This is a genomic window from Rhodococcus sp. 14-2470-1a (assembly GCF_002259425.1).
Taxonomy (GTDB): domain Bacteria; phylum Actinomycetota; class Actinomycetes; order Mycobacteriales; family Mycobacteriaceae; genus Rhodococcoides; species Rhodococcoides fascians_E.
The window spans coordinates 1-53,356 of the sequence record NZ_NPFZ01000008.1; the positions used below are offsets into that span (position 1 = coordinate 1).

47 protein-coding genes are annotated in these 53,356 nt (G+C 65.6%); 24 read left to right on the forward strand and 23 right to left on the reverse strand.

Features of this window, described 5'->3' with window-relative positions; all coding sequences use genetic code 11:
• On the reverse strand, nucleotides 1-1,649 hold a 1,649-nt coding region (locus CH292_RS04165; protein ID WP_256977910.1), incomplete at its 3' end, for an HNH endonuclease signature motif containing protein.
• A gap of 68 nt (nucleotides 1,650-1,717) precedes the next feature.
• On the opposite strand from CH292_RS04165, the gene CH292_RS04170 reads away from it, so the two are divergent.
• Nucleotides 1,718-2,074 (forward strand): DUF1801 domain-containing protein, encoded by a 357-nt coding sequence (locus tag CH292_RS04170; RefSeq protein ID WP_230594276.1) that lies wholly within the window; start codon nucleotides 1,718-1,720, stop codon nucleotides 2,072-2,074.
• Nucleotides 2,075-2,078: 4 nt separating this feature from the next.
• Here CH292_RS04170 and CH292_RS04175 read toward each other — a convergent pair whose 3' ends face one another.
• Together CH292_RS04175 and CH292_RS04180 are read right to left on the reverse strand one after the other, a co-directional pair.
• Nucleotides 2,079-2,741: a response regulator gene (locus CH292_RS04175; RefSeq protein WP_026347531.1), complete on the reverse strand. Its 663-nt coding sequence runs from the start codon at nucleotides 2,739-2,741 to the stop codon at nucleotides 2,079-2,081.
• 2 nt (nucleotides 2,742-2,743) lie between these two features.
• Nucleotides 2,744-4,288 (reverse strand): ATP-binding protein, encoded by a 1,545-nt coding sequence (locus CH292_RS04180; RefSeq protein ID WP_094654042.1) that lies wholly within the window; start codon nucleotides 4,286-4,288, stop codon nucleotides 2,744-2,746.
• 119 nt (nucleotides 4,289-4,407) lie between these two features.
• Here CH292_RS04180 and CH292_RS04185 point away from each other — a divergent pair, with 119 nt between their 5' ends.
• From CH292_RS04185 to CH292_RS04205, 5 genes are all read left to right on the forward strand, one after another.
• On the forward strand, nucleotides 4,408-5,403 hold the full coding sequence (locus CH292_RS04185; RefSeq protein WP_230594274.1) for a tripartite tricarboxylate transporter substrate binding protein: 996 nt from the start codon (nucleotides 4,408-4,410) through the stop codon (nucleotides 5,401-5,403).
• A 55-nt stretch (nucleotides 5,404-5,458) separates the two neighbouring features.
• Entirely contained in the window at nucleotides 5,459-6,856 is a 1,398-nt protein-coding gene (locus tag CH292_RS04190; RefSeq protein ID WP_019663669.1) for a CitMHS family transporter, read from the forward strand.
• Between the two features lie 26 nt (nucleotides 6,857-6,882).
• The gene (locus tag CH292_RS04195; protein ID WP_019663670.1) at nucleotides 6,883-7,266 is read left to right on the forward strand and encodes a universal stress protein; all 384 of its coding nucleotides are present in this window, start codon (nucleotides 6,883-6,885) and stop codon (nucleotides 7,264-7,266) included.
• A 188-nt stretch (nucleotides 7,267-7,454) separates the two neighbouring features.
• Nucleotides 7,455-8,087 carry an ANTAR domain-containing protein gene (locus tag CH292_RS04200; RefSeq protein ID WP_094628365.1) on the forward strand — a complete coding sequence of 211 codons (633 nt, stop codon included), beginning with the start codon at nucleotides 7,455-7,457 and terminating at the stop codon, nucleotides 8,085-8,087.
• Between the two features lie 61 nt (nucleotides 8,088-8,148).
• Nucleotides 8,149-9,735, forward strand: a complete 1,587-nt coding sequence (locus CH292_RS04205) for an NAD(P)/FAD-dependent oxidoreductase (RefSeq protein ID WP_179277902.1) — start codon at nucleotides 8,149-8,151, stop codon at nucleotides 9,733-9,735.
• Between the two features lie 33 nt (nucleotides 9,736-9,768).
• Here the strand turns inward: CH292_RS04205 and CH292_RS04210 are convergent, their stop codons facing one another.
• Nucleotides 9,769-10,170, reverse strand: coding sequence for an anti-sigma factor antagonist (locus tag CH292_RS04210; RefSeq protein ID WP_256977911.1), 402 nt, complete (start codon nucleotides 10,168-10,170; stop codon nucleotides 9,769-9,771).
• A 244-nt stretch (nucleotides 10,171-10,414) separates the two neighbouring features.
• Between CH292_RS04210 and CH292_RS04215 the strand changes: the two genes are divergently transcribed.
• Nucleotides 10,415-11,596 carry a zinc-dependent alcohol dehydrogenase gene (locus tag CH292_RS04215; protein WP_027498821.1) on the forward strand — a complete coding sequence of 394 codons (1,182 nt, stop codon included), beginning with the start codon at nucleotides 10,415-10,417 and terminating at the stop codon, nucleotides 11,594-11,596.
• Here the strand turns inward: CH292_RS04215 and CH292_RS04220 are convergent.
• Complete coding sequence (locus CH292_RS04220; RefSeq protein WP_020111857.1) at nucleotides 11,593-12,111, reverse strand: MarR family winged helix-turn-helix transcriptional regulator; 519 nt, start codon at nucleotides 12,109-12,111, stop codon at nucleotides 11,593-11,595. The two genes, CH292_RS04215 and CH292_RS04220, sit on opposite strands and share 4 nt — an antisense overlap.
• A 169-nt stretch (nucleotides 12,112-12,280) precedes the next feature.
• On the opposite strand from CH292_RS04220, the gene CH292_RS04225 reads away from it, so the two are divergent.
• The gene (locus CH292_RS04225) at nucleotides 12,281-14,275 is read left to right on the forward strand and encodes an MMPL family transporter (RefSeq protein ID WP_019663676.1); all 1,995 of its coding nucleotides are present in this window, start codon (nucleotides 12,281-12,283) and stop codon (nucleotides 14,273-14,275) included.
• Between the two features lie 5 nt (nucleotides 14,276-14,280).
• The gene (locus CH292_RS04230; protein ID WP_179277903.1) at nucleotides 14,281-14,892 is read left to right on the forward strand and encodes a lipocalin family protein; all 612 of its coding nucleotides are present in this window, start codon (nucleotides 14,281-14,283) and stop codon (nucleotides 14,890-14,892) included.
• 77 nt (nucleotides 14,893-14,969) lie between these two features.
• Here the strand turns inward: CH292_RS04230 and CH292_RS04235 are convergent, their stop codons facing one another.
• Nucleotides 14,970-15,479, reverse strand: a complete 510-nt coding sequence (locus tag CH292_RS04235; protein WP_019663678.1) for a MarR family winged helix-turn-helix transcriptional regulator — start codon at nucleotides 15,477-15,479, stop codon at nucleotides 14,970-14,972.
• A gap of 74 nt (nucleotides 15,480-15,553) precedes the next feature.
• Here CH292_RS04235 and CH292_RS04240 point away from each other — a divergent pair, with 74 nt between their 5' ends.
• The gene (locus CH292_RS04240) at nucleotides 15,554-16,924 is read left to right on the forward strand and encodes an FUSC family protein (RefSeq protein ID WP_020111860.1); all 1,371 of its coding nucleotides are present in this window, start codon (nucleotides 15,554-15,556) and stop codon (nucleotides 16,922-16,924) included.
• Nucleotides 16,925-16,955: 31 nt separating this feature from the next.
• Here CH292_RS04240 and CH292_RS04245 read toward each other — a convergent pair whose 3' ends face one another.
• Entirely contained in the window at nucleotides 16,956-17,801 is an 846-nt protein-coding gene (locus CH292_RS04245) for an SDR family oxidoreductase (protein WP_026347536.1), read from the reverse strand.
• A 110-nt stretch (nucleotides 17,802-17,911) separates the two neighbouring features.
• Here CH292_RS04245 and CH292_RS04250 point away from each other — a divergent pair, with 110 nt between their 5' ends.
• From CH292_RS04250 to CH292_RS04260, 3 genes are all read left to right on the forward strand, one after another.
• Nucleotides 17,912-18,286 (forward strand): helix-turn-helix domain-containing protein, encoded by a 375-nt coding sequence (locus CH292_RS04250; protein WP_094654044.1) that lies wholly within the window; start codon nucleotides 17,912-17,914, stop codon nucleotides 18,284-18,286.
• A 45-nt stretch (nucleotides 18,287-18,331) separates the two neighbouring features.
• Nucleotides 18,332-20,350 carry a neutral/alkaline non-lysosomal ceramidase N-terminal domain-containing protein gene (locus CH292_RS04255; protein ID WP_306437477.1) on the forward strand — a complete coding sequence of 673 codons (2,019 nt, stop codon included), beginning with the start codon at nucleotides 18,332-18,334 and terminating at the stop codon, nucleotides 20,348-20,350.
• Between the two features lie 74 nt (nucleotides 20,351-20,424).
• Nucleotides 20,425-21,360 (forward strand): iron-siderophore ABC transporter substrate-binding protein, encoded by a 936-nt coding sequence (locus CH292_RS04260; RefSeq protein ID WP_094628360.1) that lies wholly within the window; start codon nucleotides 20,425-20,427, stop codon nucleotides 21,358-21,360.
• A gap of 18 nt (nucleotides 21,361-21,378) precedes the next feature.
• Here the strand turns inward: CH292_RS04260 and CH292_RS04265 are convergent, their stop codons facing one another.
• Genes CH292_RS04265 through CH292_RS04275 form a run of 3 tightly spaced genes read right to left on the reverse strand, consistent with a single transcriptional unit; the run spans nucleotide 21,379 to nucleotide 24,561 of the window.
• Nucleotides 21,379-21,939: a TetR/AcrR family transcriptional regulator gene (locus CH292_RS04265; protein ID WP_026347538.1), complete on the reverse strand. Its 561-nt coding sequence runs from the start codon at nucleotides 21,937-21,939 to the stop codon at nucleotides 21,379-21,381.
• Nucleotides 21,929-23,398 (reverse strand): MFS transporter, encoded by a 1,470-nt coding sequence (locus CH292_RS04270; protein WP_256977912.1) that lies wholly within the window; start codon nucleotides 23,396-23,398, stop codon nucleotides 21,929-21,931. The genes CH292_RS04265 and CH292_RS04270 overlap by 11 nt, the downstream gene beginning before the upstream one ends.
• Before the next feature lie 53 nt (nucleotides 23,399-23,451).
• Nucleotides 23,452-24,561 carry an AbrB family transcriptional regulator gene (locus CH292_RS04275; RefSeq protein WP_026347539.1) on the reverse strand — a complete coding sequence of 370 codons (1,110 nt, stop codon included), beginning with the start codon at nucleotides 24,559-24,561 and terminating at the stop codon, nucleotides 23,452-23,454.
• Between the two features lie 93 nt (nucleotides 24,562-24,654).
• Here CH292_RS04275 and CH292_RS04280 point away from each other — a divergent pair, with 93 nt between their 5' ends.
• Entirely contained in the window at nucleotides 24,655-25,143 is a 489-nt protein-coding gene (locus CH292_RS04280; RefSeq protein WP_020111867.1) for a MarR family winged helix-turn-helix transcriptional regulator, read from the forward strand.
• Nucleotides 25,144-25,500: 357 nt separating this feature from the next.
• Here the strand turns inward: CH292_RS04280 and CH292_RS04285 are convergent, their stop codons facing one another.
• The 3 genes from CH292_RS04285 to CH292_RS04295 form a co-directional block, all read right to left on the reverse strand.
• On the reverse strand, nucleotides 25,501-26,523 hold the full coding sequence (locus CH292_RS04285) for a hemolysin family protein (protein ID WP_026347541.1): 1,023 nt from the start codon (nucleotides 26,521-26,523) through the stop codon (nucleotides 25,501-25,503).
• Nucleotides 26,520-27,923 (reverse strand): hemolysin family protein, encoded by a 1,404-nt coding sequence (locus CH292_RS04290; protein ID WP_094654046.1) that lies wholly within the window; start codon nucleotides 27,921-27,923, stop codon nucleotides 26,520-26,522. The genes CH292_RS04285 and CH292_RS04290 overlap by 4 nt, the downstream gene beginning before the upstream one ends.
• 188 nt (nucleotides 27,924-28,111) lie before the next feature.
• Nucleotides 28,112-28,531, reverse strand: coding sequence for a universal stress protein (locus CH292_RS04295; RefSeq protein ID WP_019663691.1), 420 nt, complete (start codon nucleotides 28,529-28,531; stop codon nucleotides 28,112-28,114).
• A gap of 106 nt (nucleotides 28,532-28,637) precedes the next feature.
• On the opposite strand from CH292_RS04295, the gene CH292_RS04300 reads away from it, so the two are divergent.
• From CH292_RS04300 to CH292_RS04310, 3 genes are read left to right on the forward strand one after another with little or no spacing between them, the layout of a single operon-like run.
• Nucleotides 28,638-29,627, forward strand: coding sequence for a tripartite tricarboxylate transporter substrate binding protein (locus tag CH292_RS04300; protein WP_094654047.1), 990 nt, complete (start codon nucleotides 28,638-28,640; stop codon nucleotides 29,625-29,627).
• Nucleotides 29,624-30,154, forward strand: coding sequence for a tripartite tricarboxylate transporter TctB family protein (locus CH292_RS04305; RefSeq protein WP_019663693.1), 531 nt, complete (start codon nucleotides 29,624-29,626; stop codon nucleotides 30,152-30,154). The genes CH292_RS04300 and CH292_RS04305 overlap by 4 nt, the downstream gene beginning before the upstream one ends.
• 16 nt (nucleotides 30,155-30,170) lie before the next feature.
• Entirely contained in the window at nucleotides 30,171-31,676 is a 1,506-nt protein-coding gene (locus CH292_RS04310; RefSeq protein ID WP_019663694.1) for a tripartite tricarboxylate transporter permease, read from the forward strand.
• Between the two features lie 97 nt (nucleotides 31,677-31,773).
• Here the strand turns inward: CH292_RS04310 and CH292_RS04315 are convergent, their stop codons facing one another.
• Nucleotides 31,774-33,951, reverse strand: coding sequence for a glutamine synthetase III (locus tag CH292_RS04315; protein WP_094654048.1), 2,178 nt, complete (start codon nucleotides 33,949-33,951; stop codon nucleotides 31,774-31,776).
• A 301-nt stretch (nucleotides 33,952-34,252) separates the two neighbouring features.
• On the opposite strand from CH292_RS04315, the gene CH292_RS04320 reads away from it, so the two are divergent.
• From CH292_RS04320 to CH292_RS04340, 5 genes are read left to right on the forward strand one after another with little or no spacing between them, the layout of a single operon-like run.
• Nucleotides 34,253-35,521 carry an alkane 1-monooxygenase gene (locus CH292_RS04320; protein ID WP_033189250.1) on the forward strand — a complete coding sequence of 423 codons (1,269 nt, stop codon included), beginning with the start codon at nucleotides 34,253-34,255 and terminating at the stop codon, nucleotides 35,519-35,521.
• Nucleotides 35,521-35,688 carry a rubredoxin gene (locus CH292_RS04325; RefSeq protein ID WP_019663697.1) on the forward strand — a complete coding sequence of 56 codons (168 nt, stop codon included), beginning with the start codon at nucleotides 35,521-35,523 and terminating at the stop codon, nucleotides 35,686-35,688. Before CH292_RS04320 ends, CH292_RS04325 begins: the two co-directional genes overlap by 1 nt.
• Before the next feature lie 3 nt (nucleotides 35,689-35,691).
• Nucleotides 35,692-35,877 (forward strand): rubredoxin, encoded by a 186-nt coding sequence (locus tag CH292_RS04330; protein WP_019663698.1) that lies wholly within the window; start codon nucleotides 35,692-35,694, stop codon nucleotides 35,875-35,877.
• A gap of 20 nt (nucleotides 35,878-35,897) precedes the next feature.
• A complete protein-coding gene (locus tag CH292_RS04335) occupies nucleotides 35,898-36,581 on the forward strand; it encodes a TetR/AcrR family transcriptional regulator (protein WP_094654049.1) in 684 nt (227 codons plus the stop codon).
• Nucleotides 36,578-37,030 (forward strand): GNAT family N-acetyltransferase, encoded by a 453-nt coding sequence (locus tag CH292_RS04340; protein WP_019663700.1) that lies wholly within the window; start codon nucleotides 36,578-36,580, stop codon nucleotides 37,028-37,030. The genes CH292_RS04335 and CH292_RS04340 overlap by 4 nt, the downstream gene beginning before the upstream one ends.
• On the opposite strand, the gene CH292_RS04345 is transcribed toward CH292_RS04340, so the two are convergent.
• The 3 genes from CH292_RS04345 to CH292_RS04355 all read right to left on the reverse strand — a co-directional run bounded on the left by CH292_RS04345 (nucleotide 37,027) and on the right by CH292_RS04355 (nucleotide 41,512).
• Nucleotides 37,027-39,159: a thiamine pyrophosphate-dependent enzyme gene (locus CH292_RS04345; protein WP_094654050.1), complete on the reverse strand. Its 2,133-nt coding sequence runs from the start codon at nucleotides 39,157-39,159 to the stop codon at nucleotides 37,027-37,029. The two genes, CH292_RS04340 and CH292_RS04345, sit on opposite strands and share 4 nt — an antisense overlap.
• A gap of 41 nt (nucleotides 39,160-39,200) precedes the next feature.
• Entirely contained in the window at nucleotides 39,201-40,772 is a 1,572-nt protein-coding gene (locus CH292_RS04350; protein ID WP_094654051.1) for an MFS transporter, read from the reverse strand.
• A gap of 164 nt (nucleotides 40,773-40,936) precedes the next feature.
• Nucleotides 40,937-41,512 (reverse strand): TetR/AcrR family transcriptional regulator, encoded by a 576-nt coding sequence (locus CH292_RS04355; RefSeq protein WP_026347543.1) that lies wholly within the window; start codon nucleotides 41,510-41,512, stop codon nucleotides 40,937-40,939.
• Nucleotides 41,513-41,602: 90 nt separating this feature from the next.
• Between CH292_RS04355 and CH292_RS04360 the strand changes: the two genes are divergently transcribed.
• Nucleotides 41,603-42,862: an NADH:flavin oxidoreductase/NADH oxidase family protein gene (locus CH292_RS04360; RefSeq protein ID WP_094628355.1), complete on the forward strand. Its 1,260-nt coding sequence runs from the start codon at nucleotides 41,603-41,605 to the stop codon at nucleotides 42,860-42,862.
• Between the two features lie 69 nt (nucleotides 42,863-42,931).
• Entirely contained in the window at nucleotides 42,932-43,816 is an 885-nt protein-coding gene (locus CH292_RS04365) for a DUF5996 family protein (RefSeq protein WP_094654058.1), read from the forward strand.
• On the opposite strand, the gene CH292_RS04370 is transcribed toward CH292_RS04365, so the two are convergent.
• From CH292_RS04370 to CH292_RS04395, 6 genes are all read right to left on the reverse strand, one after another.
• Nucleotides 43,783-45,399 carry an MFS transporter gene (locus CH292_RS04370; RefSeq protein WP_256977914.1) on the reverse strand — a complete coding sequence of 539 codons (1,617 nt, stop codon included), beginning with the start codon at nucleotides 45,397-45,399 and terminating at the stop codon, nucleotides 43,783-43,785. The genes CH292_RS04365 and CH292_RS04370 overlap by 34 nt on opposite strands.
• 41 nt (nucleotides 45,400-45,440) lie before the next feature.
• On the reverse strand, nucleotides 45,441-46,274 hold the full coding sequence (locus CH292_RS04375) for an NmrA/HSCARG family protein (protein ID WP_094654056.1): 834 nt from the start codon (nucleotides 46,272-46,274) through the stop codon (nucleotides 45,441-45,443).
• Nucleotides 46,275-46,327: 53 nt separating this feature from the next.
• On the reverse strand, nucleotides 46,328-47,866 hold the full coding sequence (locus tag CH292_RS04380) for a VWA domain-containing protein (RefSeq protein WP_094654052.1): 1,539 nt from the start codon (nucleotides 47,864-47,866) through the stop codon (nucleotides 46,328-46,330).
• Nucleotides 47,863-48,930 (reverse strand): MoxR family ATPase, encoded by a 1,068-nt coding sequence (locus CH292_RS04385; protein WP_020111876.1) that lies wholly within the window; start codon nucleotides 48,928-48,930, stop codon nucleotides 47,863-47,865. Before CH292_RS04385 ends, CH292_RS04380 begins: the two co-directional genes overlap by 4 nt.
• An 18-nt stretch (nucleotides 48,931-48,948) precedes the next feature.
• Nucleotides 48,949-50,220, reverse strand: coding sequence for an NDMA-dependent methanol dehydrogenase (gene mdo / locus CH292_RS04390; protein ID WP_019663709.1), 1,272 nt, complete (start codon nucleotides 50,218-50,220; stop codon nucleotides 48,949-48,951).
• A 118-nt stretch (nucleotides 50,221-50,338) separates the two neighbouring features.
• Nucleotides 50,339-53,140 (reverse strand): AAA family ATPase, encoded by a 2,802-nt coding sequence (locus tag CH292_RS04395; protein WP_094628353.1) that lies wholly within the window; start codon nucleotides 53,138-53,140, stop codon nucleotides 50,339-50,341.
• Between the last annotated feature and the right edge of the window lie 216 nt (nucleotides 53,141-53,356).

The window sequence follows — 53,356 nt, forward strand, 5'->3', positions numbered from 1 at the left end:
TCGATTTTGTGTTTGTGGTGGGCGGTGCAGACGGGGTGGAGGTTGGTCTCGATGGTCCATCCGCCGCGGTGGGGGGTGTGGTGGTCGTAGGGGACGATGTGGTCGAGTTCGCAGTCGGTGGAGGGGACGTCGCATCCGGGGTGGGTGCAGGTGCGGTAGGTCATGCGTACGCGGGCAGCGAGGTCGGTGGTGGGTCGGTAGGTCAGGGCGCCGGGTGGTGGTTCGGTCTCGCCTCCGTGGCCGTCGGGGTGGGGTCCTGCAGCGAGGGTGGGGTCGGCGGTGATCGCTGCCAGTAGCGTCGCGGTGATCTGCGCGCGAAGGGTGTCACTGAGCAGACCGGTGCCACGGGGCAGACCAGCGCCACTGAGCAGACCGGTGCCCTTGGGCAGACCACTGCGGTTGGGCATGCCTCTGCCGCGGGTGGGTGTGCTGGTGGGTGTGGGTACGGTTCCTGCTCGGCGGATCCGTCCGCGGTGGATCAGGCGTGGTACCCGAATCCGTAGAGGAGAGAGCACTGTCGTCGGTACTGGTCGTCGATTCGTCTCGGCAGCACCGGTCTCGTCGGGAGTGACTGTGCCACCGGCAGTCTCGGTGTCCTGTGCTGCCTCCGTGTTCTCCGCGTCCTGTGTCTTTGTTCCGGCGTGGCTGGGTTGTCGGGTGTGTGGTGTTCGGGTGGTGAGGACGTCGTGGAGTTCGGTGAGCAGGCCTTGCCAGTGGGCGTCGGTGGCGATGAGGCGGGCCAGTTCCGGGTCGAGTGGGGTTCCGTCGGCCAGTACGGCGGGGTTCTGGCGTAATCCGAGCAGTGTTTCGGCGTCGAGGAGGATCTGCACCAGCGGACCCCGCCGAGGATCGGGCCGGTCCGCGGCACCGTCCAGCGGGCAATGCTCACCGCGGCCGCAGTGGCATTCGAGGGCGTGTTCGCCGTGGATCAACGCCATCAACCCATCGACCCGTAACGCCGTGGTCGACCTGGGGTCTTGCTGGCAGACCGTTGCGGCGATCTCGGTCACCAATGCGTCGACTTCGGCGCCTTCGAGGTCGGTGACGATCGCTTCGAGTACCGATGCCCCGCCGGAGTCGCGGCGCACCCGCATCGCTCGGCTACTGCGTACCGTGCGCTCTTGTGCGGCTGCGGCTTCGTCTCGGTCGTGGGCGAGCCACAGTCGCCACAGCCACAGTCGCAGTGACCGCGGGGTCAACCGTTCCGCTGCAGCGACGGCCTCGTGTTCGAGGGCCGCGATGGTGGCATCGGATGCTTTGCCCAGCACAGCGGTCAGTACCTGGATCCGCGGCCAGTCGATTCCGCCGAGGACGAACCGCAGTGCTGTGAGCGGCATCCGCGACAGCTCCTGCCCGACGGTCAGCAACGGTCTCGTGGCGCTCTGCGACAGGCCCAGCGTCACCGCCACCTCGGTGACCACCTGCGCCAGAACAGTCAACGGATCACCACCGGCGTTGTCGGCGGTGGTGGTGGTGGTGTCGGCGTCGGTGGTGTCGGCGTCGGTGAGGCGGATGTCGGCGATCTCGCACACCGCTTCCACCGTTCTGGCGCGGGCTATGTTCTCCCGTACCCGGCATACCGCGGCGTAGCCTGCCAAGCCGGTTACGCATGCCGTACTCGATCCCGCCGAAACCCCCGTATCGAACATACTTTCGAATATACCGAGAGGGTCCGACACGGACGAAAAAACTACCGAAGTGGGGAATGATGACGTGCATGCCGGCCAAGAAATCGACACAGGACCCCACCGCTGCAGTACTGGAGAAGATTGCCTCGTACCCCGCGCCGTACGACTCCGTGGGGCGCAGGCTGCACGAGGTGATTCTGGCTGCGGCACCGGAGCTGCAACCTCGATTGTTCTACGGAATGCCGGGATACGCGAAGGGAAAGGGCCCGATTCTGTGCCACTTCATCGCAGAGAAGTACATTGCATTCGGGTTGTCGGAGAAGGCGAACGTGTCCGCGCCGGACGATGCAGACGACCTGTTGATGCCGTCGGGATGGTTTCTGACGGAGCTCGACGACGCGACGGAGAAGAAGATCGCAGCCATTGTCCGACGAGCAGTCGAGTGATGGACTACTTACGCAGATAGAGCCTTTCGGGCCGCCCGACGTTCCCGTAGTCCAGGGACACCTCGACGCGTCCGATGCCCGCGAGGTACTCGAGGTATCGCCGGGCGCTGGATCGGGAGATCCCCGACCGCTCGGACATCTCGGTGGCCGACACCGGCCGTTCGACGTCACGAAGTCTGAGCTCGACCAGATCCAGCGTGACGCGGCTCAGACCCTTGGGAAGGTCCTGGCCGGAACCGGTTATGCCGAACGCTTTGTCGACGGCGGCCTGTTCCGCCTCCGCCGAGGACCCGAGGGTTTGCCGCGTGGTTCGGTACTGCTCCAGCCGCGCCTGCAGCACGGAGAACTTGAACGGCTTGATCAGGTAATGCACGACGCCGCTCCGGAGCGCTTTCTGCACGGACGCGACTTCTCGTTCGCTGGTGATGACGAGAATGTCGAGGTCCGGCACCAACTCTCGGAACGTCCCGATGAGGTCCAGACCGCTGGCACCGGGCAGGTGCACGTCGAGCAGCACGAGGTCCGGTCGGAGAGCGGACACTGCGTCGATCGCGGACTCGGACGTGTGCGCGACGCCGCAGACCTCGAAGCCGTCGACCTTACCGACGAACCCCGAATGCACCTTGGCGACCATGAAGTCGTCGTCGACGACGAGAACCCGAATCACACTCACTCCTTCATCATCGCGCGGAACACCGTCCACTCGCCGTCCGTTCCGACCGTCACGTCGCCGCCCCGACGCCTGCACGCGAGCCGGACCAGCGCGAGACCGAAGCCATGACCGGTCGATGCCGCCCCTTTGGTGCTCCAGCCCTGTTCGAAGATATTCGTGGTGTCCGACGCGTCGACGCCCGGTCCGTCGTCGAATACCTCGGCGACGATGTCACCGTTGTTCTCGTGCAACGCGATCCGTACCCGTCCACTCGATGCCGCCACGGCATTGTCGACGAGATTGCCGAGGACCGTGCAGAGATCTCGGGACAACGCTCCCCCGTGCGATCGAAGAGCGGACCCCTCGACGATGTCGACGGTCACCGAACGATGCGCGGCAGCACCGATTTTCGCGATCAGGAGCGCAGCGACACTGACGTCGGCGACGGAATCGGTGACCACCGACGTCGCATCCTCGCGGCGCGCGGTGAGGCCGTCCACGTAGCGCACCACCTCGTCGTATTCGTGCAGTTGAACCAGTCCGGAAATGGTGTGCAGCTGGTTGTCGAATTCGTGGATGTGTTCACGCAGCGCCGTCGAACTGGTCTTGGTGACTCCGAGTTCCTCCTCGACGTCGGTCAGTTCGGTGCGGTCACGGAACGTCGTGACCGTTCCCACCGCTTTGCCGTCGGCGACGACGGGGACTGTGTTCAGGACCAGGACTCGATCGCCGACCAGCACGATCTCGTCGGAGGTCTCCACGGTTCCGAGAAGGACGTCGCGAAGCCGACCGGTGACCCCGAGCTCGTCGACGGTTGCGCCCTTGCTTCCGTATTCGATGTGCAGCAACTCGTGCGCACTTTCGCTCATCAGCACGACGCGGCCGTTCGGGTCGAGGGCGATGACGCCTTCCTTGAGCCCCCGCAGCATCGCTTCACGCTGCCCGACGAGGTCGAGGATCTCGCTGGCCTCCATGCCGAGGGTCTGACGCTTGACTCTCCGCGCGAGCAGTACCGAACCCAGCCCGCCCAGCACCGACGCGACCGCCAGGTAGACGATCAGATTGGGTGCCGATTGCAGGAACCGGTCCACGGCCGAGGGATATCGGTCGCCGACGACGGCCGTTCCCACGAGTGTTCCCGAGTCGTCGAGCACCGGCACCCGCGCTTCGACCGCTTTGCCTGCCGCCGTGTCGGTGAGCCCGACCCTCGATCCGTCCGCACCGGTCTGCACGGTCGTCCCGACTTGTTCGGGAACGGTGGACAACACCACCACACCGTCGACGCCCGAGAGTGCCGCGTAGTCGAGGCCGGAGACCGCGCGTACGGATTCGACTACGCTCTGCAGACCGGTTCGGATGCGAGGCTGGGCCGACGGCAACAGCTGACGGACGACGGGGTTCGCCGCGAGAGTTTCCGCCGCCGACTGTGCGCGGCGGCCTGCGTCCCGTTGGAACGCGGCCGACGATTGGGCGAGCGACAACCCGCCGATGGCGACCAGAACGACCACGACGATCAGCAGCTGCAACCTCAGCAACTGGGCCGCCAGCGTGGTTCTGCGCACCAAAAGACCCTACTGCGCGGCCAGGAGCGTGGAGCGCAGTTCGGCGCGACCACAATGGACACAAAAGAAACTGTGATCGCAAGGGTGACCGCAGTCACAAAGTGTTGTTCACTTCCATGGTGCCTACTACGAGAGTTCGATCAGCAACCAGCGCCGTGTGCGTCGCGGTTGCCGTTCTCGTGGGCGCATGCAGTTCCGAGCCTGCGGTGTTCGCCGGCGCAGACGGCACTCCTCGGGTCCAACTGGTCGTGCCGTCCGACGCCGGCGGCGGATACGACCTGACGGCCCGGAACCTCACCCAAGCTCTGGGTAGCGGAACACCCGGCAGCACCGACCCCGATTACGACGTCGTGGTGCTGCCCGGATCGGGTGGGATCGTCGGCCTGGGTCGGTTGGCTCTCGAGCGCGGTAACCCCGATCTCGCGATGGTCATGGGCCTCGGTCTGATCGGTGCGCTGGAGACGACGGAGTCCGACAATTCGTTGTCCGAGGCCACGCCCGTCGCGAAGCTGCTGGAGGAACCGGAAGTAGTTCTGGTTCCGGCGAACTCGCCGCTTCGGACGATGAACGATCTGGTCGACGCGTGGCGCGCCGACCCGTCGGCGCTCAGTTTTGCCGGTGGTTCCGCCGAGGGTGGGCCCGACGGTCTGTTCCGGATCCTTCTTGCTCGGGCCATCGGCGTCGACCCGTCGGCGTCGCAGTATCGACAGTACGAAGGTGGCGGACAACTGCTTCCGGCTCTGCTGACCGGTGACGTCGACGTCGCGACGACCGGCGTCAGCGAGTATCTCGACCAGATTTCCGCCGGAACCGTGCGGGCACTTGCTATCAGCACCGACGAACGGGTGCCGGTGGTGGACGCGCCGACCGCACGCGAGGCCGGCGTCGACGTCGTCTTCGCCAACTGGCGAGGCCTGCTCGCGCCGCCGGGCATCACGCCGGACCAGGCGACGACGTGGACCGACCGCATCCGCGATCTCGACACGTCCGGCCGATGGCAGGACATCCTCACTCGAAACGGCTGGCGCAGTTCGATACTGACCGGCTCCGACTTCGCCGAGTTCCTGGGCGAACAAGCTCGATTCGTCCACGAGACGCTGACCGTCACCCCTTGACGTTCGGATTCACCCGACACCACGTTTCACCCTGCTCGCACAAAGGAGTACACCCATGCTCGTGATACTGGGCTTCCTCATGGTTGCCGTCTTCATGTATCTGATCCTGACCAAGCGCGCGACCCCGGTCGTGGCGCTGACGTTGGTGCCGGTTGCGTTCGGCCTCATGGCCGGTGCGGGACTCGGGATCGGCGACATGATCACCGACGGCATCAAGTCGCTCGCCCCGACGGCTGCCCTGCTGTTCTTCGCGATCATCTTCTTCGGGATCATGATCGACGTCGGCCTGTTCGATCCACTGGTGAAGGGCATTCTGAAGCTCGTCAGGAACGACCCGATGAAGCTCGTCGTCGGTACTGCCGTTCTGGCGATGGTCGTGTCCCTCGACGGTGACGGGTCGACGACGTTCATCATCGTCACCTCCGCGATGCTGCCTCTGTATCTGAAACTCGGTGTGAGCCCGGTGATCCTGACCGTCGTTGCCGGTCTGGCCAACGGAACAATGAACATCATCCCGTGGGGCGGCCCCACGGTCCGGGCAGCGTCTGCGCTCGGCATCTCGCCGTCCGAGGTCTTCGTGCCGATGGTGCCCTCGCTGATCGCCGGATTGGTCATCGTGCTGCTGTTCTCGGTGCACCTCGGGCTGATGGAGCGCAAGCGAATCGGCAAGTTGGTCTATGAATCCGAGCTCGTTCACGCAGGCGGCTCGACCGGCACCGGCTCCACTGGCACCGGTGGCTCCAAGAACACCGGCGGCTCGGCCGGAACGGGCAGTGATCACGACGGCGGAGCCGGTCAGTTCATCGACGGCCTCGATCCCAATCGCGATACCCTGCGTCCGAAGTTGTTGTGGTTCAACGCCGCTCTGACCGTGGCATTGCTGGTTGTCCTGGTCATGGACATCCTCCCCATCCCGGTGCTCTTCATGATCGCAGCGTCGATCGCGCTCGCCGTGAATTTCCCGAAGGTCAAGGAGCAGGGCGAGGCCATCGCGCGGCACTCGTCGTCGATCGTGTCCGTCGTCGCCATGGTTCTCGCTGCAGCGATCCTCACCGGCGTGTTCCAAGGAACGGGCATGGTCGAGGCCATGGCCGAGTGGCTGCTCAACGTCATTCCGGCGGGTATGGGTCCGTACCTCGCCGTCATCACCGGCGTTCTGTCCCTTCCGTTCACGTTCTTCATGACCAACGACGCGTTCTACTTCGGCATTCTGCCGGTTCTCAGTGAAACCGCTGCGCAGTACGGAATCGAGCCCGTCGAGATGGCGCGTGCGTCGATCACCGGTCAGGCATTCCACCTGCAGAGCCCCCTCGTCCCCGCCATCCTGCTTCTCGTGACCCTCGCCGGTGTGTCGCTCGCCGACCATCACCGCAAGGTTCTGTGGCGCGCAGCGGTCATCTCCCTGACCATGCTCGTCGTCGGTGTTGCCCTCGGCCAGATCCCGTTCGGCTGATCCCCACGTACCGAAAGGTCAAGCACATGTCCGTCGTAGTAGTTCACAATCAGTCCGACGAGGGAAGAAGCGCACTCGCCGCAGGTGTCCGCGAGTCGCAGTCCAGAGGAACCGAACTCGTTGTGATCCACGCACTGTCGGGTTCACCGGATCCACGCGCCCAAGCGCAGGAGGTTGCCGCGGTCGAAACCGCGGTGCACGCCCTGGCACCGGGTGCACGGGTCGAGGTAGGGGTTCCCGATCCCGATTCGACGTCCACGTTGCTCGCGCTGGTCGACAAGGTCGACGCGGAGCTCGTGGTCATCGGGTCACGTCACCGCAGCGCCGTCGGGAAGTTCCTGATGGGGCAGACGGTCCAGCGGTTGCTGCTGGAGATACCGGTGGAGATCCTGTTGGTCAAATCCCGATAACACGCTCAGCACCGAAGGGGCGGATCCGACACGCGGGTCCGCCCTTTCGCGTGCGATCCGACGGCGCTCCGGTGACCTGGTGCGTGAAGTCGGACAGGTGTTGTCGTAATATTTCCAGTCTCATTCGGTGAAGTCATCGCCGGCAATCCAAGAGCACGGCAAGTGCACTCGAAGAGTGTGGTGATGACATGAAAGAGACGCCGCGAGTCTGCGACCCGCGCGACGGTGAGCTGCGCGCGGACGAGGACGGAGCCCTCGAGCCGGGGCTCGAATCGTTCCGCAACCTTCTGTTGTCGCACGCTCAGGTCGAGACGCTGCTGCACAGTGTGTGCACCCAGGTCGTCGACACCGTGCTGGGTGCCGACATGGCGGGTGTCACGCTCGTGGACGAGTCGACGGGAACTCCGAAGACGGTTGCGTACACGGACCCTCGTGTTCTCGAGTTCGATGCGCCGGGCTGCCTCTCGGCGCCGATTTCTGTCGACACGACACAGATCGGTGCGCTCGAGGTCTACAGCTTCACCGACCACACGTTCACCGAGACGGACGAGATCCTGATCAAGGTGTTCGTCACCGCGGTCGAGAGCGCCATCTGGAACTCGCGACGTGCGAGCGAGGCACAGCGAGAACTCACGGGACTTCGTGAGGCGATGCGGACACGAGCGACGATCGAGCAGGCCAAGGGGATCGTGATGGCGATCCGGGGCATCGCTGCGGACGACGCCTTCGAGGTACTGTCGCTGCAATCGCAGAACGAGAACGTCAAGCTGCACACCCTGGCTCAACGCATCGTCGAATCGGTCGGCCGCGACCAGTCCTGATTGACTCTCGCCCGTGCGGGGCATGCACCCGGCAGCACTCTCGCGAAAGGTCGCCTCCCGCATGAGCACCACCACTGCCGACGCCGTTGTCATCGGCGCAGGCCACAACGGCCTCGTCGCTGCTGCCGCACTTGCCGACGCGGGATGGGACGTGGTGATCGTCGAGGCGGCGCCTGCTCCCGGCGGCGCGGTACGCAGCGCCGAACTGGTTCCCGGGTTCACCAGTGACCTGTTCAGCGCGTTCTATCCCCTCGGCGCGTCGTCTCCGGCGATGACGGCGCTGGGGTTGGAGGACCACGGATTGAGGTGGTCACGGTCCCCGGCGGCGTACGGCCACGCGCGGTCGTCCGCCGACGAGGATGCGCCGACGGTTCTGCGGGACGTCGCCGATACCGCGGCCGCATTGAGCGAACACGACCGGCGTGACGGCGATGCCTGGCTCGCTCTGTTCGAGCAGTGGCAGAAAATCAAGAAACCGCTGCTCGACGCCTTCTTCACGCCGTTTCCGCCCGTCAAGGCCGGTGTGTCGCTGTCCCGAAAGCTCGGTGCCGCGGAGACGCTGCGGTTCGCGCGGTTCATGGCGCTGCCTGCACGTGCGATGGCGCACGAGACGTTCCGCAGCTCCGCGGCCCGATGTCTGCTGCTGGGGAACGCGATGCACGGCGACGCACCCCTGGATGCGTCGGTCAGCGGCGCGATGGGTTATCTGCTGACGATGATGGCTCAGGACGTCGGCTACCCCGTTCCGGTCGGCGGAGCCGGCGAGCTGACAGCCGCCCTGGTTCGTCGGGCCGGGTCCGCCGAGCTCCGGTGCGGCACCCCTGTGGTGTCGGTGATCACGTCGAACGGGCGGGCCACCGGGGTTCGCACCGCGTCGGGCGACGTCGTGCTGGCCCGCAAGGCGATCGTCGCCGACGTCTCGGCACCGATGCTCTACCAGGACCTGCTTCCACACGACGCCATTCCGCAACGCATGCACGACGACCTGGCGAAGTTCGAGTGGGACACCCCGGTGGTGAAGGTCAACTACGCGCTCGACCGGCCGATACCGTGGCGATCGAACAGCCTGTCCGACGCGGGGACCGTCCACTTGGGTGCGGACGAGGACGGGCTGCTGCGGTGGACCACGGATCTGTCGATCAACGTGTTGCCGAAGCGCCCGTTCATGCTGTTCGGCCAGATGACCACCGCGGATCCTTCGCGGTCACCGGCGGGGACCGAGAGCGCATGGGCGTACACGCACCTGCCCCGAGGAGTCACCGACGACGCGTCGGCCGACACCATCGCCGCTCGGGTGCGGACGGTTCTGGAGGAGCACGCACCCGGTTTCACCGGATCAATCGTCGGCGAAGTCGTTCAACGCCCCTCCGATCTGGCGGCCGAGAACACCAACCTGTTCGGCGGTGCGGTCAACGGCGGGACCGCGCAACTGCAACAGCAACTGATCTTCCGGCCGACGCCGGGTCTGGGGCGGGCGGAGACGCCCGTCGAAGGGCTGTTCCTGGGAAGTTCGTCCGCTCATCCCGGTGGCGGGGTGCACGGCGCAGCCGGGATGAACGCGGCCCGCGCTGCGCTGGGACAGACGGGCCTGCTCGGCCCTCTACGCAAAAAAGTGACCAGCTCCCTGTTGGAGCTGGTCACCAGATGAAGTGCGTGCCTACATGAATCTGTCAGCGGGCGGTCAGTGGACCGCGTTCTCGACCGAGTCGAACCTCTGGGCCGTGGGAACGACGGCTGCTGCCTGCAGCAACCTGTGGGCCGCGTACCCCTCGACCAGGCACCAGTTCAGGCGTGCCTCGTCCAGTGCTGTGAAGATCGTCAATCCGGCGATCGCGAAGAAGTCCACATCCGACAGATCGAGAATCATCCGGACGTCGGGGGTGACCCGACTGAGAACGAAATCCGTCAGAATCGGTGCACTACGCATATCGATGTCGCCGTGAACCTTGACGACGAGAGAGTTGGATCCCGCCGCGGATGCGCTGAAAATGGCACCAGTTGCAGCAACCGAAACCGAGGATTCGGTGGCAGCGTGCGGCTGGGTGGTTCCTTCGTCGTTCAAGCCGTGTGGAGTAACAGTCATAGCCATCCCATCGTTGATCGATCGGGAGGAAACTGAGCGAGCTGATGCGGGTGACCGGAAACCGGCCACACATCCGAACAAGCCGCCGGGCTATCCCGTGGAGTCTCCTCCGACAACGGCTGTTATCTCAACCACGTCCAACCCTACGGCACCGGGAGCCTCCCGTACACCCGTGTTTCGGCTCGTCCTACCCAGGGCACCCGAGACATGAGCTCGACCGTCTCCTACCCAGCGAGGAACGACCATGAAAGCTGTTACATACCAAGGCAAGCGCAAGGTAAGCGTCGACACCGTGCCCGATCCGAGGATCGAGGAGCCCACCGACGCGATCATCAAGGTGACCACCACGAACATCTGCGGATCGGACCTGCACCTGTACGAAGTGCTCGGTGCGTTCATGTCCGAGGGCGACATCCTGGGGCACGAACCCATGGGGATCGTCGAGGAGGTGGGACCGGATGTCGGCAATCTGAAGGTCGGCGACCGGGTGGTCGTACCGTTTCAGATCTCGTGCGGTCACTGTTACATGTGCAATTCCAGCCTCTTCACCCAGTGCGAGACCACGCAGGTCCGCGACCAGGGAATGGGCGCGGCATTGTTCGGATACTCGAGCCTGTACGGCCAGGTTCCCGGCGGTCAGGCGCAGTATCTTCGGATCCCGCAAGCGCAGAACACGCACATCAAGGTGCCCGTCGGGCCGGACGACTCACGGTTCGTCTACCTCTCCGACGTGCTGCCGACGGCATGGCAGGCGGTGGAGTACGCCGACATTCCCGACGGTGGCTCGGTCACGGTGCTCGGACTCGGCCCCATCGGCGACATGGCGGCCCGCATCGCGCATCACCGCGGGCACCGAGTCATCGGCGTCGACCGAGTTCCGGAACGGCTTCAGCGTGCTGCGGATCGCGGAATCGAGGTACTGAACTTCGACGATCTGGGCGGCGATCTCGCCGACGCCATCCGTGACCTGACCGACGGGCGCGGCACCGACTCCGTCGTCGACGCGGTCGGCATGGAAGCGCACGGGTCTCCCGTGGCCAAACTCGCCCAGAGTGTGACGTCTCTGCTCCCCGACGCGATCGCCGGACCGATGATGCAGAAGGCAGGCGTGGACCGTCTCGGCGCGTTCTACAGCGCGATCGACATCGTCCGACGTGGCGGCACCATCTCGCTGAGCGGCGTGTACGGAGGAATGGCGGACCCGCTGCCGATGCTCACGTTGTTCGACAAGCAGATTCGGCTGCACATGGGCCAGGCCAACGTGCTGCGCTGGGTCGACGACATCCTGCCGCTCCTGACCGACGACGATCCCCTGGGCGTCGACGATTTCGCCACCCACACACTGCCCCTCGACCAGGCGCCGCACGCCTACGAGATCTTCCAGAAGAAGCAGGACGGAGCCGTGAAGGTGCTGCTGAAGCCCTAGTTCTGCCCGGTGTGTAGTTCGTCGTGGTGGTCGCGCATGGCGTCGATCAGCACGGCGAACACCCGGTGCGCGGCAGCCAGATCTCCGTCGGGAAGGTCGGCCAGGGCTGCCGACGTCTTGACCCCCAGTGGTCCGAAGAATCCGCGCGCGACTTCCATGCCGTGCTCGTCGTACCGGAGGATCACCTTGCGGCGGTCGTGTGCATCCTTCTCCCGCCGGATGTGTCCCGACGAGATCATGCGTTCGACGAGGTACGTCATGGCGGCGGACGAGAGTCCGAGGCGGCCCCCGAGCTCGCCCGCGGTGAGCGGCTGCCCCTCGACGTCGGCGACCATGATGAGCAGGAGGGCACGAAAGTCGTTGGGCCGCAGCTCGTGTTGCGCCCCGAATGCCCGCCCGATCTCCTCGGACACCGACGACAGGGCACGGACGTCCGACGAGATCATCGACTCCAGTTCCGCGCGTCGTTCGGATGCACGTCGCTCGGATGCACTGCGGTCGGGCACGGAGTTCACTTTCTTCGGTTTCGTTCCATCGGGTCCTGGGCAACACTATCGCGCTGCAGACGCGCGAGTTCTCTCAGTTGCTTAATTGTTAAGTTAGTGAGATTGTTGCCCGGTGGACTTCTGGACTCGATTTGCCCGAATTGTCAGCTCACGACGCTCGTGGGCCCTGTCGCTTGCCGTGATCGTTCTCTCCGTCGCCTTCATGGGCCTCGTGGGCGAGAACGACTCAGCCGGGCAAGCCCCTTCCTCGGTGCCACCCGAAGCGGATTCCGCGCAGGTCACCGAACTACTCGACCAATTCCCGGGGTCGGAGACCGCGCCGGTCATCCTCGTGGTGAGCCGCATCGACGACGGTGTCCTGACCCCGGCCGACACCGATGCCGCCGCTCAGGCCCTCGCACGCCTGTCGGACACCGCGTCACCGCTGGTACCTGCGCCGGACGGCAAAGCCACCCTCGGCATCGTGCAGGTGGACAGCTCCCTGTCCGGCTTCGACCTGAACGACACCGTCACCTCGCTCCGCGACAAGGCGGTCGACGGCCTCCCCTCGGACCTCGAGGCGCAGCTCACCGGCGGGCCCGCATTCGGCGCGGACATCGCGAACTCCTTCTCCGGCGCGAACTTCACCCTGTTGGCCGTCACCGCACTCGTCGTCGCGATCCTGCTCATCGTGACCTACCGCTCCCCCATCCTGTGGCTCGTTCCACTGCTGGTCATCGGGCTCGGGGACCGCGTCGCCACGTCGGTGGGCACCGCACTGGCGGAACTGACCGGCCTGTCGTTCGACGGGTCGACGTCCGGCATCACCAGCGTGCTCGTCTTCGGCGCGGGTACCAACTATGCGCTCCTTCTCATCTCGCGCTATCGAGAGGAGCTGCGCACCCGCGACGACCACCGCGACGCACTGCGTCATGCCGTTCGCCACGCCGGACCCGCCATTCTCGCCAGCAACGCCACCGTCGTCCTCGCGCTTCTGACGTTGTTGCTCGCAATCCTGCCCAGTACCCGCAGCCTCGGTGCCCTCGCCGCCGCGGGCCTCGTGGTCGCAGCCGTGTTCGTCCTCGTCGTTCTACCGCCACTGCTCGCACTGTGCGGACCGAAACTGTTCTGGCCGTTCATCCCCAAGGGTGAGGACAAGGACACCGCGACGACGGGTGCCTGGCACTCGGTCGCTGCCGCGGTCTCACGCCACCCGACGCGCACTGCATCCATCACACTCGTCGCGCTGATCGCTTGTGCTGCAGCACTGTTCGGCACCGGAATCGGCCTGTCCCAGACCGAGCAGTTCCGCGTCACCGCCGAATCCGTCGAGGGTTTCGACACACTCTCGGAACACTTCCCGGCCGGACTGGCCGATCCGACGACCGTCGTCGCACCCACCGACTCCGCCGAGCGCATCGAGACCGCGCTGGACGGAGCCACCTCCGTCGACTCGTTCACGCGCGGAGCGGATTCCGGGACCGGCCTGACTCAGTGGTCCGTCGTCACCGACGCCGCCCCTGCCTCGGACGACGCGTTCGCCGCCGTCGAGGAACTGCGTGCCGCGTTCGCGGACATCCCCGACGCCCTGGTGGGCGGCAGCGACGCACAGGCCCTCGACACATCCGACGCCGCCGCACGCGACCGCCTGGTCGTCGTCCCGGCGATCCTGATCGTCGTACTCGTCGTACTGATCGCACTACTGCGCTCGTTGATCGCGCCGTTGATACTCGTCGGCACGACGGTGCTCAGCGCCCTGGCCGCGCTCGGCGTCGGAAGCTGGTTCAGCAGCAGCGTGTTCGGATTCCCGGCGCTCGACGACAACGTTCCGCTGTACGCGTTCCTGTTCCTCGTTGCGCTCGGTGTGGACTACACGATCTTCCTCGTCACTCGCACGCGCGAGGAAGTTCCCGGTCACGGCACGCGCTCGGCGATCGTTCGAGCCGTCGGCGCGACAGGTGGAGTCATCACCAGCGCCGGCATCGTGTTGGCCGCCGTGTTCTGCGTCCTCGGCGTGCTACCGCTGATCACGCTGACGCAGTTGGGCATCATCGTCGGGTTCGGCATTCTTCTCGACACGTTCGTCGTGCGCACGCTGGTGATACCGGCACTGTTCACCCTTGTCGGCCCGGGGATATGGTGGCCGAACCGAATCGATTCCAGCAGAACCGAACTGGTGGGAACAAAGGAGTGAGATTCATGAAGGTACGTGTTTCGATCGCGGCAGCAGCCTGCGTCGCAGGACTCGCCCTCGTCGGCAGTCCGGCCCAGGCCGCACCCGACACAGGATCGGCGGGATGGCAGCCACTGACCCCGATTCCGTCGCTGGACGTCGAGCGCTATCTCGGAACCTGGAACCAGGTCGCCGCGGTTCCGCAGCCGTTCAACCTCGAGTGCGCGCGCGACACCCAGGCCAACTATCAGTTGATCGATCCGGCCAACATCCGCGTCGAGAACACCTGCACCACGTGGACGGGTGAGCAGAACCGCATCGTCGGTAATGCACGGGTGAACGACCCGGTGACCAATGCGCAACTGCACGTGAGCTTCCCGGGCGTGCCCACGCAGGAGAACCCGGAAGGGCCGACCAACTACATCGTCGCCTACATCGCGGACGACTACTCGTGGGCGCTCGTCGGCGACCCGCTGCGTACGTCGGGCTTCATCCTCTCGCGCTCTCCCGAGGTCAGTACCGAGAAGTTCCGTGAGATCCGGGCAGTGGTCGAGTCCAAGGGATACAACTCGACGTTCATCCTGACCTCGCCCACTGCGGGCGGGGCGACGGACATCCGCCCCCTCTCCACGGTCTGATCCCTATGTGAGTGGAAATGTAGGCCATGGGCCAATAGCAGAGCCTGCGGAGCGACCAGAAGACGCTACATTTCCACTCACACAGGCTTGTCGGCATTCAGAGCGACCTTGCGCAGTAGCGCTGCGAGAGTGCGCAGTTCGTCCTCGTCGAGCCCGTCGAGGAGTTCCTCGTCTCGCTGCAGCCGGACGGGAAACACCCGGTCCACCAGATCGGTTCCCCGGTCGGTCAATTCGAGAAGAACCACTCGGGCATCTCGCTCGAATCGTCGGCGTTCGACCAGGCCCTCCTTGACCAATCGCTCGGAGATCTTCGTCGTCGACGCCCCGCTGAGAAGCGTGACCGATGTGACCTCGCTGGCGCGGAGCGGCCGTCCAGCCCGTCGCAACGCGCTCATCACGTCGAATTCGGCACGCGAGACCCCGACGGGAGCAAGTGTGGCGTCGAGCAGGTGGCTGGCCCGCGAGGCGATCCGACCCACACGAGCGAGCACCTCGATCGCGGAGGTGTCGACGTCGGGGAAAGTGGCCGTCCACTCTCGCCTGACCTCGTCGACGAAGTCCCCACCTGATCGCTGCGCCGGAATCATGACTTCACCCTACGGCGAGGATCACACCGACACGCGGTTTATTTTACTAGTGAAATATCTGTAGGCTCGACTCCGTGCTTCTCGACCGAATCGACCACACTCGTTCCGCCCTCGCCCATGCCGTGGCGGTCAGCACCTGGCGCCAGGCACTGACCGTCGGGAAGGCCGACGCGACCGTCGCGCCCGCCGTGCGCGTCGGGCTCGCCGTGGCGATCGTCCTGCTGGGAGGCGGCATCCTCGGACGCCACGACCTCGCGGGATTCGCTGCGCTCGGAGCGCTGTGCTCGGCCTTCGGCCGGTACGAGCCGTATCCACGCCGGGCCGGAAAGATCGCGCTCGTCGGGGCGCTCATCGTCGTGTACGCCACGCTGGGCGCCGCACTCGGGGCAGCAACGACATCGGCGATCATCCAGGTGCTGGCCATCTCCGTCGCAGCCGGTGTGGCGGCATTGCTGCTCACGGCGTTCGCGATCACCGGTCCCGGTGCGGTCGTTCTCATCTTCGCCGCGACCGCCGCCGTCGGCTTCTCGCACGCGGTCGGTGACCTCGGGACTGTCTTCGTGTCCGTCGCCATCGGCGCTGTCGTCGGGTGGACGCTGTCGATGGCCCCGGCGATCCTGCATCCGACGGGGCCCTCGCAGCTCGCCGTCGCCCGAGCCCTCGCCGCACTCGACCGTCGGGATGCGCCCGGCGCGCGAGCCGCGATCGCCCGCGCCCGGACCGTCGTCGCGCTCGATCCCGGAGACCGTGAGCATCGGCGCGGTCTGACCACACTTCTCGACGATGCCGACGCGGTGCTCGACGCGTGGAGCCGCGGTGAGGATCCGTCGCACGCCGCCGAGGTTCTGGCCCACGAACGGCACCTGCGCAGAATGCGCCGCTACCGCGTTCCGACGGCAGGCGAGTTCTCGGCCGAATCACCGACGCACCCGACACCACGGAATTTCTTCGCCGAGGGCGTGACCCAGGCGGCGTCGACACCGATCGTGCGGAGCGCCGCGCGCATCACCGTCGCCGCCGCGCTGGCTGCCCTGTGCGCGACTGCGCTCGGGTTCGAGCACCCACTGTGGGCCACCATGGGTGCGATGGCCGCCATGCACGGTATCGATTACCACACCACGGTTCAGCGTGGGATCCAGCGGTTGCTGGGGAACGTCGGCGGTGCCGTGATCGCCGCGGTGCTCATCGCGTCGTCACTCGGGTACTGGGAGACCGTCGTGGTGATCGTCGTGATGCAGGTCGCCGCCGAACTTCTGGTGATGAAGAATTACGCGCTGACCTCGCTGGCGATCACTCCGATGGCGTTGCTCATGACCGGTCTGGCCGGGCACCTGAGCCCCTCGGTGTCCGTGAGCCGGATCGGGGACACGCTCGTCGGGGTGGTCATCGGGATCTGCGTTGCAGCCCTGACGGTGGAACGGGCGGACCGCCACCACCTGGTCTGACGGTCCGCCCGGCTTCCCTTCCGTCCTACCGTCAGCCGAGAACGGACGCGACGGGAGTCGACGCACGGCCGATCAGCTTCTGGAGGTCGCCCGAGTCCGTGTCGAGCTCGCCGCGCGCGATTCCCGCGTCGGCACTCGACAGCATCTCGGCGACGAAGCCGGGCAGGCCCGCTCCTTCGAGGACGCCCTTGTACTCGTCCTCCGACACGTTCTTGTACTCGACCGGCTTGCCGGACACCTGCGTGAACACGGCGGCGAGCTCGGCGTAGGTGAGCCGCTCGTCTCCGCCCAGTTCGTAGACCTTGCCGCCCTGATCCGCGGCGAGGAGCACCTCCACCGCAGCGGCTGCGAAGTCCGCGCGCGACGCGGCCGCGAGCTTGCCCTCGCCCGCTGCGCCCAGCAGTACACCGCTGTCGGCTGCCTGCTGCAGTGCGCCGAGGTAGTTCTCCCAGTACCAGCCGTTGCGCAGCACGACGGTGGGGATCGAGGACTCGGCCAGGCGGTTCTCGGTCGCGAGGTGTTCGGGTGCGAGGCTCAGTCCGGACGTGTCCGCCTTCAGCAACGAGGTGTACGCGATGAGCGAAACGCCTGCAGCCTCGGCTGCGCCGATGACGTTCTCGTGCTGCGCGATGCGCCGGCCGACGTCCGACCCCGAAACCAGCAGAAGCTTGTCGACGCCCGCGAGCGCTGCCTTCAGCGCGTCGGTGTCGGCGTAATCGGCGACGCGCACCTGGACTCCCCGGTCTGCGAGCGACTGCGCCTTGGCTGCATCGCGGACGACGGCGACGATGTCGCCCGCGGCCGTGCCACGTTCGATCAGGCCGTCGACGACGAGTGCGCCGAGGTGTCCGGTTGCGCCGGTAACTGCTGTGGTCATGATTTGTTCCTCCGGTTGTCGGTGTTCGTCGACCACTATGCACTTACTTTTTCGACAGTGCAACCTTTTGATGCAGCGCTAATCCATCTGCATGCGCTACCCTGGACTACATGAGCGAACAGGACCCGACCCTCGAGGCCGATGTCTTCGCGCGGGGCTGCCACTCACGTGAAGCACTGCAGAACGTCACCAGCCGCTGGGGCATCCTCGCGCTCGCCGCTCTGTCCGAAGGCGACTACAGGTTCAACGCCCTTCGGCGACGGGTCGACGGAGTCAGCGAGCGCATGCTGTCCCAGACGCTGCAGACCCTCGAACGCGACGGATTCGTCCTGCGTACTGTCCTGGAATCGATCCCGCCGAAGGTCGAATACAGCCTCACCCCACTCGGCCGCTCCGTCGCGGATCGACTGGTCGGCCTGATCGAGTTGGTCGAATCCAATCTCCCCGCCGTTCTCGACGCTCGCGCGCAGCACGACGCTTGCTGAGCGATTTGCGCGCCTGAAAGAAGCAGCGGCTATAGCGTGTCACCGGTGACCTCGCATCCGTCAAGAAGAACATTCCTTGCTGCAGCCGGCGTGGCAACTCTGGCGACTGCAACGCGCGAATCGACATCCGCATGGGCGTCGCCCGCCGGACTGCATGTCGGTCGCGGAATCGGCGACATGACGGGTGAGCCCTTCGGCGCAGGTATGAACGGCTATGCGGTACTGGAACAATCGAGCGCAGGCCTTCATCTACGGCAGCGCGCGCGGGCATTCGTCTTCGTCGATCCGGCGTCGGACACTCGCCTGGTGCACGTGACGTGCGAGGTCGGGTTGATGTTCGAGAGCATCCTCGAAGCGGTGCTCACTCGGCTCGACGCTCGGTACGGGCACCTCTACCATCGCGGGAACGTCCTGCTGTCGGCCACGCACACCCACGCTGCCCCCGGCGGTACCGACGGACACCTCCTCGTGGACATCACGACCCTCGGCTTCCGGCCGATCACGTTCGAGGCCAACGTCTCCGGCATCGTCGACGCGATCACGCGGGCACACGAGGACATTCAGCCCTCGGATGTCGTCGTCACCGCATCCTCCCTGACCGATGCCGGAGTGAACCGTTCGCCGCAGGCGTTCGACAGGAACCCCGACGCCGCCGAACTGCCGGGGCGGATCGATCCACGCTCGGTGACGCTGCAGGTGTCCAGACGCGGTGAGCTCGCGGGTGTCGTCAATTGGTTTGCCACACACGGTACGTCGATGAAGGCGTCCAATCTGCTGGTGAGCACCGACAACAAAGGTTACGCGGCGTGGCACTGGGAGCGTGAGGTCGCGGGCGTCGACTACCGCGATCCGTCGTTCGTCGCGGCGTTCTGCCAGAGCACACCGGGCGATGTGACACCGAACCTCGACAAGCAGCCCGGGTCCGGTCCGACGGCCGACGAGTTCGAGAACACCCGCATCATCGGCGAACGCCAATTCGATTCGGCGTGTGCGCAGATCGGCGCACCGGGCACCGCACTGCAGTCCGGCATCGAGATGCGCGGGATGTACGTCGACTTCGCGTCCGTCACGGTACGACCGGAGTTCACCGGCGACGGCCGCACCCACACCACCAGCCCCGCGGCCCTCGGTGCCGCCTTCGCCGCGTCCAGCCAGGAGGACGGTGGCGGCCTGCCGGAGCTCGGACTGCAGGAGGGCGAGCGCGGCGGCAATCCTGCTCTGGCAGCGATCGGTTCGGTTGTCGTGCCTCAGTGGTTGCGCGACGCACACGCACCCAAGGACGTGATACTCCCCGTCGGGTTGATCCCTGGTGTCGTACAGCAGGTCCTGCCGTTTCATCTGGCACGACTGGGCGCATTCCACCTCTTCTCCTGCCCGTTCGAGCCGACGGTGATGGCCGGGTCGCGCCTGCGGACCGCGCTGGCGGACACCTTGGGAGTCGACCGCGAACTCGTCGTCGTCCAGGGCTACACCAACGGCTACGGCCACTACGTCACCACTCCGGAAGAGTACGACCAGCAGGACTACGAGGGCGGCGCCACCGCATTCGGGCGCTGGCAACTGCCCGCCACCGTGCAGATCGCGACCGAACTCGCCGTCGCTCTCCGCGACGGAACACCCGTACCGAGCGGAGAACCCCAGCGAGACCTCACCGGATCGATTCCCAACTCCCCCGGCGGACTGTCCTTCGTCGACGTGGCCGCACCCGGAACCACGTTCGGCGACGTCCTGACCCAACCGGCCGCGGCATACGGCGTCGGGCAGCGGGTGTCGGTTCGTTTTTCCGGTTCCAACCCGAACTCCGATCTACGCCGCGACGACACCTATCTCGCGATCGAGCGAGACCGAGCGGGTACGTGGACTCGCGAATACGACGACGGCGATTGGTACACGAAGATCTTCTTCGACGCCGCCGGGCCGATCACCACGACGACCGTCGAGTGGGACATACCGGCAGATCAGCCTGCGGGCTCGTATCGGGTGGTGCTCTACGGGAGCTCGCGCGATCTCGCTGGGCGTCCGATACCGTTCACCGGGGTCTCGTCGCCGTTTGAAGTCGGTTGAAGCTTGAAGTGAGACGTGTCACGTCAGCCGCGCCGAGTTGTGTCCGAGTGGAGTCACTCTCTAGTTTCTAAGCCATGCCTAATGTTGTCTACAAAAGTACGTTCGCGGCATCCCTCGTGTGCGTGGCAGTCCTGGCCGGGTGCAGCTCTCCACAAGAAGACGAGACCTCGTCCGCCGACACTCGAACCGTGACCCACCTGTACGGCACCACGGACATTCCGGTGGACCCGCAGCGTGTCGTGGTGCTCGACGCCGGGAACGTGCTCGAGTCGGTCCTCGCTCTCGGCGTCGAACCCGTCGCGACGGTCGTTCCGAAGACGACCGGCACCTGGCCGGACTTCATCGCCGAGAAGCTTCCCGAGAACGCCGCGTCGGTGGGCGATTCCGAGGCCAACGTAGACGTGGAGAAGGTCATCGGCGCGAACCCCGACCTGATCATCGTCACCAGTGAGGACGAATCCCAGCGGGAGTTCTACGACAACGTCTCCGGCATCGCCCCGACCGTCGCCGTCGGGGATGTCGCGAACGAGTGGCAGGAAACCCTCCGGCTGCTCGGAGATCACCTCGGCAAACAGGACGAGGCCGCCACGCTGCTGTCGGACTACGAGGCCCGCGTCGACGCGGTGCGGCAGGAACTCGGTCCCGACCCGGGCACGGCCAGCTTCGTCCGCGTGCGTTCGGACAAGTTGAACTACATGGGATACGAGGGCTCGTTCATCTGGACCACACCGAAGGCAGTCGGCTTCCGCTCGCCCGAGTACCAGGACGTCGGCACAGCGGAGGATTCGTTCTTCGAGGTCAGCCTCGAGCAGACGAATCTGCTCGACGCCGACCGCATCTTCGTCGTCACCGACGGTGCTGCGGCCGAGCCCGGCCAGTTCCTCGACACCGTCAAGTCCAACCCGCTGTTCGGCCTCCTTCAGGGACGAATCGAGTACCTGCCGTCCAACGCCTACCTGTTCGGCAGCATCATGAAAGCGAACAAGATGCTCGACGTACTGGAGTCCTGAAGCATCTCTGGACGTGATTCACGGCTCGAGCAGGGATCCGAGTATCCGTGCGGTCAGGGCGACGACGTCGTCCTGATCCGCGGTCGCCAGTTCGTCGAGCGTGCCGGCGGCCCGGCCGAGCGCGATGCCGGAGAGCGCCGCGACCGCCACCTGTGCACGTAGCCGCGGATTACCGGCACCGGCTGCACGCAGCCGGTTCTCGAGCCCTACCGTCAGTCGTTTGTCCACCCGCTCGGCTGCGGTCGCCTGCACGTCCGGGTCGTCGTGCTTGCCTACGACGGCATGCAGAACCGGTCCGGGTCCGAGGCGAGCGACCCTCCTGATCGTGTCCTCGATGCGCGACGGATCGGCGATGTCGGCGAGGTCCGGGCCTGTGTCGTCGGTGGGGAGGGTCGCGAGGTACAGCGCCGCCTTGTTGCCGAAGTATCGTGCAACGAGCGCCGGGTCGACGCCTGCACGATCGCCGATGTCACGCAGGGTCGTTTTCTGAAATCCCCTCTGCCCGAAGAGCTCGGCCGCGGCAGCCAGCAAATCCGCCCTGGTACGCGCCGAATTCCTGCTTCGCCCCTCAGATCCCATGACGTACCTCGAGATCACCGCGTGGGCTGCCGTTCGCCTTCGGTGTTCGAGACGCTCGCCGACGGGCGTAGGGCAGCACCGTTGCCAACAGTGCCGTGACGAGCCACAGGACGGCTCCGACGACGATGATGGCCTCGTATCCGTCGGCCGTCGGGTACAGGGTGTCCGGCACCGTGTACGCCGCCAGAACCGTTGCACTGACCGCACTTCCGATGGCACCGCCCACCGTGCGCGTGACCTGGTTGACGCCGAGGGCGCTGCCGGTCTCGTGCTGTGGAACGGCACTGACGATGAGCGCAGGCATGGCGGCGAACGTGAAACCGACACCCAGACCGGCGATGCCCATCACCGCGAACACGACCCACAGTTCCGATCGACCGACGAGGAAGACGACGAGCGCGGCGACGAATGCCAGTGCTCCGATGGGCATGATCAGGTTCTTCGGCAGGACCCTGCTCGCTGCGGGCAGCAGACGGTTGGCGGCGACACTGGCCAGCGAGAACGGCACCAGGACGAGTCCGGCGACCATGGCCGATCGACCGAGGCCGTACCCGGTGTCGGTGGGGGTCTGCACCAGCCGGATGACCGTCGAGGACAGCACGAACATGCCGATGCCTGCCAGCAGCCCGGTGACGTCGGCGGTGAGTACGGACCGGTTCCGCAGCAGTCGAAGCTGGACGATGGGGTGCGGCGTGCGCAGTTCGTGGCGAGCCCACAGGGCGAGGGTGCCGGCGGCGGCTGCGAACGAACCGACGAGCAGCGGTGAGCCCCAACCCCACTGCCCACCGAGGCTGATCGCGAGGAGCAGGAACGTCAGGCCTGCGCCCAGCACGAGGGCGCCCGTCACGTCGAGCCGGTGCCGCGTCAGGTGCCCGCTGCTCGGTACGACGACGACGGCCGACACGAGAACCAGCGCCGACGCCAGTGCGGCCACGACGAAGCACGCGTGAAATCCCCAGACATGGGCGATGACGCCGGTCAACGGATATCCGAGGCCGATACCGGCGACGGCGGTCACCGACAGTGCCGCGACACACGAGCGGGCCCGCGGCGGGTCCAGGTGGTCGCGGGCGATGGCCATGGCCAGAGGCATCAGGCCGAGCCCGATTCCCTGTAGACCACGCCCGACGATCAGTAGGGCGAAGTTACCGGGGACGGCCGCGAAGATGCATCCCAGCAGGACCACGGCCAGGGCACCGATCAGCACTTCCCGACGCCTGGGCCCGTCGCCGAGCCGTCCGAGTACGGGAACCGTCACGGCGCCGGTGAGCATGGTGATGGTCAACGACCACTGGGCTCCGGTGAAGGACACGCCGTACGTCTCGGCCACCGTCGGGATGAGCGGTGCACCGACACTGCTGACGACAGCCACGATGGTGCAGATCGCGATCAGGACAGGTACGAGCAGTCGGCTGCGCGTACCGACTGGGGCATCGCGTATGTCACCGGTCGATGTCATCGGCTGATGATAAGCGACTTCCTCTTTCATCACCCAATCGACAGAAGTGACGGTCAGCCCACGAGGGCGTCGTCTCGCTGCTTCTTGCGCTCGGACCGCGCCCTGACCGCCAGGTACGCCTTGGCCCCGAACGGCGCGGCGAACAGCATTATGACCAACCGAATCACCTGCACCGCCGCCACGAACGTGACGTTGGCGCCACTGGCAGCGGACACGGCCAGTACCGCCGACAGACCACCCGGCGTCGTCGCGAGGTATCCCTCGAGCAGACTGATCCCGGTCAGGTGGGACAGCAGGAGGCCCAGCAGCGCGCAGACGACGCCGAGGATCACGATGAGCAGGATCGCCCACGGCAACACCCGGCCGACCGCCCGCACACTCTCACCGGTGAAAGCGAGGCCCGCCTGCCAACCGATCAGCACGAACGCGATCGGCAGCAGGACCATCGGCGCGGACACCGAGTCGATCCACCCCGACAACTCCAGCGCGCCCGACGCCACCAGCGGCCCGAGCGTGGCAGGCGCGGGCAACCTGATCAGGCGGGCACCCCCGATTCCGACGACGATGCACCCGAGCACCACCAGAAGGTCCACGTAGAGCGGGCTACCGTCACCCGAACCCAGCGCGCCGCCCGACGAGCCGGCACCGAACACGAGCGTCGCAACCAACGGCATGGTGACGATGATCAGACCGACGCGGACGTACTGCACGACGGCGACGATCCGCTCGTCACCACCGAGTTCTCGGGCGATCGCGACGAGGCCCTGAGCACCCCCGGCGATCATCGACAGTGCGCCGGTCAGCACGTCGACGTCGCGGTGGGCGCCGAGTAGCACTCCGGCGCCGACACTGACGATCAACGTGGCAAGACATACGGCAAGCGCCGGAAGCCAGTTCGCCCCGAGCGCGGACAGCGTCTCCGTGTCGATCATGAATCCGATGCTGACCGCCAGAATGCCCTGCGCTGCCATACCCGCAGGCCTCGGCACTTTACTGGGCCCGTACCCCCTCACCGCGAACACGGCCGCGACGACGAGCGAGGCGAACAACGGTGCTGCCGACAGCTTGGCCACGGCCAGAACCGCCCACACCACCCCGGTGGCGAGTACGAGGCCCACCCACAGCCTCACAGCCCGCTGCAGCGTGTACCCAAGTTTTCGCACACGCTAAGCCTACTCTTATCATTGGGACGCACATAATCGATTCGAAGGCTGTTAAAGGTACGTACACCCTTACCAAGAACGGGGTCGGAACGCATGAGCATCGACAACACCGCCATCAAACCTGCCGGCGCGGAGGTGAGTCCGCCGCACGCGACCGAGCTGCGCGAGGCGATGCTCGCCCTGACACGCAGGCTCCGACGCCAACGCCCCCGGCACTACCTCACGCCGAGCCAGATGCAGGTGCTCGGCGACGTGGAACGCAGCGGAGGGTCCAGCGCACCCGTCGACCTCGCCGCGATGCAAGGCGTGCGGATCCAATCCCTCACCAGCAACCTGAATGCACTCGAGGCCGAAGGGTTCATCACCCGAAGCCCCGATCCCGGCGACCGTCGGCGCCTGCTGATTCGCATCACCGACTCCGGCACCGAACTCGTCGCAGCGGACCGCGAACAGCGCGACAGTTGGCTCGCCGACGCTATGAGCGAGGAACTGACCCAACTGGAACGCGATGTCCTGCACCTCGCCGCCCCGATCCTGTGGAAACTGGCCAGAAGTCCCGAGCCACTCGTCCGACAACCCTGACCGGATCTCGGGGACGTTCCGCGGGCTCCACGTCGCACGTTGACCACGGGCCCGGCGTGGGGAAACATGAACGTCGATGCCCGCCACCGTGCGCCGCGTGCGGCGCAGCGACGAACAAGGAGTTCGCCCCTCATGTCCTACCTGCTGTACGACGCCCTGCTCCCCCAGCTCGGACACGATATCGCCACCTACTGGGCCACCCTCCTGGTGATCAACCCCGCCTGATCGCCCCAGCCTGATCACCCCAGCCTGATCACTGCGGTGGCACCACACACGACGAGGGCCGCACAGGAGTGGAGCCTGCGGGAACGACCCGACGGGCTGTGATTCTCGGTGCGGCCCTCGTGTTTCCTGCGGCTAGCCTGCCGGTACGGGTGTCGGCAGCAGACGGGAGAGAACGTCCGACAGCGTCACGACGCCCACCGTCGTATCGGCTCCGTCCGCGGAGCTGTTCACGACGAGTGCGAGATGACTGCTCGTCTCACGCATCGACGCGAGAGCGACATAGACCGGCGTCGACGCCTCCAACGTGAAGACCGGCCGAGTGACCTCGGCGAGCGTCACGTCCCCGGCGAGGGTGTCACGCACGTGCACGACACCGCTGATCGTGTCACCGTCACGTACCAGGATGCGCAGATGACCGGATTCCAGGGCCACCGCACGCACGTCCTCGACCGTCGCGTCCGTCGGGACCGAGATCGGGACACCCTGCGCGCGAACGAGATCGCCGACCTGCAGGTTCTGCAACTCGAGCGCACCCGCGATCTGGACCGAGTAACTGGCGTCGAGCGCACCGACGTTCACCGAATGCTCCACCAGTTGCCTCAGGTCGTCCGGGTTCTGGCCGGACGCCACCTGCGCCGCCGGCTCGACGCCGACCTTGCGGAGCAACCAGTTGGCCATTTCGTTCATCGCGACGATGACGGGCCGGGTCAGGAACATGAAACCGCGCATCGGCAGCGCCAGCATCGTCGCCGACTTCTCGGGGTGAGCGATGGCCCAGGACTTGGGTGCCATCTCACCGACGACGAGGTGCAGGAAGGTGACGATGATCAACGCGAGAACGAAGCCCGCGACGTCGGCGACCCAGTACGGGATGCCCCAGGACTCGAACATCGGAGTCAGTGCGTAGTGCACCGCGGGCTTGGTCGTTGCACCGAGCGCCAACGTGCACAGCGTGATTCCGAGCTGCGAGCCTGCCAGCAGAACCGTCAGCTCGCTCGAACTACGGAGTGCGGCCCTCGCCGACCTACTGTTCGGAGCTGCGTCCTCGAGCCGGTGACGCTTGGCCGCCAGCAACGCGAACTCCACCGCGACGAAGAACGCACTGGCTGCGATGAGCCCGATGGTGACCACGAGAACTACCCAGGGATTACTCATCGGTGATCATCCATTTCCGCCTCGGCCGAATCGGCCTCGACCTTGTCCCGCTGCCCCAGTTCGAGGCGCACGGACGATGGGACGTAGTTGTCGATTTCGAGCACCTCGACGGACACGAAACGCTCGGGGAGTTCGTCGTCGTCGGCGATGAGGTCTTCCGACTCGGCCGGCAGATCCACCTCGATGCGTGTGCCGACGGTCGGCAGCGAACCGTGATGCGCGATGACGAAACCGGCGATGGTCTCGTAATCACCGTCCGGAAGGTCGTGGTCGATCGACCGCTCGACCTCGTCGACGTGTACCTCACCCGCCATGGTCCAGGAGCCGTCCTCACCCGCGATCGGGGTCTGATCGACTTCGTCCTCGTCGTGCTCGTCGGTGATCTCGCCGACGAGTTCCTCGGCGAGATCCTCGATCGTGACGACGCCCGTCAGCCCGCCGTATTCGTCGATGACGCAGGCGAGTTGGTTCTTCGACGAGCGCAGCTCGACGACGGCGTCGGGCAGGGCTTGAACCTCGGGCAGGATCAACGCGGGGCGGACGAACTCGGACACCTGAGCGTCCGGTCGATCGGTCACCGCCAGGATGTCCTGCAGGTGCACGACGCCGACGATTCCGTCGTCGTCGTCGAGGACGGGGTACCGGGAGTGCTCCTGCCCCATCAGCGTTTTGACCTCGGCGAGAGTGTCCGTTGCGCGGACGGTCGCCGCCCGCGAACGAGGAATCATCGCGTGTTCCACCGTGCGGGTCGGGAAGTCGAGGATGCGATCGAGCAGATCCGACAGCTCGTCGGGCAGATCTCCGGAGTCCTTGGACTCGGCGACGATGTGCTCGAGGTCCCGAGGGGTGGCCGAATGTTCGACGTCGTGTACCGGTTCGATCTTCAGTGCCTTCAGCAACAGGTTCGACGCGTGATCGAAAATGGTGATGAGCCAACCGAAGAGCTTGAGATAGATGGTGGTCGACAGCGACAGCCACCGGGCCACCGGCTCGGGACGAGCGATCGCGAAGTTCTTGGGGAACAGCTCGCCGAACAGCATCTGAATGAACGTCGAGAACAGCAGCGCGAGCACTGCGCCGATGCCGACTCCCACGGCGGCCGGGATTCCGACACCGCCGAGGATGGTGCCGAGCGACTGACCGATGAGGGGTTCGGCGACGTAACCGACGAGCAGTCCGGTCACGGTGATTCCCAGTTGGGCACCGGACAGCATGAAGGACGTGCGTTTGGTTACCTGAAGAGTTCGACGGGCACCCGCGTCACCGGCTTCGGCGCGAGCCTTCAGCCGTGAGCGATCCACCGTCATGTACGCGAATTCCTGGGCCACGAAGTAGCCGGTACCGACCGTGATCAGGAATACGACGAGGAAGCCGAGCAAGAGAGTGAGAATCACGCTCATTCGCCGGACACCGCCTCGCACGTCGTGGAAATAGTGCGGGGGGCCGTGTCCGGCCCGGGTTTATCGCTGTCCATGAATCCTCTGTTTGATGGGTTGGGCAGTGCACGACCCTGGTTTGTTCGACACCGTGGTTTCGGGTGCTGCAACACCGTGGTTTCGGGTGTTGCTTCGGACCGTGATGTCCGATTCTAGCGGGCTCGCTCGACTTCGGGTGCTTTCACCACGAGAACCGGGACCGGACTGTCCAGAAGCACACGCTGCACGGTGCTTCCCATCAAGAATTTCCCGACGGCAGAGCGCCGCTTCGACCCGATGACGAGAAGTTCGGCACCGGTGTCGGCGACCAGGTCGACGATCGCTCCGGCGGGATCTCCCCCGTCCGGTTCGACGCGCACCGAGAAGGTCGCGTCAGCGACACCGCGGCTGGTGAGAATCTGCTCCGTCGCGAGAGTCGTTGCTTCCCTGTCCTCCTCGGACACGGAGTTGGTGTCCACGACAGCCAGGGCGACGAGCTCCAAGCCCCGGAGGTTCGCTTCCGACACAGCCCGGACGAGGGCCTCCCGACCCTCGGGCGAATCGCTCGCCACTACCGCTACAGACATGGGCATTTCACTTCCTCTGAATTGTGCTCATTGTGGTCACGTCGAATGATTGGACTATTCGGACAAAGCGTATCTACTGTGTCGCTGTGACACATCACACGAAAGGTTTTTGATGGCGGTCTCGCCCACATTGTCCAAGTCGATTCTTGCCGTCGCCGTCGTGGCTGCCGTGAGCGTCGCAGGTATCGATGCGAGCCGCAGCGAAAGCGGCTCCGACGCCAGGTCCAAGCTCACGATGATCGCGCCTGCCGCGGCGGGTGGCGGCTGGGATCTCGTCGCCCGCGAAGCGCAGCAAGCCCTGCGCAGCGACGGCATCGTCAACAACGCGCAGGTGGTCAACGTGCCGGGTGCGGGCGGAACGATCGGCCTCAGCCAGCTCGACAATCTGTCCGGTCAGGCGACGACGGTGATGATCACCGGCACCGTCATGCTCGGCGGCATCGCGATCAACAATTCCGAGACGACACTGGCCGACACCGTTCCCATCGCGAAGCTCGCCGAGGACTTCGAGGTCTTCGTCGTGCCGAAGGAATCGCCGTACCAGAATCTCGAGGACATGATCGCGGCGTGGCGTGCCAACCCCGGCGGCCTCCCCATCGGCGGCGGATCGCTCGGCGGCATCGACCACATCGTGGCAGGCCAGCTCGCGCAGGAAGCCGACATCGATCCCGCCGCGATCAACTACATCGCGTACTCCGGAGGCGGCGAAGTCCTCACCTCGCTGCTGTCCAACACGGTCGGGGTCGCCGTCAGCGGATACAACGACTTCCGCGACCAGATCGAGGCAGGCAACGTCCGTGCACTCGCGGTCGCCGCACCCGAACCCGTCGACGGCATCGACGTCGACACCTTCACCGAGCTCGGATACAACGTCGACCTGGTGAACTGGCGCGGCATCGTCGCGCCACCCGGTATCTCGGACGAGGACCGTGACACGTTGATCGCGATCGCCACCGAAATGCACGAGACGGAGCAGTGGCAGGGGGCCGTCGAACGTAATCGGTGGAAGGAATCGTTCTCGACGGGGGACGAATTCGCCGAGTTCCTCGATGTGGAACAGGCCCGCATCACCGACATTCTCCGAGAGCTGGGACTCGTATGACCGACACGACTACGAAATCCGAGACCTCGCGCTCGTTCTGGGTCGGCCGTAGCGGACTGATCGTTCCGGCGCTGCTCGTCGCGCTCGGCATCTTCCTCGTCTACGGAACGATCACCATGGATGTTCCGGCGACCGCGACGTCCCCCGGGCCGCAGGTGTTCCCCTCCATCGTGGCGGGAGGCTGCTTCGTCGTAGCCGTACTGGTCACCATTCAGTTGTTGGTCAGGCCCGACGAGATCGATCGGGGCGTCGACGACGACGGACGCGCGTTGACCGGCACGGTCAGCAATTGGCGCACCCTGGCGATCACCGTCGGATCGGTCGCGCTGTTCATCGTGTTGCTCAACCCGCTCGGCTGGGTCCTCGCCGGTGCACTGCTGTTCTGGGGTGTGTCGATCGGCCTCGGCGGACGTCGCTACGTGTTCGACGCGGCCGTGGCGCTACTGGTCTCCTCGGCGGTGCAGTTGGCGTTCTCCGCCGGCCTCGGCTTGACCTTGCCCGGCGGCGTTCTCGCCCAGATCTTCTGATGGAGCTGACGTTCTCATGGATTCACTGAACAATCTCTTCGAGGGCTTCGGCACGGCGCTGACGCCGATGAACCTCGTGTGGGTGTTCGTCGGCGCGCTCCTGGGCACCGCTGTCGGTGTCCTCCCCGGCCTCGGTTCGGCCATGGCTGTGGCCCTGCTGCTCCCGGTGACGTTCACCCTCGATCCCACCGCTGCCCTCATCATGTTCGCGGGTGTGTACTTCGGCGGACTGTTCGGCGATTCGATCTCCGGCATCCTCATGAACACCCCCGGCAACAGCACCGCCATCGCCGGCACCTTCGAAGGCCATCGCATGGCCAAGAACGGTCGTGCGCCCCAGGCTTTGGCGACCTCGGCCATCGCGTCGTTCATCGGCGGCATGATCGCGACGACACTCGTCGTGTTCTTCGCCCCGACCCTCGCCTCGCTGGCGACCAACTTCGGGCCCGCCGAATACTTCGCTCTCGCGGTGTTCGCGTTCATCGCGACGTCCGCGGTGGTATCGGATTCCGCCTTGAAGGGTCTGACGGCTCTGTTGATCGGCCTGACCTTGGCGGTCATCGGCATCGACGGGCCGTCCGGGGCGTCGCGCTTCACCTTCGACGTACCCGCGATGTTCGACGGCATCCACATCGTCGTCATCACCGTCGCGATGCTCGCGCTCGGCGAGGTCATTCACATCGCATCGAGAATCGGCCGCCCCGAGGACAATTCGTTGATCAACTCGGGCGGTCGGCCGTGGCTGAGCAAGTCCGAGTTCCGGGAGGCGCTGCCGGCCTGGCTGCGCGGCACCGCATTCGGAGTTCCGTTCGGCGTCATCCCCGCCGGCGGCGCCGAGGTCCCGAGCTTCCTCGCGTACGGCACCGAGCGCAGGCTCGACCGTCGGCGCAAGAACCCGATGTTCGGCAAGGGCGCTATCCGCGGCGTCGCCGGGCCGGAAGCTGCGGGCAACTCCACGGCCGGTACCGCGATGGGCGCACTGCTCGCTCTGGGGCTGCCGACGTCCGCCACTGCGGCGATCCTTCTCGCGGCGTTCCAGCAGTACGGAATGCAGCCGGGGCCGTTGCTGTTCGAACGCAGCGGCGACATCGTCTGGGCCCTCATCGCCAGCTTGTTCCTCGCGATGATCGTGCTGCTGATCCTCAACCTGCCGTTCGCCCCGCTGTGGGCGCAGCTGCTGAAGATCCCCAAGAACTACCTGTACGCAGGCATCTCGGTGTTCGCGGCCCTCGGTGTCTACGCATCCAGTGCGTCCATCGTCGATCTGATGTTCATGCTCGGCCTCGGAATCCTCGGATTCATGATGCGCCGCTACGGTATTCCGCTGGCCCCGGTCCTCATCGCGGTGATCCTCGGACCCCTCGCCGAGGATTCGCTACGGCGCGCGCTCGCCGTCAGCGAAGGCGATCCGACCATTCTCGTCGGCAGCGCCATCACCGTGGTGCTGTACTCCCTGATGGCTCTGGCCATCGTCTTCACGATCGTGAGCAAGATTCGCGCTCGGGCGAAGGTCGACTTCTGACCCCTGTGTGAGTGGAAATGCAGGCCCTGGACAGGAGCGGAGCCTGCGGAGCGACCCGATGGCACTGTCATTTCCACTCACATTGGGCTCACGTGAGTCAGAGGATGTACAGCATTTCCTGGTAGGTCGGAAGCGGCCAGAGATCGTCCGCCACCATGCCCTCGAGAGTGTCCGCTGCTGTCCGGACTGCGGCCATGGCAGGAAGCAGAGCGTCCTTCGCGTGGGTCGCCTCGGCGAGAGCGTCGCCGCCGGGGTCGCTGTCCAGTGCAGCCTCGAGAGTCGCCAGAGCCGAACGCAACGCGGACAGCGGCTCGGACACCGACTGCAGTTCGGCGGTGTCGGCTTCGACGCCTGCAGCCTTCAGCGCTGCGACGTTCTGTGCCAGCTCGGTCTGGTACCGCACGGCTGCGGGCAGCACCGATGTCCGGCCCATCTCGACGGTGAGGCGCGCTTCGACGAACACCGTCAGTGCGTACTGCTCCAAGCCGATCTCGTACCGCGAGTGCATCTCTCGGTGGTTGAAGACGTTGTACTTCTCGAACAGCTCCATCGCGGAAGCGGTGATGAGTTCCGGTAGGGCGTCGAGCGTCGTACGCAGGTTCGGCAACCCGCGGGACTCGGCCTCGATCTGCCAGTTGTCGGAGTAACCGTCACCGTTGAACACCACGGCACCGTGCTCGGTGATGATCTCGGTGAGCAGATTCTGGACGGCCGTGTCGAATTCGGTGCCGTTCGCAACCGCGGTTTCCAGGTTGGTGGCCATGTAGTCGAGCGACTCGGCCATGATGGTGTTGATCGTGACCATCGGCCCGCTCACCGTCTGCATCGAGCCCGGTGCGCGGAACTCGAACCTGTTGCCGGTGAACGCGAACGGGCTCGTCCGGTTGCGGTCGCCCGGATCGGTCGGGAGCACCGGCAGCGTGTCGGCCCCGATCATCATGGTTCCCTTGCCCTTCGACGACGTCGCCGCGCCCTTGGCGATCTGATCGAAGACGTCGGCGAGCTGGTCGCCGAGGAAGATCGAGATGATGGCCGGCGGGGCTTCGTTGGCGCCGAGCCGGTGATCGTTGGTCGCCGACGCCACCGAGGCGCGCAGCAGGCCGCCGTACTTGTGCACCGCTCGGATGACCGCAGCGCAGAAGACGAGGAACTGGGCGTTGTCGTGCGGGTTGTCTCCCGGCACCAGCAGTGACCCGAGCTCGGAGTTGCCGAGCGAGAAGTTGACGTGTTTGCCGGATCCGTTGACGCCGTCGAACGGCTTCTCGTGGAACAGGCATTCCATGCCGTGCTTCTTGGCGATCGTCTTGAACGTTGTCATCAACAGCTGTTGGTGGTCCGCTGCGATGTTGCCGCGCTCGAACATCGGCGCGATCTCGAACTGCCCCGGCGCGACCTCGTTGTGCCGTGTCTTCGCTGGAATACCGAGCTTGAACAGCTCGCGTTCGGTGTCCATCATGAAGCCGAGGACACGCTCCGGGATGGCGCCGAAGTAGTGATCGTCGAATTCCTGCCCTTTGGGGGGCTTCGAGCCGAACAGCGTACGGCCTGCGTTGAGCAGGTCCGGGCGTGCGAGGAAGAAGTGACGGTCGACCAGGAAGTACTCCTGCTCCGGGCCGCAGAAGGACACGATGTTCTCGATGTCCTCGTGTCCGAAGAGCGTCAGGATGCGTTCGGCGTGACCACCCATCGCCTGCTGCGAACGGAGCAGCGGCGTCTTGTGGTCGAGCGCCTCGCCGGTCATGGACACGAACACCGTGGGGATACACAGCGTGTTGCCGTTCGGGTTCTCGAGCACGTACGCCGGGCTGGTGACGTCCCAACCCGTGTAGCCGCGGGCTTCGAACGTGTTGCGCAGACCGCCGTTGGGGAAGCTCGACGCGTCGGGCTCGCCTTGGATGAGGGTCTTGCCGGCGAACTCGGCGAGCGCACTGCCGTCACCGACGGGGTCGAAGAAGCTGTCGTGCTTCTCCGCCGTCAATCCCGTCAGGGGGTAGAAGACGTGCGCGTAGTGGGTGGCGCCTTTCTCGAGCGCCCAATCCTTCATCGCCGACGCCACGGCGTCGGCGACCATGGGATCGAGGGCCATGCCTTTCTCGATCGTCGCGATGACCGACTTGTAGACCGACTTGGGCAGGCGCTTCTGCATGACCACTTTGCTGAAGACGTTCTCGCCGAAGATCTCGCCGGGCTTCTCTTCCCCGACGAAGCTGACCGCAGGCGGGACGTACGCCTCGACGTCCTTGATCGCCTGCAGGCGGACGGTATTTCCACTCATGAGCTACCCCTTGACAAGGTGCGCTCCGCAATTGGATTTCGCGGAGTCCGACCTGGCGACACTACGAAGCTCCCGTGGCGGCAATGTTTCGCCGCTGTGACCACTGCAATTCGACGTCGACGCTCGAACGGGACCGGCACCCGATCACAACGCTCGGATATGGATGGAGTCACAACCCGATGGACAAATTTTCAATTTTGTCTATCCAGGTTTACATTTACGCGGTATTGTCATCCGCACAGTGATCGACACCACTAGGCGTTCGAGAGGGCTCGATCGCCTGAAGACGAGGAGTTCAGTCGTGGCAACCCAGACGAGTCCACAGTCGAATACGCCGGTCGACGAGTGGCGGGACAAGAAGCGGTATCTGTGGCTGTTCGGCCTGGTGCCGCCGACCGCGATCTTCATGGCGCTGGGTCTGGTGTGGGCGTTCAACCAGCTCGGCTGGAATGCCGTCTCACCGATCTGGTGGTGGATCGGGCCGATTCTGGTGTACGGGCTGTTGCCGATCCTCGACCTGTTCTTCGGGCCCGACGGCCAGAATCCGCCGGACGAGGTCATGGAAGCGTTGGAGAACGACAAGTACTACCGATACTGCACCTACATCTACATTCCGTTCCAACTCGCGAGTCTGGTGATCGCCTGCTACCTGTGGACGGCGGACAACCTGAGCTGGCTCGGCATCGACGGTGGCCTCGGGCTGGCCTCGAAGATCGGGTTGGCAATCAGCATCGGCGTCATGGGCGGCGTCGGAATCAACACCGCGCACGAGATGGGTCACAAGAAGGACAGCTTGGAGCGCTGGCTGTCCAAAGTCACTCTGGCGCAGACGTTCTACGGCCACTTCTACATCGAGCACAATCGTGGGCACCACGTTCGCGTCGCGACCCCCGAGGATCCCGCCAGCTCGAAGTTCGGCGAAAGCTTCTGGCGGTTCCTGCCTCGCAGCGTGTGGGGCAGTCTGAAATCGTCCTGGAAGCTCGAGCAGACGCGCATGCAGCGACTGGGCAAGTCCACGTGGAACATTCGCAACGACGTACTCAACGCTTGGCTCATGTCCGTCGTGCTGTTCGGCGTTCTGACGGCAGTGTTCGGTGTCGGCATCCTGCCGTTCCTTCTCATCCAGGCGGTGTACGGGTTCTCGCTGCTCGAGACGGTGAACTACCTCGAGCACTACGGATTGCTGCGGGCGACCACCAAGTCAGGACGCTACGAGCGGTGCGCACCTGCCCACAGCTGGAACTCCGACCACATCGTCACCAACATCTTCCTGTACCACCTGCAGCGCCACAGCGATCACCACGCCAACCCCACCAGGCGATACCAGACCCTGCGCAGCATGGAAGGTGCACCCAACCTTCCCAGCGGGTACGCCAGCATGATCACCGTCGCCTACTTCCCGCCGATCTGGCGAAAGGTGATGGACCACAGGGTTCTCGAGCACTACCGCGGTGACATCACCGCGGTCAACATCGAGCCGAGCAAGCGCGCGAAGATCCTCGCACGCCACGGCGCCCGGTCCGGTAGCCGATCGGATGCAGCTACGGATGCACCGAAGGACGCGAAGTGATGACGGCGTACGAGTGCCCGGTGTGCAACTACGTCTACGACGAGGCCGCCGGGGCGCCGCGTGAAGGTTTCCCGGCAGGAACGCCGTGGTCCGAGATCGCCGACGATTGGCCGTGCCCGGATTGCGGTGTCCGGGAGAAGATCGACTTCGAACAGAAAGCAGGATGAGAGATGGCCACGGATTTCAAGCTCTACCAGTGCATTCAGTGCGGTTTCGAGTACGACGAGGAACTGGGCTGGCCGGAGGACGGGATCGAGCCGGGCACTCGGTGGGAGGACATCCCCGAGGATTGGAGCTGCCCGGATTGCGGCGCTGCGAAGGCCGACTTCTTCATGGTCGAGATCAGCAGGCCATGACTCTCGGGGCGCCCGATAGAGTGGGGGTCGTGTCAACGCAACCGGTCGACCCGAGCCTCTATCAGGACGCACCGATCAAGCACGCACCGATCAAGGACGCACCGATCAAGCACGCACCCTTCAAGGGTGCCGTGTCGAGTCCGATGCGGACGACGATTCTCGACGGGCTGCACGATCTCCTGCTCGAGCGCACGTGGTCGACGGTCAACATGGCGGACGTCGCCAAGGCTGCGGGCATCTCGCGGCAGACGCTGTACAAGGAGTTCGGTACCCGTAAAGGGTTGGCACAGGGGTACGCACTGCGGTTGACGGATTCGTTCGTCTCGGCGGTGGACGATGCGGTGTATGCCAACGAGGGTGACAGTCTGCGCACCCTCTACGTCGCGTTCACCGAGTTCTTCGGTCGCAGTGCATCGGACCCGCTGGTGCTGTCGATGCTGACGGACGATCCTCCGCCGGACCTGCTGCGGCTGGTCACCACCGAGAGCGGTGCCCTGATCGAGCATGCGTCGCTGCGGCTGGCGTCGACGTTCGAGCGTAGTTGGCTTCGCGCGTCGGCGCACAACGCAGACGTGCTGGGGCGCACCGTGGTTCGGCTGGCGCTCAGTTACATCTCGATGCCGCCGGAGAACTCGTCCGACGTGGCTGCGGACCTGGCGTCGCTGCTCACTCCGTTCGTCGACGCAATCAAGGGCACCGCATGAGCGAGGCACACCGCATGAGCGAGCTACACCGCGCGCACTTCGCCGAGCTGTCCGGTCACCAGGTCTACGCTCTGTGCAAATTGCGGGTCGACGTGTTCGTCGTCGAGCAGAACTGCGCGTACCCGGAGCTCGACGGCGCCGACGAGGATCCGTCGACGGTGCATTTCTGGCACACGGACAACGGACGGATCGTGTCCACGCTGCGATTGCTGTACACCGACGGGGAAACCAGAATCGGACGGGTGTGTACGGCGGTGGACGCTCGCGGCCGTGGCCTGAGTGCCGAATTGCTGCGCGCGGCAATCGATCACGCACACGGTGACACCATCGTCATCGGCGCACAGGCTCAACTGGAGCAGTGGTACGGCCGGTTCGGTTTCGTTCGCAGCGGTGAGAACTACGACGAGGACGGGATCCCCCACCTTCCCATGACCAGGAAGGGCGATTAGGCGGTCATCTGCCGTGCTGCTTCGAGGACGGTGGCTTCGGAGAGCAGGACGTGCAGTGCTGCATCGCCCAGTGGGATGAAACTGTCCTCGCTGCAGACGCGTCGCACCTTGCCCGAGTATCCGGCGTCGACCACTGCGGTGACGATACCTTCGCTCACACCACCGGACTTCCGCGTCTCGTCCACCACCAGCACGCGGCCGGTGGCCTCTGCATGTTCGACGATGTCCGCCAACGGAAGTGGTGCGATCCACCGGATGTCGACTACGCGCACGCCCACGCCGTCGTCGGCGAGTGCCCGCGCGACCCGCAGGCTCATCCTGACGCCGTTGCCGAAGGTGACGATGGTGAGATCGACTCCGTCGCCGTGGATTCGAGCGCGTCCGATCGAGGCAGGCGACACTGCTCCCCCGGCAAGCCACAGTCCGTCGCCGTCCAGGTACAGATCCCTGGTGTGGTACAGCGCAATGGGTTCCAAGACGACGCACACGGCGCCGTGTTCCACGGCAGCGTGGGCGCAGGCGAGAAGCATGGCGGCTGCGTCGTCCGGCATCGACGGCGAGGCGATGATCATGCCGGGAATGTCGCGCAGGGCGGCGACAGCGTTGTCGTTGTGGAAGTGCCCGCCGAAGCCCTTCTGGTAGCCGTATCCCGCGATCCGGACGATCATCGGATTTCGATACTGTCCGTTCGAGAAGAACTGCAGGGTCGCCGCTTCCCCGCGAAGTTGGTCTGCCGCATTGTGCAGGTAGGCGAGGTACTGAATCTCGGCGATCGGGAGCAGACCGGACACTCCGGCTCCCAGGGCCAGCCCGAGGATCGTCTGTTCGTCGAGCACGGTGTCGAACACCCGGGCCGCTCCGGCGTGCGCCTGCAGACCTCGGGTGACGCCGTACACTCCACCTTTGCGCGCCACGTCCTCGCCGAACAGGATCGATTGGGGACGGGTGGACAGAATGTGCTGCAGCGCAGCGTTCACGGCCTTCGCCAGGGTGGTGCCCGCCGGTAACTCCAGGCCGCCTTCCCCGGTCGATTCCTTGGCCGTGTCGGCTACCCGCCTCAGCGGTTCCATGACTGCTGCCGCGCTGTTCAACTGCGGTAGCTCGGCTACGTCCCGCGCCACACGCAGCACGTGTGCGCGCTTGTTCTCGTAGAGCTCCACCACGTCGTCGACACCGATCACGCCCGCGTCGACGAGGTGCCGTGCAGTGCAGAGAACGGGATCGCGGGCGAGATCGGCGGTGATCTCCGCAGCCGACCGATAGGACGACTCCACGTCGGATCCTGCGTGGCCCATCAACCGGACCGACTCGATGTGCAGGAAGGCCGGACGACGCCGTGTTCGAACCCAGGTCGCGGCCGCGATCGACGCGGCGTGGACGGCCTCGAGGTCTCGGCCGTCCGCGTGAAAGTATTCCAGGCCCGCTCTGGTGGAGAAGTTCGACGCGATCCAGCCCGCGGGGGTGCGCACGCTGATACCGATTCCGTTGTCCTCGCAGACGAACAGCAGCGGCATCGGAACGCCCTGATACGCAGTGTTGATCGCGGAGTTGATCGCCCCTACCGCGGTGGAGTGCCCGGCGGATGCGTCACCGAAGCTGCACACGGTCACCGCGTCGGACGGCCACGGGGAGTCCGCCCCGAGCTTGCGGGCCCGCGCCACGGAGAACGCGACTCCCACCGCGCGCGGCAGATGCGATGCGATGGTCGAGGTCTGCGGGAGGACCGCGAGGTCAGCTCGTCCGAACACCTTGTGCCTGCCACCGGAGATGGGGTCCTCGGTGGCGGCGACGACCCCGAGCAGGACGTCGCGAATGGGATCGCTTCCCCCTACCTGTCTGGCGCGTTCCAGGAAGAACGCGCCGGACCGATAGTGCAGAAGAGCCGGGTCCGTCGGCCGGAATGCACCGGCGACGGCCGCGTTGAACTCGTGCCCGGACGATCCGATCGTGTAGAAGCCCGTGCCGTGGAACCGCAACCATCGTGCCGCCAGGTCGAGGTGGCGGCTGCCGAGTTGAGCGTCGAACAACTCCAGTGCTCTCGTCGGGGTGAGAGTCGGCCCGAGTTCTTCTCGGCTTGCTCCCGCAGCTCGGATCGACTGCAGGAAATACTCGTCGATCGGCTCGGCCATGCGGTCAGGATATGCGCGTGCGGCACCGCACGCGGGCGAAGTCAGCGCGAGTCGGTGTTTCGCCAGGCCAAGAGCACAGCGGTTCCGGACTGACGCGCCCACGGGAGGAACACGGCCACGGCGAGGGCGCAGGCCAGTGCCGACCCGACGGTGACGTACGACGCGAGCTGAAAACCTTCCAGCGATGCGGCTTTCATCGCGTACACCAAGTCCGCCTTCTGCGCGGCGAAGACGGAATTGGTCGGCGCCTTGACGATCTCGATGACGCTGACGACGGTCTCCCGGGCGAACGCCTTCTGGTAGGGCTCCATGAGGGCGTCGGGGATCGCGTCGATTCGAGGTCCCACCTTCGTGGTGTAGATGGACGCGACGATCGACCCCAGCACCGCGACTCCGAGCGTTCCGCCGACTTCGCGGGTGGTGTCGTTGACGGCCGAGCCTGCCCCTGCCTCGTCGAGCGAGACCGAGGACATGATGGATTCCGTTGCCGGCCCCTGAACGATGGCCAGTCCCAATCCCATCAGCACCATCGAGATCAACACCGGTCCGAGGTAGGGGGTTTCGACCTTCACCTGTCCCGCGATGAACATGCCGACGCTCATCACGACGAGTCCGAAGACGATCACCGCCGTGGTACCGACGCGCTGTGCGATCAAGGTGGCCAGTGGTGCGCCGATAGCGATGGACACCGCGAACGGTAGCGAGTGGATGCCGAATTGGAGTGGGCTGAGTTCCATCACACCCTGGAAGTACTGGGTGATCATGAACAGGAACCCGAACATCGAGAAGTAGGCGACGGCGATGGCCAAGGCAGGCAGCGAGAATCGGCGGATCCGGAACAGCGCCATGTCGAGTACGGGCGAGGGGGTGCGTAGTTCCCACCACACGAAGACCGCGAGGCAGACGACACCGAGCAGGTAGGCCGCAACACTGATTCCGGACAACCAACCCTGATGCGGGGCTTCGATGATGGCCCACACCAGTACGGTGATGCCGACCAGGGACAGAGCGATGCCGACCGGATCGAACCGACCGATGTGCGACGCCTTGGACTCCGGCACGAATCTCCATGCCGCAGCCAGCACCACCGCGGCCACGGGCACGTTGATCCAGAACACGGAGTGCCACGAGAAGTGTTCCAGCAGAAAGCCTCCCGCGGTGGGTCCGATCGCGATGGCGAAACCTGCCATCGCGGTCCACGCAGCGATGGCGAGTGCGCGTTCCCTGGCGTCGGAGAAGATGTTGATGATCAGCGCGAGGGTTGCCGGAAACACGGCTGCGGCACAGATTCCCATCAGCGCGCGGGCCGCGATCACCTGCCCGAGGTTCGCTGCAAGCGCGCCGCCGATCGACATCACCGCGATTCCGGCGAGGCCGACGATCATGACTTTCTTCCGCCCGTAGCGATCCCCCAGATGGCCGAACGCGAGCAGGAGTCCGGCGAAGGTCAGCGTGTAGGCGTCGACGACCCATTGCAGGCCGCTGATGCTGGACCTCAGTTGCAGGCCCATCGACGGGAGCGCGACGTTGACGACGGTGTTGTCGAGTACGACGAGCAGTTCGGCGGTACAGATGACGACAAGCGCGATCCAGCGTTGCCTGGCTGTCGACATCGAAACAGGGGATGCGAGCGATCGGTGCTGAGATGTTCGAACCACGGGCGGATCCTTCCCGACTGGTCATGCCGCGGGCTACCGAACGTGCCTCGGCTATGACGCGCTACATAGCGACCATCGGAAGGTAACTGTAACTCGGAGTAATAGCAACAGTGTCGGCGTCAGGACGCGTCGAGCGCAGCCTCCAGCCAGGCGAGAAGTTCGACCTCGACCCGGTCCAGTGCAGCGGTGCTGCGCTGGGCTTTCGCGATGATCAAGGCACCCTCGAACGACGCGATCGCCATCGTGGCGAGACCGCGCGAACGCTCCTGCGACAGACCGCGCTGCCACAGCGACGCGGCTATCGTGTCCTCCCAGGACGTGAACGACTCGCCTGCGGCGACGAGGGCTGCGGGAGAGTTCATCCCCTCCAGGGCAGCCGGCGCCACCGGACATCCGGCGGTGTAGTCGGTGGCCTCCAACTGCTGCCGGAAGCCGCCGATGATGGCTCTGAGCGTCGCGGCGGGCCCCTCGGCCGCGAGGCCACGCGAGATCATCGACCCCATCAGCGCACCCGCGGTCCGCGTCGCCTCCTCGACCAGCTGCGGCTTTCCCCGGGGGAAGTGGTGGTAGATGGACCCGCGGGGCGCGCCTGCATGCTCGATGACGTCCGCGAGCGACGTTGCCTCGACGCCGCGTTCCCTGAACAGCAAGGCCGCGCTGCGCAACATGTCCTCGCGGGCTGTACTCCGACTCACGCGACCTACCCCTCTTGACGTTACCGATCGTCACACATACGGTGACGTCGGGTATGCACCACAGCATAACGTCGACGACGAGAGGCCACCATGACCACCGAGGTCGATCCTGTCACCACGCTCGCGGCACCGCTGACGTTGGCGTGCGGCCAGGTGCTGCCGAACCGCCTCATGAAAGCCGCGTTGAGCGAGGGCCTCGGCACCAGGACCCACAGCCCCGACGTTCGCCTCGAACGCCTGTACACGCGCTGGGGCGCGGGCGGTTACGGTCTCGTTCTCACCGGCAACGTCATGGTCGACCGTCACCACATCGGTGAACCCGGGAACGTGGTGATCGAGGACGACCGCGACCTCGACGGCCTGACCCGGTGGGCCAAGTCCGCCCGCGACGGCGGCTCCCCGATCTGGATGCAACTCAATCACCCCGGCCGCCAGGCCAATCCGATGGCAACCCGGTCCAAGCCGATCGCCCCGTCGGCGATCGCCCCCGGCATCCCCGGTATCCCGGCGCCGCGCGCCATGACGGAGTACGAGATTCGGGGCATCGTCGAGCGATTCGCGACCGCAGCACTCGTCGCCGAGTCCGCCGGATTCGACGGCGTCCAGATCCACGGGGCACACGGCTACCTCGTCTCGCAGTTCCTCTCACCGTCGGCCAACCGACGTGACGACCGATGGGGTGGCAGTCTCGACAACCGCATGCGGTTCGTACTCGAGGTGGTCCGCGCCATCCGCACAGCCGTGTCCCCCGGCTTCGCCGTCGGCATCAAGCTCAACTCGGCGGACTTCCAGCGGGGCGGATTCGGTGAGGAAGAGTCACGTCTCGTCGTCGAACATCTGGCCGTCGAACACATCGATCTGATCGAGATCAGCGGTGGAACCTACGAGTCGCCCGCGATGATGGGCCGGTCGGTGGCCGAGAGTACGCGTCGGCGTGAGGCGTATTTCCTGGATTACGCTCGCGAGGTCCGCGCTGCCGCGGGCGACGTTCCACTTGCGGTCACCGGCGGTTTCCGCACGCGGTCGGCGATGGGCGCTGCCGTGGCGTCGGGAGAATGCGACGTCGTCGGTCTCGGGCGGCCCGCCGCTGTCACACCCGACGCAGGCAACGCGCTGCTCCGAGACGGCGCCGACAGCGTTGTGTCGCCGGCAATCGGCCTCGGGTTGCCGCGCAAGTACGCCAAACCACTCGACGGCGCCCTGGACCTGCAATGGCACACCGACCAGCTGCACCTGATCGGCGCAGGATCCGAACCGGATCCGAACCGATCCGTGTGGCGCACCGCGGTGCGGACTCTGCAGCGCAACGGGCTCGACGCCTTCCGCAGCAGGCGCAGCGGAAGCCGGTAGCGGGGTGAATCGCGAGTAGTCAGTCGACGTACTGATGTTTGTCGCGTCGAAGTGCAGGACGATATGGCCATGCAACCCGAATACGACGCATGGCCGTCACTCCCGGTGGACTCGTGGATCGAGACCCGCGACACCGTTCAGCTCTGGACCCAGATCGTCGGTAAGACGCGGATGGCGCTCGGCCCGGCCGTCAATCATTGGTGGGGTGTGCCCCTGTACGTCGACGCCCGCGGCCTGACGACGTCGCTGATGCCCGTCGGCGATCGAGGGCTCGAGATCAGGTTCGACTTCCTCGCTCACGACCTGATCTTCGAGGTCACCGACGGCCGCACGCGCCGCATGAAGCTGGAACCGCGCACCGTCGCGGACTTCTACTCCGAGTACACCGCGCACCTCGACGCGTTGAGCATCGACGTCGACATCGTCGGAACGCCGGTGGAGTTGCCCGACGCGACGCCGTTCGCCGAGGACACCGTGCACGGTTCCTACGACGCGGAGACGGTGTCGGCGTTCTGGCGTTCGCTCGTCAGCGCGCACTCGGTGTTCTCCGCGTTCCGGGCCGATTTCCGCGGCAAGTCGAGCCCAGTTCATTTCTTCTGGGGTGCGTTCGACCTGGCGGTCACGCGATTCTCCGGCCGACCAGCGCCCACTCATCCCGGCGGTATCCCCAACTGCCCGGACTGGGTGATGCACGAGGCGTACAGCGACGAGGTCTCCAGCGCCGGGTACTGGCCGGGTGGGGCGGAGGAAGGCGTCTTCTACGCCTACGCCTATCCCCATCCCGACGGGTACGACACCCACCCTGCCGTCGAGGCGCCGACGCACTGGGACTCCGCACTCGGGGAGTACGTCCTGCCGTACCACCTCGTTCGCCAGTCGGACGACCCCGCGGCCACGGTGCGCCGGTTCCTCGAGCAGACTCATCGCGCTGCCGTGGAGACCGCCGGTTGGTGACGGGGTGAAAGGCAGACCGCGTGGGTTTCGCCTGCCGGTGCTCCGCCGAGAACGTGGGTGAGCGCCGCCGCGATGACCTCGTGGTCGGAGCCGGTCCAGCGTTCGTCGCGCTGGCGTCGGTACTGCGACCACGACGGCACGCGGAACTCTTCGAGAATCAGCTCCGGGTTGTCGAGGCTGCGATACAAGCGCCAGGAGTACGCTCCGGTGCGTCGACGTGAACGCCCGACTCCTGCCATGGCTGCGGTGAACGCGTCCCGTTCGGAGTCCTCGACCGTGTAGGACACCGTGATCTGCACTGGTCCGTCGTCCGGTTCCGGTTCGAACACCACCGTCGGTGTCGGCCAGGCGCTGGACACCGTCCGATCGAGGGTTCCGGTGTCCGGCAGCAGCGGCAGCAGGGCCACGCTGGCGGCGACGATCACGAGCAGTGCCGTCGCCACCAGCGCGGCGTCGACGAGACCGATGGTCGACGCCACCCACCCCCAGACCAGGGATCCGGCGGCCTGCGATCCCATGAACACCAACAGATAGACCGACATCGCCCGAGCGCGGACCCAATGCGCGACCGACAGCTGGATGGCCGCGTTCAGTGCGGTCAGCGTCGTGATCCACGCGATACCGGCCAGCACGAGACCCGGGATCACCACCCACATCGGCAACCACACGAGGGCGGCGGTTCCCGCGCCGTACGCCAGAGCCGACACGACGAGAAGGGTGTTGGCGGACCACCGGGCTCGCAGCGCAGGTGTCAGGGCGACGCCTGCCACCGCCCCGACGCCCAGCACGCCGAGCAGTGCGCCGTATCCCATTGCGCCCAGGTCCAGAACGGACGCCGCGATGGACGGAAGGAGCGCCCACAGAGACGACGCGGGAAAGGCGAACAGTGCCGAGCGGACGATGATCCGTCGGATTATCGGGCCGGAGCGGACGTACCGAAGGCCGGTCAGCAGTGACTCTCCGAGTCGCTCCCGGCCGGACGTGTCCGTGCGGGGACGCTTCCACCCGAGCAGCGCTCCGACGACGGCCAGGAACGACAGCGCGTTGAGACCGAAGACGAACGTCGGCCCGGCGAACGCGACGAGAACGCCTGCGACAGCCGGACCGATGGCGCGAGCTGCATTCACGGTGACACTTCCCAGTGCGGACGCGGCTGGAATCTGATCCCGCGGAACCAATTCAGGCTGGATCGCCTGCCACGCCGGAGCCGACAGCGACGTCCAACACCCGAGGACGAAGGTCGACGCCAGCAGACCGATCGGCGTCAGCGCGTCCGTCCAGGCCAGGACCGTGAGAACCCCGGCCGTGACACTCGACGCGACGCCGATCACGAGAAGCAGGATCCGACGATCCAGTGCGTCGGCGAGGACTCCCGCGAACAGCGCCAGCAGCAACGTCGGGCCGAGGCTCGCGGTCTGCACCGAGGCGATCACCGTCGTAGACGCGCTCCGTTCGACGAGGAACCACTGCGCCCCGACGGTCTGCATCCAACCGCCGATGTTGGACACGAGCTGAGCGAGAAACAGCATGCGATACAGAGAATTTCGCAGCGGCGCCCACGCGGAACTCTCGGGTGCGGACACGGCCGTCTCCCCAGTCGCCCCAGTTGCCCCAGTCGCCCCAGTCACCCCAGTTCCGCCAACCAGTCCGTGAACCTCTGCCACCCGATCTCCGGGTACTTGCGGCGCAGACCGTCGATGTTCGCGTCGTACCCGGTATCGGTCAGGAACTGGAACATCGCGCGCATGTCCGGCGACGAGATCGCGGCGGCGTCGTACGAGTGCGCGGTGACGGTGGTGCCGAGGGCCGCCCCGAGCGCAGCGGCCATCTGGGCGGGGGTCGGATCGTCGGATGCCAGATCGATTCGGGCGCCGAGGAATCGGGACGGATCGGACAACACGAGCGCGACGAATCGACCGAGATCGCGGCGGGACATCTGCTGCAACGGGGTGTCCACCGGTAGCGGTAGGTCGAGTCGTCCACGTCGAACGTCCTCGATGCCGCCGAGCATGTTGTCGTAGAAGTAGGTGGGGCCGACGATGGTGAACGGCACGGTGGACGCTCGCAGAATCGCTTCCGTCCTGGCCTTCGTCTCGAAGTGCGGTATTCCCGTGGATCGATCCGCGTCGGCAACGGACGAGAACACGACGTGGGGAACGTTCGCGGCCACCAGTGCGTCGACGAGTGCCTGCCCCTGGGCGATCTCCGCCTCCGGTCCGTCCTCGAACGGAGTGGTCATCGCGAACACGCCGGCCACACCGGTGAACGCGTCGGTTGTCGCGGACCGATCGGTGATGTCCGCTTTCCTGATCTCCACACCCCGCTGCTGGAGTACGTCGGTGCGGGCGGACACTCGCCGTACCAGAGCTCGGACCGGAATGCCCCGTTCCAGAAGGGCGTCCACGACAGCCCCTCCCTGACCTCCGGTTGCTCCCACGACTGCACAAGGCTTGCTCATACTCGTCACACTGCCGTGCCCGTGCAGTTCGGTCATCAGTCGTGCGACTGAACTCAGCGCAGAGCATTACCCAAATCGGGCGCTCTCTCGATCAACTGACGCGCATCCCTGGCCGTCACGACGCCGTTGCACACCTCGGCGTACTCGCTCATGGCGCACGAGGCCTGCGACCAGTACCGCTCGTGCTCGGGTGTCACCCAGGCCAGGCGATGCACCTTCCTGGCCAGTTCCTCCAATTTGTCCACCCGCGGTGGCAGACCGTTGCACCGGCCGTCGCCGACGATCAGGACCGAGGTGCGCGAGGTGACCTTGGAGCCGTGCGTCGTCAGCAGTTCCTCGAGCGTGCGTCCGTAATCGCTGCTCGCCTCCAGATCCAGCTCGGGTGCTGCCAGAACCGATGCGAGCGCGTCGTCACCGGTACTGCGCGCCAGCAGGTCCGTCACGTCGACCGGGTTGTCCACGAAGGCGAGGACCGTGCACCTGCTGGTCCGATGCCGCATCGCCTGCGCGAGCCGCAGAGTGAACGCGGTGATCGGGCGTACCGACAACGAGACGTCGGCGAGAACGAGGAGTCGAACCCGTTCCGGCACAGGCTTTTCCACCATCAGATGGAAAGGAACCCCGTCGGTTCTCATGCTTGCCCGGACCGTCCGACGCATGTTCAGTCGCCCGTTCGTGGCTTCGCGCGGCCGAGGCCGCGGTGTACCGCGCATGCGGCGCAGCACTTCTCGGCATGCATCGTTCACGTCGGCGCGCGACGGGATGTCGGAATCGGGCGAGTCGGACGCCGTCGCCGTATCGCGTGAGGTACCGGCGCGATCCTGGCCGGAGATCGCGTCGACGAACGCTTCCACCGCGTCGACCAACTTCTCGAGTTGCGCCGCGGTCAACGGTTCTCCGTCACCCTGGTCACCGTAGAGCGAGTGGGGGTCGTAGGCGTCGAGCCAACGGAGAATGCCCTCCGGGTCGTCCCATGTCAGCGTCCCCTGCGAGATCATCGCCTGCGCCGACGACAGGTCGCCGACGGTCGCGGAGTCGGCGCGGTCGACGTCCACGGTGAACGACACGCCCCTTCTGCCGCTGTCGTTCTCGGTGTCGACGGCCAGGTTGGAGTCCGCACCGGTGATGGACAGGTCGTCGTCGTCCTTGTGCGGGTTGAATCCTTTGTCCGCCTCGGGAGTGTCGAAGAAGTCACCGACTTCGGCTGCATTCTCGTTGTAGTCCGCGTAGCGGCCGGTGTCCTTGTCGTCGTTCGAGATCTCGAGGGTAGTAGGCGCCCCGTCGGCACCCGAATCACGCGTCGGCCGATGCTCGTCCAGAACGGCAACCGGCCGGGGGTGGAACAGCCGGTCGAAGGCGGCGTCGAATCCGTCCTGCTCGTAACTGTACTTGGCGCACGTCGCACGCAACGCGGACTCGAGGGTCCTCAGGTCACCGGCACCGACGAGACCGAGAACCCGTCGCACTTCGATCACTTCGGCGGGCGACGCCGACACGCCGTGCCGACGCAGCAGGCGGCCGAACACCGCCGCGACGACGTCGAGTACGTACGCCGGTGTACTTCGAGGAGCGAGACCGGACACGGCACTCACTTCTTTCTGATTCCGAACCCACTGCCGGTCGAGCGCGGGTCGCGGCCGCCGGTACCTCGGAAGGCCGCGGTGGTGGTGTTGGGCGGCCGGGAGGCGACGCTCGTGCGCGGCTCGTCGGCTGTCTCGGGTTCCGGTGTCTGCGCTCGACCACGAACCAGCTCGACGTCGCTTCCGTACTTGAGAAGAGCTGCCAGCAGGATCTCTCGCGTGCGTTCGGTGTCGTGATCCTTCAGGATCATCGCGGCGCGGGCTGCATCGATGACCTCGGAGACCGATGGACTCTTGCGCAGCGGGAGTTCCCTCAGGGACCTGGCGAGTTCGACGACGTCGGCGACGGTGGCGTCCTCCACTTCGGGGGCCCGGGAGGACACGATCTCACGTTCCCGTTCGGGCGTCGGGTAGCCGACGGAGAAGTGCAGGCAGCGACGTTTCAACGCGGCGGACAGTTCGCGAGTGTCGTTGGAGGTGAGGATGACCCACGGGTCGGTCCTCGCCGCGAAGGTTCCGACCTCCGGGATGGTGATCTGCTTCTCGGCGAGGATCTCGAGGAGCATCGCCTCCATGGACTCCTCGGTCCGGTCGACCTCGTCGATGAGAAGTACGACGGGTTCCTCGGACAGGATGGCGTCGAGGAGTGGCCGCACCGCAAGGAACTTCTCGGAGTACAGCCCGAAATCCGTGTCCGCCAGTATTTGCGACGCTTCCGCGGTGCTCTCGACCGCCGCGAGTTCGGAGCCGATGCGATCGCGGAGCATCTGTACGTGCAGAAGCTGTTTGGCGTAGTCCCATTCGTAGAGGGCGCGATTGTCGTCCAGTCCCTCGTAGCACTGCAACCGCACCAGCCTGCGCCCGCCTGCGACGGCGAGCGCCTTGGCCAGTTCGGTCTTGCCGACACCGGCCGGCCCTTCGAGCAGCAGTGGTCGGTCCAGGGCGATCGCGAGATGGACTACGACGGCGAGATCGTCACCCGAGATGTATCCCGTTTCGCGAAGACCGTCACGGACGGTGTCCGCGCTGGTCGAGAAGATCGGTTCACTGCATGCCTCCAGGCCGGCCGATGTCATGGTGGTTCTCTCCTGCGCTCAGTAAGCCTTGTTGATGGCGTGATCGACGACGGGGATCATGGAGTCGACGGTGACCTCGCGGGGGTTGCCCGGGGTGCACCAGTCTCCCTGGATGTGCTCGGAAATCTTGAGCACCGTCTTCTCGTCGCCGGGGATGACCTCGCCGCGTCCGGTGTACTTGCCGGTGTTCATGCGGTTCTTGTCGTAGAGCCTGGTGTTGACCTCACCGAAGTTGTCGGGAATGCCGACGTCTTTCGCGAGGCGAATCGCGGCTTCCACGGCAGCGTCGGCCGCCTGCACCGTCGTCAGGTTGCGGGTGTCCACGCCGAGAGCGCCTGCCATCTGTGCGTAACGCTCGTACCGCGAGGGCAGGTTGTACTCCCACACGCGGGGCAGAGCGATGGCGTTGTTCAGGCCGTGGTGCGAGTCGAAGTAGGCACTGACCGCGTGCGAGATGGAGTGCACGATGCCCAGACCACCGGAGTTGAACGCCTGTCCGGCGATGTACTGCGCGTTCATCATTCCCTCGCGGGCCTTCAGGTTGCGCGGTTCGTACACGGCCTCGCGGAGGTTCTTGGCCACGAGCTCCACCGAGTACAGAGCGTTGCCGAGAGACGGCGCGAAGTCCAACCGGGAGACGAAAGGCTCACTGCCGTGGGCCAACACGTCGAACCCGCAGTAGGCGGTGAAGTGCTGCGGGCAGGTGTAGTACAGCAGCGGATCGTCGATGGCGACGGTGACGATCGATGCCTCGTCGAACGCGACCCACTTGTGCGGGTTGTCCATGTCCGACGTGTCGGTGATCACGTACGCCCAGGACGTCTCCGAACCGGTTCCGGCGGTGGTGGATACCGCAATGTGAGGAGGGTTCTCCTTGTTGGTGGATTTGGCGAAGCCCTCGAACTCGTTGATGTTGCGTCCGTCGTGAGCGATCACGATGCGAGCGCCCTTGGCTGCGTCGTGGCTCGAGCCACCACCGACGGAGATGATGCTGTCGCACTTCTCCTTCTGGTAGAGGGCAGCAGCGTCCATGACGTTGTAGTCCTTGGGGTTCGACTCGACCTTGTCGTACAGGACGACCTCGACACCCTGGTACTCGATCTTGCCGATGAGTTCCTCGATGATCCCCGAACCGCGGAGGCCGGTGGTGACGAGCAACGAGCGCTTGAATCCGAGGTTCTTCGCCTCGACGCCGATGATGTCGTGTGCGCCCACTCCGAGAAGTGCGCGTGGGAAGGGGTGGAATTCCTTGATCGGGAAATCCCAGATCTGGTTGAGCTCGATTGCCATCGGATCCTCCTGGTGAGTCGGTGTGACTACGCTCACTCTGAGGGTTCGACGTGATCGGCGACAAGGGATTTCACCCCGAACCACCCGTCCGCTGAACCGAACTACCCGATCGGTCAGGTCACGGTGCTGCCCGGTCGATCATCCCCCGCAGTTCGTGACGCTTGCTGACTCCGAGCTTCGGATACACGTGATAGAGGTGCGAGCCGATCGTCCGTGGTGACAGGTGCAGCTGCTCGCCGATCTGACGGTTCGTCAACCCTTCCGCGGCGAGAGTCGCGATGTGCTGTTCCTGAGCCGTCAGTGACGCCCACCCGTCCGTCGCCGTCGGCGTCGATCCGCGAGATCCCCCGGCTGCCCGCAGTTCCGCCCGGGCGATGTCCGCGAACGTCCGCGCGCCGACGGACTCGAAAGTATCCAACGCCGCTGCCAGGTGCGGCCTGGCCTCGGTCGGACGGCGGTTGCGGCGCAGCCATTCCCCGTAGTGGAGCTGAGCGCGTGCACGCTCGACCGGCCACCGATGACCGTCCGGATCGAGAACTGCCGTCCGGTAATGACGTTCGGCACCGCGAGTGGTTTCGCTCACCAGCGCGGCGGCCAAGTGCCGGAGCAACCTGATTCTTGCCGGTGGCTTCGACCCGATCGCACGCCCGATGGCCGTCACGAACCGCCTGGCCGACGCCTGCTGCCCGCTTCGGGCACCCGCCCACGCCAGGTCCGCGATTCCCAGCACCGATTGAATACTGTGCACCGGTGTGCCGTCGTCCTCGAACACACTGCGCAAACGCTCGTACGCGCCTGCGAAATCACCGTTCACACAGGCGAGGAACGAACGGGCCCGCGTCAGATCGACCGTCAGCGCACCGTTCGCCCTCGGCTCGAACAGCGTCGCCGCCCGCGCGAGGTGTCCTTTCGCGACGTCCAGGTTGCCGCGGTGCGATTCGATCGTTCCGCGGTGGATTTCCACGTTGGCGTCGACGAGTGCCATCCTGCCCACTGCCGCCACCTCGGACGCCTCGTCGGCAGCTTTGTCCACCTCGCTCCACCGGCCGGTGTCGATCAGGGCACCGAGGAACGCAGCCATTCCCATCGCGCCGGCACCGAGACTTCCTACTTCACGCAGAGATTCGATGCCGCGTCCGAAGTAGGACAGGGCGTCGACACTGTTCTCGCTGAGGTACGCTCTCGTCCCTTCCGCCAGCAGATACGAGATCTTCGCCGCGATCGACGAGGTCTCGTCCAGGGTTTCGTGGGCCTCCGCTCCGAGGGTGCTCGTCGAGTACTCGGCAATCAGCTGCCGCACTGCTTCTTTCGCCGCGTCCGGCATCGGGGACAGAAGGTCGCGTCCTTCCGAGGAAAGCTCACCAGGGGCGCTCGGTGCGGGAATCGCCTCGGCGAGACGGGCCAGCGCTGTTCTGCGCCACTCGCCACCGCTGAAATGTGCAGCACCGAGTGCGGTGAACAGCAGCGCCAGGACCAGACTTTCGTCCGTCGGCGTGTACTCCGCGAACGTGCGGCGCACCACGTCGAACGCTTCGTCCGGTTTGGCGGTCTGCAACAGAATCGACGCGGTCGGAAGCGCTGCGGCACTGCGAATCTCGGGCGAGACCGTTGCTCGGCGAACCTGAGCGGCCAACGACAGTCCCCACTGCGGATCGCCCGCCATGTAGGCGGCGTGCGCGGCACTGGCGTATCGCAATGCCGCTTTGTCCGGGGCCGGAGAGATCTGCGCAGCCCGTTCCAACGCACGTGCCACCTCGAAGAATCCACCTCGGCGGTGGGACAGCTCGGCGGCGCCTTCCAGTTCCGCGGCCACCGATTCGTCCAGGCCGTCCGCTGCCGCAGCACGGTGCCACGCCCGGCACGGCGGATCGTCGACCAGTCGAGCCGCGAAATCCTCGTGTGCGGCGCGGCGCTGATCCACACTGCAACCGGAATAGGCTGCGGCGCGCACCAGTGGGTGCGTGAAATGTACGGCGCGGCCGTCGATCACGACGAGACCGGAGTGTTCCGCTTCCCTCCACACCGACAGATCACTGCCGAACCCTGCAGCCGCGGTGATGACGTCCAAGGATTCGTATCCGGATCCGGACGCCGCGTAGAGCAACAACTTTCGCGTCGGCGGTGTCAGATCGGCGATCCGAAGGGAGAACAGCGACTGCACCCGACGAACCCGGTCGTCGCTGGTACCGGCCGACAGGTCGACGCCCGACCGGACGACGGCACGGCTGAACTCGATGATCGCGAGAGGATTTCCCTCGGCCTGACGGATGATCTCGAGCCGCGCGGAGCGAGACGGCGTCGTGGGCTGACGGTCCAACAGCGCAGCCGACTCGGCGTCGGTGAGGTTCGGAACCTCGGCTGCCGCGACACCGGGATCGACGCCGTCGGGAATCCGGTGCCCCCGCGCACTGCACAATGTGGTCATCGGCCCGGCCACCCGCCTGACCGCGTACACGACGATGTCGAGCGAATCCCGGTCGAGGAGGTGCGCGTCGTCGAGAAGCAAAACGAGGGGTGACTCCTCGGCGAGCACTTCCAGGAGGTGGAGTACCGCGTGCCTGCAGGCGTACATGTCGACCATCGCGGGCAACGGCGCACGGCCCAGCATCTCGTCGAGTGGGGTTCGAACCGCCTCGGGTAGACGGTCGACGAACGCCATGACCGGCCACAACAACTGCTGAAGTCCGGAGAACATCTGCTGCGTCTCGGCGTCCACGCCCGACGCCTGCAGCACTCGAACACCGGCGTCCTCGGCGACGGCACGCGCATGCCGGAGAAGAGTGCTCTTCCCGATCCCGGCCTCCCCCAGCAGCCAGAACATCCGATCACCCGCGCCGGGATCCGTCACCATGCGAGTGATCGACGCAGCCAGCGCGTCTCGCCCGACCAGCGCCCCGGCGAGCGGGTGTTCCGCAGTCATCGAGCACCGCCCGTAGTTGTAGCAACAATCTGTCGTTCACATTGTGACACCGCCGCGCCTGTCGTACGACGTTCGCATAGCCACCCACGGCGGCGCATACCCGTTGTGTTCGAATAGATGTGGCGCTCCTGAGGTTTGTGTGGGCGCTATTTCTGCTGTTCAGGGCGGGTTGTGTTGTTGGACGCAGTGTTCGGCGAGTTGCCGGTGAGATGAGGG

Excerpts from the sequence above, each read along its gene's own strand:
- CH292_RS04170 (WP_230594276.1), top strand. The coding sequence starts at position 1,718 with ATGCCGGCCAAGAAATCGACACAGGACCCCACCGCTGCAGTACTGGAG.
- CH292_RS04190 (WP_019663669.1), top strand. The coding sequence starts at position 5,459 with ATGCTCGTGATACTGGGCTTCCTCATGGTTGCCGTCTTCATGTATCTG.
- CH292_RS04195 (WP_019663670.1), top strand. The coding sequence starts at position 6,883 with ATGTCCGTCGTAGTAGTTCACAATCAGTCCGACGAGGGAAGAAGCGCA.
- CH292_RS04200 (WP_094628365.1), top strand. The coding sequence starts at position 7,455 with ATGAAAGAGACGCCGCGAGTCTGCGACCCGCGCGACGGTGAGCTGCGC.
- CH292_RS04205 (WP_179277902.1), top strand. The coding sequence starts at position 8,149 with ATGAGCACCACCACTGCCGACGCCGTTGTCATCGGCGCAGGCCACAAC.
- CH292_RS04210 (WP_256977911.1), bottom strand. The coding sequence starts at position 10,170 with ATGACTGTTACTCCACACGGCTTGAACGACGAAGGAACCACCCAGCCG.
- CH292_RS04215 (WP_027498821.1), top strand. The coding sequence starts at position 10,415 with ATGAAAGCTGTTACATACCAAGGCAAGCGCAAGGTAAGCGTCGACACC.
- CH292_RS04230 (WP_179277903.1), top strand. The coding sequence starts at position 14,281 with ATGAAGGTACGTGTTTCGATCGCGGCAGCAGCCTGCGTCGCAGGACTC.
- CH292_RS04235 (WP_019663678.1), bottom strand. The coding sequence starts at position 15,479 with ATGATTCCGGCGCAGCGATCAGGTGGGGACTTCGTCGACGAGGTCAGG.
- CH292_RS04245 (WP_026347536.1), bottom strand. The coding sequence starts at position 17,801 with ATGACCACAGCAGTTACCGGCGCAACCGGACACCTCGGCGCACTCGTC.
- CH292_RS04250 (WP_094654044.1), top strand. The coding sequence starts at position 17,912 with ATGAGCGAACAGGACCCGACCCTCGAGGCCGATGTCTTCGCGCGGGGC.
- CH292_RS04260 (WP_094628360.1), top strand. The coding sequence starts at position 20,425 with ATGCCTAATGTTGTCTACAAAAGTACGTTCGCGGCATCCCTCGTGTGC.
- CH292_RS04265 (WP_026347538.1), bottom strand. The coding sequence starts at position 21,939 with ATGGGATCTGAGGGGCGAAGCAGGAATTCGGCGCGTACCAGGGCGGAT.
- CH292_RS04270 (WP_256977912.1), bottom strand. The coding sequence starts at position 23,398 with ATGACATCGACCGGTGACATACGCGATGCCCCAGTCGGTACGCGCAGC.
- CH292_RS04280 (WP_020111867.1), top strand. The coding sequence starts at position 24,655 with ATGAGCATCGACAACACCGCCATCAAACCTGCCGGCGCGGAGGTGAGT.
- CH292_RS04285 (WP_026347541.1), bottom strand. The coding sequence starts at position 26,523 with ATGAGTAATCCCTGGGTAGTTCTCGTGGTCACCATCGGGCTCATCGCA.
- CH292_RS04290 (WP_094654046.1), bottom strand. The coding sequence starts at position 27,923 with ATGAGCGTGATTCTCACTCTCTTGCTCGGCTTCCTCGTCGTATTCCTG.
- CH292_RS04295 (WP_019663691.1), bottom strand. The coding sequence starts at position 28,531 with ATGCCCATGTCTGTAGCGGTAGTGGCGAGCGATTCGCCCGAGGGTCGG.
- CH292_RS04300 (WP_094654047.1), top strand. The coding sequence starts at position 28,638 with ATGGCGGTCTCGCCCACATTGTCCAAGTCGATTCTTGCCGTCGCCGTC.
- CH292_RS04305 (WP_019663693.1), top strand. The coding sequence starts at position 29,624 with ATGACCGACACGACTACGAAATCCGAGACCTCGCGCTCGTTCTGGGTC.
- CH292_RS04310 (WP_019663694.1), top strand. The coding sequence starts at position 30,171 with ATGGATTCACTGAACAATCTCTTCGAGGGCTTCGGCACGGCGCTGACG.
- CH292_RS04315 (WP_094654048.1), bottom strand. The coding sequence starts at position 33,951 with ATGAGTGGAAATACCGTCCGCCTGCAGGCGATCAAGGACGTCGAGGCG.
- CH292_RS04325 (WP_019663697.1), top strand. The coding sequence starts at position 35,521 with ATGACGGCGTACGAGTGCCCGGTGTGCAACTACGTCTACGACGAGGCC.
- CH292_RS04330 (WP_019663698.1), top strand. The coding sequence starts at position 35,692 with ATGGCCACGGATTTCAAGCTCTACCAGTGCATTCAGTGCGGTTTCGAG.
- CH292_RS04340 (WP_019663700.1), top strand. The coding sequence starts at position 36,578 with ATGAGCGAGGCACACCGCATGAGCGAGCTACACCGCGCGCACTTCGCC.
- CH292_RS04345 (WP_094654050.1), bottom strand. The coding sequence starts at position 39,159 with ATGGCCGAGCCGATCGACGAGTATTTCCTGCAGTCGATCCGAGCTGCG.
- CH292_RS04350 (WP_094654051.1), bottom strand. The coding sequence starts at position 40,772 with ATGTCGACAGCCAGGCAACGCTGGATCGCGCTTGTCGTCATCTGTACC.
- CH292_RS04360 (WP_094628355.1), top strand. The coding sequence starts at position 41,603 with ATGACCACCGAGGTCGATCCTGTCACCACGCTCGCGGCACCGCTGACG.
- CH292_RS04365 (WP_094654058.1), top strand. The coding sequence starts at position 42,932 with ATGCAACCCGAATACGACGCATGGCCGTCACTCCCGGTGGACTCGTGG.
- CH292_RS04375 (WP_094654056.1), bottom strand. The coding sequence starts at position 46,274 with ATGAGCAAGCCTTGTGCAGTCGTGGGAGCAACCGGAGGTCAGGGAGGG.
- CH292_RS04385 (WP_020111876.1), bottom strand. The coding sequence starts at position 48,930 with ATGACATCGGCCGGCCTGGAGGCATGCAGTGAACCGATCTTCTCGACC.
- mdo (WP_019663709.1), bottom strand. The coding sequence starts at position 50,220 with ATGGCAATCGAGCTCAACCAGATCTGGGATTTCCCGATCAAGGAATTC.
- CH292_RS04395 (WP_094628353.1), bottom strand. The coding sequence starts at position 53,140 with ATGACTGCGGAACACCCGCTCGCCGGGGCGCTGGTCGGGCGAGACGCG.